At 70.2% G+C, this 56437-nt stretch carries 57 protein-coding genes, 1 tRNA gene and 1 pseudogene (1 of these 59 cut by a window edge); 18 read left to right on the top strand and 41 right to left on the bottom strand.

Features of this window, described 5'->3' with window-relative positions; all coding sequences use genetic code 11:
• Positions 1 to 559 carry the 3' portion of a hypothetical protein gene (locus ACFPCV_RS37240; RefSeq protein WP_378062089.1) on the top strand. 146 nt of this gene lie to the left of the window's left edge, so 559 of the gene's 705 nt are visible here — the last part of the coding sequence; its start codon lies beyond the left edge, outside the window; its stop codon occupies positions 557 to 559.
• A 314-nt stretch (positions 560 to 873) separates the two neighbouring features.
• Here the strand turns inward: ACFPCV_RS37240 and ACFPCV_RS37235 are convergent, their stop codons facing one another.
• The 6 genes from ACFPCV_RS37235 to ACFPCV_RS37210 all read right to left on the bottom strand — a co-directional run bounded on the left by ACFPCV_RS37235 (position 874) and on the right by ACFPCV_RS37210 (position 5982).
• A complete protein-coding gene (locus ACFPCV_RS37235) occupies positions 874 to 1182 on the bottom strand; it encodes a hypothetical protein (RefSeq protein ID WP_378062087.1) in 309 nt (102 codons plus the stop codon).
• Between the two features lie 656 nt (positions 1183 to 1838).
• On the bottom strand, positions 1839 to 2411 hold the full coding sequence (locus ACFPCV_RS37230; RefSeq protein WP_378062085.1) for a hypothetical protein: 573 nt from the start codon (positions 2409 to 2411) through the stop codon (positions 1839 to 1841).
• Positions 2412 to 2608: 197 nt separating this feature from the next.
• Entirely contained in the window at positions 2609 to 3235 is a 627-nt protein-coding gene (locus tag ACFPCV_RS37225; protein WP_378062084.1) for a hypothetical protein, read from the bottom strand.
• Entirely contained in the window at positions 3232 to 4473 is a 1242-nt protein-coding gene (locus ACFPCV_RS37220) for a hypothetical protein (protein WP_378062083.1), read from the bottom strand. Before ACFPCV_RS37220 ends, ACFPCV_RS37225 begins: the two co-directional genes overlap by 4 nt.
• 95 nt (positions 4474 to 4568) lie before the next feature.
• The gene (locus tag ACFPCV_RS37215) at positions 4569 to 5435 is read right to left on the bottom strand and encodes an ABC transporter ATP-binding protein (RefSeq protein WP_378062082.1); all 867 of its coding nucleotides are present in this window, start codon (positions 5433 to 5435) and stop codon (positions 4569 to 4571) included.
• 112 nt (positions 5436 to 5547) lie between these two features.
• A complete protein-coding gene (locus tag ACFPCV_RS37210; protein WP_378062081.1) occupies positions 5548 to 5982 on the bottom strand; it encodes a hypothetical protein in 435 nt (144 codons plus the stop codon).
• A gap of 649 nt (positions 5983 to 6631) precedes the next feature.
• Between ACFPCV_RS37210 and ACFPCV_RS37205 the strand changes: the two genes are divergently transcribed.
• Together ACFPCV_RS37205 and ACFPCV_RS37200 are read left to right on the top strand one after the other, a co-directional pair.
• Entirely contained in the window at positions 6632 to 6808 is a 177-nt protein-coding gene (locus ACFPCV_RS37205) for a helix-turn-helix transcriptional regulator (RefSeq protein ID WP_378062080.1), read from the top strand.
• On the top strand, positions 6808 to 8010 hold the full coding sequence (locus tag ACFPCV_RS37200; protein WP_378062078.1) for a tyrosine-type recombinase/integrase: 1203 nt from the start codon (positions 6808 to 6810) through the stop codon (positions 8008 to 8010). The genes ACFPCV_RS37205 and ACFPCV_RS37200 overlap by 1 nt, the downstream gene beginning before the upstream one ends.
• Here the strand turns inward: ACFPCV_RS37200 and ACFPCV_RS37195 are convergent.
• The 8 genes and pseudogenes from ACFPCV_RS37195 to cmk all read right to left on the bottom strand — a co-directional run bounded on the left by ACFPCV_RS37195 (position 7994) and on the right by cmk (position 12404).
• The gene (locus ACFPCV_RS37195; RefSeq protein WP_378062077.1) at positions 7994 to 8431 is read right to left on the bottom strand and encodes a hypothetical protein; all 438 of its coding nucleotides are present in this window, start codon (positions 8429 to 8431) and stop codon (positions 7994 to 7996) included. The two genes, ACFPCV_RS37200 and ACFPCV_RS37195, sit on opposite strands and share 17 nt — an antisense overlap.
• A gap of 38 nt (positions 8432 to 8469) precedes the next feature.
• Positions 8470 to 8730, bottom strand: a complete 261-nt coding sequence (locus ACFPCV_RS37190) for a DUF6283 family protein (protein WP_378062076.1) — start codon at positions 8728 to 8730, stop codon at positions 8470 to 8472.
• Positions 8633 to 8839: pseudogene (locus ACFPCV_RS37185) on the bottom strand (DUF6283 family protein); the annotation flags it as partial. The pseudogene ACFPCV_RS37185 and the gene ACFPCV_RS37190, both read right to left, overlap by 98 nt.
• 15 nt (positions 8840 to 8854) lie before the next feature.
• Positions 8855 to 9007, bottom strand: coding sequence for a hypothetical protein (locus ACFPCV_RS37180; RefSeq protein WP_378062074.1), 153 nt, complete (start codon positions 9005 to 9007; stop codon positions 8855 to 8857).
• Positions 9008 to 9479: 472 nt separating this feature from the next.
• Positions 9480 to 9556 (bottom strand) — tRNA-Pro (locus tag ACFPCV_RS37175).
• Positions 9557 to 9608: 52 nt separating this feature from the next.
• Positions 9609 to 11021, bottom strand: coding sequence for a ribosome biogenesis GTPase Der (gene der, locus ACFPCV_RS37170; RefSeq protein WP_378062073.1), 1413 nt, complete (start codon positions 11019 to 11021; stop codon positions 9609 to 9611).
• Entirely contained in the window at positions 11014 to 11649 is a 636-nt protein-coding gene (locus ACFPCV_RS37165; protein ID WP_378062072.1) for a lysophospholipid acyltransferase family protein, read from the bottom strand. Before ACFPCV_RS37165 ends, der begins: the two co-directional genes overlap by 8 nt.
• Complete coding sequence (gene cmk / locus ACFPCV_RS37160; protein ID WP_378062071.1) at positions 11646 to 12404, bottom strand: (d)CMP kinase; 759 nt, start codon at positions 12402 to 12404, stop codon at positions 11646 to 11648. Before cmk ends, ACFPCV_RS37165 begins: the two co-directional genes overlap by 4 nt.
• 433 nt (positions 12405 to 12837) lie before the next feature.
• Here cmk and ACFPCV_RS37155 point away from each other — a divergent pair, with 433 nt between their 5' ends.
• The gene (locus ACFPCV_RS37155) at positions 12838 to 13380 is read left to right on the top strand and encodes a snapalysin family zinc-dependent metalloprotease (protein ID WP_378062070.1); all 543 of its coding nucleotides are present in this window, start codon (positions 12838 to 12840) and stop codon (positions 13378 to 13380) included.
• Here the strand turns inward: ACFPCV_RS37155 and ACFPCV_RS37150 are convergent.
• Genes ACFPCV_RS37150 through ACFPCV_RS37140 form a run of 3 tightly spaced genes read right to left on the bottom strand, consistent with a single transcriptional unit; the run spans position 13377 to position 16158 of the window.
• Complete coding sequence (locus ACFPCV_RS37150; RefSeq protein WP_378062069.1) at positions 13377 to 14558, bottom strand: kynureninase/PvdN C-terminal domain-containing protein; 1182 nt, start codon at positions 14556 to 14558, stop codon at positions 13377 to 13379. The two genes, ACFPCV_RS37155 and ACFPCV_RS37150, sit on opposite strands and share 4 nt — an antisense overlap.
• Positions 14555 to 15361: a tryptophan 2,3-dioxygenase gene (locus tag ACFPCV_RS37145; protein WP_378062068.1), complete on the bottom strand. Its 807-nt coding sequence runs from the start codon at positions 15359 to 15361 to the stop codon at positions 14555 to 14557. Before ACFPCV_RS37145 ends, ACFPCV_RS37150 begins: the two co-directional genes overlap by 4 nt.
• The gene (locus ACFPCV_RS37140; RefSeq protein WP_378062066.1) at positions 15358 to 16158 is read right to left on the bottom strand and encodes a PaaX family transcriptional regulator; all 801 of its coding nucleotides are present in this window, start codon (positions 16156 to 16158) and stop codon (positions 15358 to 15360) included. Before ACFPCV_RS37140 ends, ACFPCV_RS37145 begins: the two co-directional genes overlap by 4 nt.
• A gap of 51 nt (positions 16159 to 16209) precedes the next feature.
• Here ACFPCV_RS37140 and ACFPCV_RS37135 point away from each other — a divergent pair, with 51 nt between their 5' ends.
• From ACFPCV_RS37135 to ACFPCV_RS37100, 8 genes are read left to right on the top strand one after another with little or no spacing between them, the layout of a single operon-like run.
• Positions 16210 to 17037 carry an LLM class flavin-dependent oxidoreductase gene (locus ACFPCV_RS37135; RefSeq protein WP_378062065.1) on the top strand — a complete coding sequence of 276 codons (828 nt, stop codon included), beginning with the start codon at positions 16210 to 16212 and terminating at the stop codon, positions 17035 to 17037.
• Positions 17037 to 19097, top strand: coding sequence for an FAD-dependent monooxygenase (locus tag ACFPCV_RS37130; RefSeq protein ID WP_378062063.1), 2061 nt, complete (start codon positions 17037 to 17039; stop codon positions 19095 to 19097). The genes ACFPCV_RS37135 and ACFPCV_RS37130 overlap by 1 nt, the downstream gene beginning before the upstream one ends.
• Positions 19094 to 19828, top strand: a complete 735-nt coding sequence (locus tag ACFPCV_RS37125) for a creatininase family protein (protein WP_378062062.1) — start codon at positions 19094 to 19096, stop codon at positions 19826 to 19828. The genes ACFPCV_RS37130 and ACFPCV_RS37125 overlap by 4 nt, the downstream gene beginning before the upstream one ends.
• Positions 19825 to 21342, top strand: coding sequence for a benzoate-CoA ligase family protein (locus ACFPCV_RS37120; RefSeq protein WP_378062061.1), 1518 nt, complete (start codon positions 19825 to 19827; stop codon positions 21340 to 21342). The genes ACFPCV_RS37125 and ACFPCV_RS37120 overlap by 4 nt, the downstream gene beginning before the upstream one ends.
• Complete coding sequence (locus ACFPCV_RS37115; protein WP_378062060.1) at positions 21339 to 22028, top strand: SDR family NAD(P)-dependent oxidoreductase; 690 nt, start codon at positions 21339 to 21341, stop codon at positions 22026 to 22028. Before ACFPCV_RS37120 ends, ACFPCV_RS37115 begins: the two co-directional genes overlap by 4 nt.
• On the top strand, positions 22025 to 22852 hold the full coding sequence (locus ACFPCV_RS37110; RefSeq protein ID WP_378062059.1) for an enoyl-CoA hydratase family protein: 828 nt from the start codon (positions 22025 to 22027) through the stop codon (positions 22850 to 22852). The genes ACFPCV_RS37115 and ACFPCV_RS37110 overlap by 4 nt, the downstream gene beginning before the upstream one ends.
• On the top strand, positions 22849 to 23250 hold the full coding sequence (locus tag ACFPCV_RS37105; protein ID WP_378062058.1) for a RidA family protein: 402 nt from the start codon (positions 22849 to 22851) through the stop codon (positions 23248 to 23250). Before ACFPCV_RS37110 ends, ACFPCV_RS37105 begins: the two co-directional genes overlap by 4 nt.
• A 32-nt stretch (positions 23251 to 23282) precedes the next feature.
• Positions 23283 to 24341, top strand: coding sequence for an acyl-CoA dehydrogenase family protein (locus tag ACFPCV_RS37100; protein WP_378062288.1), 1059 nt, complete (start codon positions 23283 to 23285; stop codon positions 24339 to 24341).
• A 156-nt stretch (positions 24342 to 24497) separates the two neighbouring features.
• On the opposite strand, the gene ACFPCV_RS37095 is transcribed toward ACFPCV_RS37100, so the two are convergent.
• Positions 24498 to 25856, bottom strand: a complete 1359-nt coding sequence (locus tag ACFPCV_RS37095) for a TrpB-like pyridoxal phosphate-dependent enzyme (RefSeq protein WP_378062057.1) — start codon at positions 25854 to 25856, stop codon at positions 24498 to 24500.
• A gap of 96 nt (positions 25857 to 25952) precedes the next feature.
• Here ACFPCV_RS37095 and ACFPCV_RS37090 point away from each other — a divergent pair, with 96 nt between their 5' ends.
• Positions 25953 to 26426, top strand: a complete 474-nt coding sequence (locus ACFPCV_RS37090) for a cation:proton antiporter regulatory subunit (protein WP_378062056.1) — start codon at positions 25953 to 25955, stop codon at positions 26424 to 26426.
• A 6-nt stretch (positions 26427 to 26432) separates the two neighbouring features.
• Positions 26433 to 27611 (top strand): cation:proton antiporter, encoded by a 1179-nt coding sequence (locus ACFPCV_RS37085; protein WP_378062054.1) that lies wholly within the window; start codon positions 26433 to 26435, stop codon positions 27609 to 27611.
• Between the two features lie 175 nt (positions 27612 to 27786).
• Here the strand turns inward: ACFPCV_RS37085 and ACFPCV_RS37080 are convergent, their stop codons facing one another.
• From ACFPCV_RS37080 to ACFPCV_RS37055, 6 genes are all read right to left on the bottom strand, one after another.
• Entirely contained in the window at positions 27787 to 28923 is a 1137-nt protein-coding gene (locus ACFPCV_RS37080; protein ID WP_378062052.1) for a DUF1015 family protein, read from the bottom strand.
• Positions 28920 to 29657 carry a pseudouridine synthase gene (locus ACFPCV_RS37075; RefSeq protein ID WP_378062050.1) on the bottom strand — a complete coding sequence of 246 codons (738 nt, stop codon included), beginning with the start codon at positions 29655 to 29657 and terminating at the stop codon, positions 28920 to 28922. The genes ACFPCV_RS37080 and ACFPCV_RS37075 overlap by 4 nt, the downstream gene beginning before the upstream one ends.
• Positions 29647 to 30483 carry an SMC-Scp complex subunit ScpB gene (gene scpB, locus ACFPCV_RS37070; protein WP_378062048.1) on the bottom strand — a complete coding sequence of 279 codons (837 nt, stop codon included), beginning with the start codon at positions 30481 to 30483 and terminating at the stop codon, positions 29647 to 29649. Before scpB ends, ACFPCV_RS37075 begins: the two co-directional genes overlap by 11 nt.
• Complete coding sequence (locus tag ACFPCV_RS37065; protein ID WP_378062047.1) at positions 30480 to 31298, bottom strand: segregation and condensation protein A; 819 nt, start codon at positions 31296 to 31298, stop codon at positions 30480 to 30482. The genes scpB and ACFPCV_RS37065 overlap by 4 nt, the downstream gene beginning before the upstream one ends.
• Complete coding sequence (locus ACFPCV_RS37060) at positions 31288 to 31572, bottom strand: hypothetical protein (protein ID WP_378062287.1); 285 nt, start codon at positions 31570 to 31572, stop codon at positions 31288 to 31290. Before ACFPCV_RS37060 ends, ACFPCV_RS37065 begins: the two co-directional genes overlap by 11 nt.
• A 62-nt stretch (positions 31573 to 31634) precedes the next feature.
• Positions 31635 to 32552: a ParA family protein gene (locus tag ACFPCV_RS37055; protein WP_378062045.1), complete on the bottom strand. Its 918-nt coding sequence runs from the start codon at positions 32550 to 32552 to the stop codon at positions 31635 to 31637.
• Positions 32553 to 32705: 153 nt separating this feature from the next.
• On the opposite strand from ACFPCV_RS37055, the gene ACFPCV_RS37050 reads away from it, so the two are divergent.
• Together ACFPCV_RS37050 and ACFPCV_RS37045 are read left to right on the top strand one after the other, a co-directional pair.
• On the top strand, positions 32706 to 33095 hold the full coding sequence (locus ACFPCV_RS37050; RefSeq protein ID WP_378062044.1) for a VOC family protein: 390 nt from the start codon (positions 32706 to 32708) through the stop codon (positions 33093 to 33095).
• 477 nt (positions 33096 to 33572) lie between these two features.
• Positions 33573 to 34160, top strand: a complete 588-nt coding sequence (locus ACFPCV_RS37045; RefSeq protein ID WP_378062043.1) for a GrpB family protein — start codon at positions 33573 to 33575, stop codon at positions 34158 to 34160.
• A gap of 1 nt (position 34161) precedes the next feature.
• Here ACFPCV_RS37045 and xerD read toward each other — a convergent pair whose 3' ends face one another.
• Together xerD and ald are read right to left on the bottom strand one after the other, a co-directional pair.
• On the bottom strand, positions 34162 to 35076 hold the full coding sequence (gene xerD / locus ACFPCV_RS37040; protein ID WP_378062286.1) for a site-specific tyrosine recombinase XerD: 915 nt from the start codon (positions 35074 to 35076) through the stop codon (positions 34162 to 34164).
• Positions 35073 to 36167, bottom strand: coding sequence for an alanine dehydrogenase (ald, locus tag ACFPCV_RS37035; protein WP_378062042.1), 1095 nt, complete (start codon positions 36165 to 36167; stop codon positions 35073 to 35075). The genes xerD and ald overlap by 4 nt, the downstream gene beginning before the upstream one ends.
• Positions 36168 to 36290: 123 nt before the next feature.
• Between ald and ACFPCV_RS37030 the strand changes: the two genes are divergently transcribed.
• Entirely contained in the window at positions 36291 to 36779 is a 489-nt protein-coding gene (locus ACFPCV_RS37030; protein ID WP_378062040.1) for a DUF1707 domain-containing protein, read from the top strand.
• Between the two features lie 19 nt (positions 36780 to 36798).
• On the opposite strand, the gene ACFPCV_RS37025 is transcribed toward ACFPCV_RS37030, so the two are convergent.
• The 5 genes from ACFPCV_RS37025 to ACFPCV_RS37005 are packed head-to-tail and all read right to left on the bottom strand — an operon-like array spanning position 36799 to position 41717.
• On the bottom strand, positions 36799 to 37515 hold the full coding sequence (locus ACFPCV_RS37025; protein ID WP_378062038.1) for a FadR/GntR family transcriptional regulator: 717 nt from the start codon (positions 37513 to 37515) through the stop codon (positions 36799 to 36801).
• Between the two features lie 8 nt (positions 37516 to 37523).
• Positions 37524 to 38288, bottom strand: coding sequence for a 3-oxoacyl-ACP reductase (locus ACFPCV_RS37020; RefSeq protein WP_378062036.1), 765 nt, complete (start codon positions 38286 to 38288; stop codon positions 37524 to 37526).
• Complete coding sequence (locus ACFPCV_RS37015) at positions 38289 to 39656, bottom strand: aldehyde dehydrogenase family protein (protein WP_378062034.1); 1368 nt, start codon at positions 39654 to 39656, stop codon at positions 38289 to 38291.
• Complete coding sequence (locus tag ACFPCV_RS37010; RefSeq protein ID WP_378062032.1) at positions 39653 to 40372, bottom strand: gamma-glutamyl-gamma-aminobutyrate hydrolase family protein; 720 nt, start codon at positions 40370 to 40372, stop codon at positions 39653 to 39655. The genes ACFPCV_RS37015 and ACFPCV_RS37010 overlap by 4 nt, the downstream gene beginning before the upstream one ends.
• On the bottom strand, positions 40353 to 41717 hold the full coding sequence (locus tag ACFPCV_RS37005) for a glutamine synthetase family protein (protein WP_378062030.1): 1365 nt from the start codon (positions 41715 to 41717) through the stop codon (positions 40353 to 40355). Before ACFPCV_RS37005 ends, ACFPCV_RS37010 begins: the two co-directional genes overlap by 20 nt.
• A 162-nt stretch (positions 41718 to 41879) precedes the next feature.
• Here ACFPCV_RS37005 and eat point away from each other — a divergent pair, with 162 nt between their 5' ends.
• Positions 41880 to 43340, top strand: coding sequence for an ethanolamine permease (eat, locus tag ACFPCV_RS37000; RefSeq protein WP_378062028.1), 1461 nt, complete (start codon positions 41880 to 41882; stop codon positions 43338 to 43340).
• A 384-nt stretch (positions 43341 to 43724) separates the two neighbouring features.
• On the opposite strand, the gene ACFPCV_RS36995 is transcribed toward eat, so the two are convergent.
• From ACFPCV_RS36995 to ACFPCV_RS36950, 10 genes are all read right to left on the bottom strand, one after another.
• Positions 43725 to 44351 carry an NUDIX domain-containing protein gene (locus ACFPCV_RS36995; protein ID WP_378062026.1) on the bottom strand — a complete coding sequence of 209 codons (627 nt, stop codon included), beginning with the start codon at positions 44349 to 44351 and terminating at the stop codon, positions 43725 to 43727.
• Positions 44348 to 46051, bottom strand: coding sequence for a CTP synthase (locus ACFPCV_RS36990; protein WP_378062024.1), 1704 nt, complete (start codon positions 46049 to 46051; stop codon positions 44348 to 44350). The genes ACFPCV_RS36995 and ACFPCV_RS36990 overlap by 4 nt, the downstream gene beginning before the upstream one ends.
• A gap of 279 nt (positions 46052 to 46330) precedes the next feature.
• Positions 46331 to 47272, bottom strand: coding sequence for a copper transporter (locus tag ACFPCV_RS36985; protein WP_378062022.1), 942 nt, complete (start codon positions 47270 to 47272; stop codon positions 46331 to 46333).
• Positions 47269 to 48453 (bottom strand): putative cytokinetic ring protein SteA, encoded by a 1185-nt coding sequence (steA, locus tag ACFPCV_RS36980; RefSeq protein ID WP_378062020.1) that lies wholly within the window; start codon positions 48451 to 48453, stop codon positions 47269 to 47271. The genes ACFPCV_RS36985 and steA overlap by 4 nt, the downstream gene beginning before the upstream one ends.
• 191 nt (positions 48454 to 48644) lie before the next feature.
• Positions 48645 to 50444, bottom strand: coding sequence for a DNA repair protein RecN (recN, locus tag ACFPCV_RS36975; protein WP_378062018.1), 1800 nt, complete (start codon positions 50442 to 50444; stop codon positions 48645 to 48647).
• Between the two features lie 111 nt (positions 50445 to 50555).
• Positions 50556 to 51449: an NAD kinase gene (locus ACFPCV_RS36970; protein ID WP_378062016.1), complete on the bottom strand. Its 894-nt coding sequence runs from the start codon at positions 51447 to 51449 to the stop codon at positions 50556 to 50558.
• Positions 51446 to 52252, bottom strand: a complete 807-nt coding sequence (locus ACFPCV_RS36965) for a TlyA family RNA methyltransferase (RefSeq protein WP_378062014.1) — start codon at positions 52250 to 52252, stop codon at positions 51446 to 51448. The genes ACFPCV_RS36970 and ACFPCV_RS36965 overlap by 4 nt, the downstream gene beginning before the upstream one ends.
• Positions 52253 to 52256: 4 nt before the next feature.
• A complete protein-coding gene (locus ACFPCV_RS36960) occupies positions 52257 to 52424 on the bottom strand; it encodes a hypothetical protein (RefSeq protein WP_378062012.1) in 168 nt (55 codons plus the stop codon).
• Positions 52425 to 52428: 4 nt separating this feature from the next.
• On the bottom strand, positions 52429 to 53298 hold the full coding sequence (locus tag ACFPCV_RS36955; RefSeq protein WP_378062011.1) for an HAD-IIA family hydrolase: 870 nt from the start codon (positions 53296 to 53298) through the stop codon (positions 52429 to 52431).
• The gene (locus ACFPCV_RS36950) at positions 53295 to 56396 is read right to left on the bottom strand and encodes a hypothetical protein (protein WP_378062009.1); all 3102 of its coding nucleotides are present in this window, start codon (positions 56394 to 56396) and stop codon (positions 53295 to 53297) included. The genes ACFPCV_RS36955 and ACFPCV_RS36950 overlap by 4 nt, the downstream gene beginning before the upstream one ends.
• Between the last annotated feature and the right edge of the window lie 41 nt (positions 56397 to 56437).

Genomic DNA, 56437 nt, shown 5'->3' with positions numbered 1-56437 from the left:
CTCCGCGAGAGTTCCGATCACCTTTCAGGACCATCCGATTCCGATCAGTGACGTTGCTCTCGAAGGCGACGGAATGCTTCCGTTCTGGGTGGAGAACCAGAACGGGTATCGCTGGGCCGTGGAGGTCAAGGCTCCAGGGCTGCCGGTGTACTCCCAGGAATGGGGATCGAGCGGCTGGGCGTGGGCGGGCGAGGGGATCGAGCGGTTCTTAGTGCACTGCACGGTGCGTGAGGCGATCATCGGGGCCGAGCAGAAGTTCACGGCCATCGTGCCGGACTCGCTGCTCGTGGAGGCCCTGGAGTCGTTCGTTTCGCTGCCGTTCGTCGCGCTGGCGAGCGAGGAACCTGAGACACGCGTCCTCGTCTGTGGTGATGCACTCGCCCGCCTGACGGTTCCTCCGGTGGGATACGACCGTGCGCAGGAGCGCTCGTGGATGCTGACCGTCGCAGCGCCGGACTTGTCAGGGATCGAGAGGCATCGTGCTCGGCTGGGCGGCGATGCGGCGCATGACGAGGGCCCATTCCCCGAGGACGTGATCGACGAGCCGCCGCCGTTCTGATCTGGTTGAAGTCTCCACGCGCCGTGCACGACCGGGCAAGCACGCTCCGTGCTCGCCGCGCAGAGGCGCGTTGAACTACTGGCTCGTCACGCAACCTTGGTCGGGTAGTCGGTCCAGGTTCGGATGGGTGAGTCGGTGGCGAACCCGGTTTTGGGTCGGGCTCGGGCGTTGCGCCAGCGGATGTAGCTGTCGATCGCGACGTTCTGCTCCTCATCCAACAAGACCAATTGCCGGGCCAACGTACTGAGACGAGCCACTAGCACCAACTCCCCCATGGTGGCCCCGACCGCGAGGCAGCCGGGGCGACGCTCGGATCAGATGTTGACGTTCGGAAGACCGGGCCACTCGTTGGCCCAACGGCGTAAAGCGTCCATTACTTGCTCGTCATCCTCCGCATTCGATGACGTCCGAATACCTGGATGGTCACGGTCGAACGCGATGACCGAGTCGCAGGCAGCCTCCACATCCTCGATTGGCTTCAGCAAATCGGCCTCGGTACCGGCATTCGCATCGATGCGATCATATGCCCGTCGCAGGACTCCCATGGCCTTATCCCTGACCTTGGCAAGCTCTCTACGTTCCGAGGCCAGGGCAATGTACTCATCGTCCTCAGGTGCTGTCATGGCGCGAGTTTGACACAACCGAGCCTACTGACGTGGGGGGTGTAATCGGCAGGTCGGCTGGGCGGGCCAGGCAAGTTGCGCAGCGGCGGCACGAATACCGACGCGAGCCAGGGCGTGGGCCCGTTTACGTCCGCGCCCGCTACGGCCGCGGTGTAAGGCGCCGGACACGGTGCGCGAGGCCGCCACCTCCTGCCTGAACCGGGCGAGGAAGCCGGCTTCCTCGGTCAGCTGGGCACGCACCTGCTTGACCGCTACCAGCCTCCCGTCGGGCCCGTATCCCAGGACACGCGCCCCATGCCGCCCTGTCCCAGTTCCGTAGTCACGCGGAGTCTTTGGGGGCTACCGGTATGCGTCGCCAAGACCATGCCGTAGCAGCCAGGGACCCACTGCCGCACATTTGCCGCCTTCGCTGCTTTCGCACCCGCCGCGCTGTCCGCGCCGCCACCAGGCGCCGGCGTGCCAGCCAGAACAAGCCGGTCGCTCACCGTGTTTGCGCGGCCGGACCCGGAGGCCAGCGGGAACGCCAGCTGCTTGGGTAGATCGCGGACGCGGCGCGAACATACCGCGTTTGAAGGGCATCCAGGTGGAGTCTTCGCCACTGCCCTGGGCACACCTGACGCTTAGAGATAATCTCGCCGATTACGCCAGGAAGTCGTCTACATGTCTCGTGCAGAGTCCAGATGGCTGGCGAGACGGACGAGCAGGCTGTTGGTGTGGTTGCAGATCGTCCGCACTGCGCGCTTGGCAACGTGCACGTCCGGTTCGCTCATCCATGTGTAGGCAGGTGCCGGCAACAGCTCTGCCGGTAACGGTATGCGCACGACCAACTGGGTGTAGCCGGAAATGCGATCGAGTCGCTCGGGGGCATAGAATGGACCGAGGCCGCCTTCGCGCTGCCATCCAGCCACGTCGAAGGGCAGCAGATCCACGATGCAGTCGGCTGTCGGCAGGGCGAATCCGAGTGAGACGCCGCACCGGTCGTTGAAGTCCCACACCTGATCGAGATGGACCACGCGCGGATGCGTACCGACGTAGGGCGGCCCCATGATCGGTGTCCGCGCGATCGCGAACGCCGCGGACGCGAACTCGACCGGATCGGTCGTCAACCCTCGGTCATCGTCGAAGTACCGCGCATGCTGCCTCAGATACGCACCAAACCGCGATTCTCCATCGCTGGCGTGCGCACGATCATAGGCCTCACGCACGACAAGAATTTCGTTATCAGACATTTCGATCCCCCGAATCACAAACTCACTTCCCCCACCAGGAAGTACCCACAACCCGAGCCATCGTCGATGCCACTCGTTCAGTCGACGAGCACACAGCGAGCAGCTACGACGAGACCGGCTTCACTCTACTTTCCAGTTCTCCAACAACCGACACACCGTTCTCCCCGAACAGACCGCTTCCGAACGATTTTTTCGGGTTATTGTTCTTTGCCAGCCTGTCGATAGGACCATGTCGTCCTGCCGCATGTACGTGCGTGGACCGTGATCGCAGTGAGCATGAGAAGTACCGCCAACACCCAGTTGCTCTCGGGCTCCTGGTAGCTGTTTAACGGACTCCACACGCCTGGTGCCACGTTCGTGACCACGCCGAGCCCCAACCAGCACACGAGCACGATGCCGCCACCGGCCAGCGGCGTCAGCAGCGGCGCGAGCAGCTGCACTGCGGCGCTCAGGGTCACCGCGTTGGCCAGCACCCATGTCCAGGAGGCGCCTGCCGGAAGCCAGGGCACGACCGCGGGTACGCACAAGGCGGGTAGCACGATGCCCGCCGTAGCGGTGACCGCCGCGACCATGCGGGGTCGCCGACCGCCGCTGGTTCGGTCCCACTCCCAGAACCGCGGTCGTGTCACCAGAGCCAGCAGTGTGGCGCCGAGAATGGCGCACAGCTCGACGACGGGCAGCTTCGTGGGCGGCCATCGAGCGGACAGATCGATCTCGAGCGAGCGGCGGCCGGTCGCCGCTGCGATCACCCACAGCGCGACGGTGACGATCGCAGCGTGGTGGGCCGCCCGACTCACCAGGGCAACACGTATCGCGGTGATCATGGCTGTGGAAGGTCCCTTGCGGTGAGTGTGCAGGTGTGCAGCTGCTGCTGGTGCTGTCGGATCCAGGTCTGAACGTCCGCCACCGGCATCCCCGCGAACACCCCGGACGGTGGTTCGTCCGGCTCGGCGAGAAAGCGGAGTACGTCTCCTGGCACATCGGCCACCCTCCCCGGCTCCGCACCAGTGCCACCACCGTCACCGTCACCGTTGTCGTTGGACGCGTTGGCGTAGGCGCAGCTGTAGATGCCGGCCAGCGCGCCCGGGATATCGGTCTCGATCGCCCCGTTCGGTTTCAGGAACGCGATCTGCAGTGTCCGCGCCACGTCGACGTCGATCGGGCCGAAGGCCAGGGACTGGTCCCAGACCTGGGTGAGGACGTCCGGGGTGGTGCCGTACCGGGCGATCACGGGATCCACGCTGTCGATCAGCGCGGGCAGGCGTGCTTGCTGGTCGGTGTGCACGCAGTACCGGATCTCACGGTGCACCTCACATACCGCGAGCGGTTGCTCGTCGACCGCGAACACCGCCGGTCGCTGGATGACCGAGCCCGTGATCAGCACAGCGGGCACCGCCGCGTACATCGCGATGTCGGCGGCGCGCCGCCACCGCTGCCCCGTCCTGTTCGCCAGCCCGGCCTGTACCCGGTGCAGGCACCGGATCGCCAGCCCAGCCCCAGCGACCGCCACCGCAACAAACACGGCGATGCGGAACACCACCAGCACCGGTGACTCACGCTGCCCCAACTCCGGCTCCAGGAACAGCACCGGAGCCACCACCGCGTAGCTATCGCCCGCCGCATGTCCCACCACCAGCAGCGCGTAAAACCCCGCTGCCGTGATCGGCACCATCACCAGCGCCGGTAGGACTGTGCCCAGCGCGTAGCCGAGCATCACCGCCGCCATCATCGCCAGCACCCCCGACACCATCACCAGCGGATCCGGCGCGCCCACACCACCCGACGCCAGCGTCGCCACCACCAACGGCACCAGCGCCACCACATAAGCACCGACCCACCAGCAGACGAGCACTGTCAGGTGCCGCACCACCACCGGCGCCCCGAGCCGCGGCGCCCGCGGCTGCACCCAGATCCGGTCCACCTGATGGAACTGCACCGCGTACCAGCACGCCGCCGTGCCGGCGATCAACCCCGCCCACGTGAACTGCTGGTGGAACTGGGCACTGGTCTGCACCCACAGCGGATGTGGCCACCCCAGCATCGGCCAGGTCATCACCACCACAACCAAAACGATCGCCACCGCTGGCGTTACCACGACGACCGGCGCCAGCGGCCACCACGAACCCCGGACCAACCCGCGTACACGCGCTCGTGCGTTCATTCCGCGGCCTCGACCGACGCCAGCAATCGCTCGTACCCGCGCTCGATCGGTGAACGCCGCACAGCACCCACCTCACCACCAACGATCCCGTGGATCGCGCCCGGCAAGCCATCACCGTCACCACCGCCGTCGGCGCTGCCATGGCCGGTCGCGTGCCGCTCCAGCTCCGCCACGGTGCCGTCGAACACCAGCCGCCCCGCCGCGAGCACCCCCACCCGATCAGACAGGTGCGCGATCTCGTCGAGGAGATGGCTCGACAGCACCACCGTACGAGTGCGGCCGATCTCAGCGACCATGTCCCGAACCCGCCAGCGCTGCGCCGGATCCAGCCCAACCGTCGGCTCATCCAGCACCAGCACCTCCGGGTCATGCGCCAGACCGGCCGCGATCCCCAGCCGCTGACGTTGCCCACCCGACAGTGTCCGGACGCGATCCTTTGCCTGGTTCGTCAATGCCACCTCCTGCAGCGCGGTGTAGGCCGCGGGCCCACACTCCCTGGGCGGCATGCCGTTGACCCACGCCGTGTACGCCACCACGTCCACCACCCGCATGTGACCCGCCACCGACCACCGCTGCGGCACGAACCCGAACCGCACCCGCGTGCCATCACGAGCGTCCTCGACGTCGTTCTTGTGCTCGCCGTGAACAACGAGCCGCGCGGAGCCGGACGCCCCATCACTGTGGACGGTCACCGACCCGTGTGTCGGCCGCAGCAGACCAATCAGGACAGACAGCAATGTCGTCTTTCCCGATCCGTTCGGGCCCAGCAGGCCCGTCACACCGGGTCGCACCATCCAGTCCACGTCATGCAGCACTCGCCGACGCCCGTATGCCGCACACACGCCTTCCACCTGGATCTCCATACTCACCCCTTCTCCAGAACAGCCGCACGGAGGGCGGTGCTGGTCCCGCGCGGACACCACGCGCACGCAGGACCAGCACCGCTTCCCTTTCCAACGATGATCGACGGGTCTGCTAGCAGATGGTTCGGCGGTACGACTCGCGGTCTTCGCCGCTGACGCCGGTCGCGGTCGACGAGTGGGTGTAGTACTCACCCCGCCCGTTACACGTTCCGGACGCCGTCATACCGCCGTTCTGGAAGTACGTCGTCCCCCGCACCGCACGCTCGGCATCCGGCCACCACGGAATCTGCTTGTACACACGCACCCAGAAATAGGTCACCGTGTTCCCGCACCCCCACCGCGAGCCGTAACCACTCAACCTGCTCCCGTACGACGTCGGCGAGTTCGCATACAACACACACGACGACGCCGACACATCCGACCCGCCCGCGGTGCCGTCCGCACTGCCGCCCGCGGGAGCCGCCCACGCGGGCGACGCCATCGCCACACCCCCCGACGCGATCGCACCCGCCATCAACAGGCCGGCAACGAACCGACGCTTCCCCATACCATCCCCCTTTTCGTATGCCCAACGGCAAATCCAACACAACAAATCAGAGCAGCAGACACCAACTGATCACCACGAAGCAGTCGTTGAACTCCCCCTGATTGGACCACCTTAATCCGGCGGAACGCAGCGAACGCTACACAAAACTCGGCAACGGGCGCAACCATCCGACCAGCAACCCGCGAGCGCAACACCCAATTTTCGCTCGGTGAAATCCCTGGTGATCCCGTGGCGCCCATTAGGCCACACTCCAGCCACACTGCACCCACCCCACAGGTGAACGAAGAATTCCACACCAATCACTCCACACATGGCCGCAGCCACAGCACTCGCAGGCGGACCAGACAGACGCCTCTGACAGGCACCATGGGATTCATGGCCAAGCGACCAGCATCGTCAGCAGCTGATCATCGACCATGACGGACTTGATCTCAGGTCTCCCCCAGCCTCTGTGAACCGAGCCAGGACGACGTCGACACGGAGTAATCGCGCGCGGCGATAGCCGACGGCCTCTTCTGCCCCAGCGCACCAAGTCCCACACCCGCTGACGCATGGAGCAATACACGCGTCAGCGCGAATTGTGACGGCAATACAAGCAAGACGCTCATCAGATCCCCCACAGCATGAGCACCAACAAAAAGAGAGTGCCATGGAGAACAGACTTTGGGGGATCCACGAACTCGCCGCCTATCTCGGCGTTCCCAAACAAACCTTATACCAGTGGCGCACCAAAGGGTACGGACCGCCAGGGCGCCGAATCGGCAAGTACGTCAAATACCTGCCATCCGAAGTCGAACACTGGGTCAAAGAGCAAGGAGCCGCGTAATGGCACGCGTGTGGATCTACGATATGAGCAAGGCACAGCAGTACAAAGAGGCGGTTAAGAACGCGAAAGCAAAGGGCCGGACGCCTCCGGCCCGATGGCGGGTCATGTGGTACGACAACACCGGTACTCAGAAATCCCAGGCGTGCGCTACCAAGACCATGGCTGAGAACCGTCGGGCCGAGATCGAGCGCACTCTCCTGGACGGCACTTACGTTGACCCTGCGGCGGCACGAGCCCAGTTCAGCGAAATGGCCGACAAGTGCCTCGACGCCCGCCACGATCTCCGCCCCACCACCTGGTGGAAGTACCGCGGCCTGCTCGACAACCACGTGCTGTCGCAGTGGGGCGAACTGCCACTCAACAAGATCCTCAAAGAGGACATCGAGGTCTGGGTCGCGAAACTCCTCAAGTCCAAAGACGACGGCGGTTCCGGGCTCGGTCCGTCACAAGCACGACACGCCTACCGCGTCCTGTCCATGGTGCTCGAGTGGTGCGTACCTGCCCGACTCCCCCGCAACCCCGCACGAGGCGTCAAAGTTCCCGTCCTCCCCGAGTACGAGCACATCTACCTCACCTACGAGCAAGTCGAAGCGCTGGCAGAAGCGTCCGGAACCCTGGTCACCAAGTACAAGCAGCCCACCGCGTGCGCGCCCATCAATCCCGTGTTCGTGCGCCTCCTGGCCTACACCGGCATCCGCTGGGGCGAAGCAGCCGCCCTCCGCATCAGCCGAGTAAATCTGGCCAAACGCCGCATCCGCATCGCCAGCACCTTCTACGAGCTCAACGGTGTCCAGCACGAAGGACTCCCCAAGAACGGCAAACCCCGCACCGTCCCTATCCCCGAGTTCCTGTGTCACGACCTGGCCGCGCTCATCGCAGGCCGCGACGAGAGCGAACTACTGTTCCTCACCCGCCGCAACCAATCACTGCGAGCCAACAACTGGCGCACCCGCGAGTTCAACGCAGCCGTCACCGCCGCCGAACTCGACCTCCCCGGCCTCACCCCACACAAACTCCGACACACCGCCGCCTCACTCGCGATCGCCTCCGGCGCCGACGTCAAGGTCATCCAGACCATGCTCGGACACAAGGACGCATCCATGACCCTCGACATCTACGGCCACCTCTTCCCCGACCGACTCGACGAAGTTGCCGTAGCACTTGATCGCAACCGGCACCGGGCTCTCAGGGACGCCGCCTAATCAGGCGCACATCATGACCTTGACGTGGGAGGGCCACCTGTCGCTGCAGGGCGCGGCAACCGAGCTCAAGCTGGCTCCGCCCGCCGTCCTCGGCCAGCCGCGCCAATTGCTCGGCCAATGCGTCGACGTGCTCGACGATCGCCGCCTCGTGGGCGCCATGTGGATTCAGATACTGCACGCCATCGACCTGGAACCACTCCAGCACCTCGTGAACGGCTTCGTTCAACGCCAACGTTAGGAAATGCGTGATCCAGTCCTGCTCGGACACGGTCGGATCGGTCTCATCCGGGCAGTCGATCTTTCCCCAGTCACCGGGAACCCGATCACGTACGCCACGCGCGTCCGGAGCGTCTGGCCCGAACAGCTCGCCTGGCCGGAACTGCCGCGCATCAGTCGCACCGAACGCAAGCCGGTAGGACACACAAGCTGCCCACGGCAGTGGGTCAGGAACGCCGGACATCAGGCTCGTCGCGTTCTACGCCCAAGGTCTCCCACTCTTTTGGCGGTGGCGCCGATTCCGCTGTGTCGGCAGCGTTGGAGGGCGGGGGCGTTGGGGGTCACGCCGTTGGCGATGGCCATGTCCCGGTAGCTGTCATAGCGCGGGCGATCGCTGGACACGTCCTCACCACCGGGCTCGTGCAACCGGACCGACAGGTTGTGCGCGGCGCCGCGCAGCAGGAACCCCCGTACACGTCCGTGGCTCGCCGCACCGGCTGGCATGGCAACCGAAGGTGTGCGTGGCCAGGTCGTACGCGGTACGCGCCGAGTGCCGGAAGACCTCCGGCGGGAACGCGCCAACCGGAGAACCGACCAGCCACGGGCACCGCGTACTCGGCTCCTTCTGCTAGTCACCCGCAGGCGACCTGACCGTGACGACACCCCAGCCGTCCGCGCCCTCGTGAACAGCCACAATCTCGGCCTCCGGCGCGACCGCCGCCCGCGCACCGCGCACATCGGAAGCACCGCTCCCCGCCGACGCCCCGGAGCTGTTGCTCATCGCGTGGACTCCCGCCACTGAACCGGCAGCCAGGCTAGAGCGCTGCCCGGCACCAGCTCAGCCATGGTGCGGTCAATGCCCCTGTCCGGAACCAGTGGAACCGAGCCGCCCCAGCCCTGTGGCCTGCGGCACCGCGGAGCAGTTGGCACGCAGCAGTTGGTCCGTATCTTGGCGTTCACCTGCGGTGACCTGGGTATCTCACTTTCGCGACCAAGCCCCAGCCTCTGCCCCTGTGGTCGCTCAATCCTGGAGATGGGTTCAAGCCGCTCCGCTCACCCCAACCGACAGCACGACAGATCACCCCGCCGCGGCCTGAACGCAAGCAGCACCGCTCGTACGGCAACGGCAGATCAGTGGCCCTACGCGGAACCTCATGTGTACAAAATGTGGATGTGAGCAAGTTTGATCTTGTCCGTCAGCCCGTCCAGAGGGCACGAAAAAAGCCGCCTACCTGCGTAGACGGCCTCTTCCCTGGTCGGGCTGACAGGATTTGAACCTGCGACCCCTTGACCCCCAGTCAAGTGCGCTACCAAACTGCGCCACAGCCCGGCCGCATCTCCTCTTCGAGGAGGTGCGCGATCAGCCTAGCGTATGCCTTCCGTCAGTTCTTACGGGGGCGCTTTTCGCGTACGCGGACCGACAGGCGGATCGGGGTGCCGGTGAAACCGAACTGTTCGCGGAACCGGCGTTCGATGAACCTGCGGTAGCCGGCCTCCAGGAAGCCGGTCGTGAACAGCACGAGTGTCGGGGGTCTGGTCTGTGCCTGGGTGGCGAACAGGACCTTCGGCTGCTTGCCGCTGCGGACGGGGGGCGGGGTGGCGGCGATGAGGTCCGACAGCCAGGAGTTGAGCTGGCCCGTCGATACTCGCTGGTCCCAGGACGTCAGTGCGGTCCGGAGGGCGGGGGCCAGTTTGCGGACGGAACGGCCGGTGAGTGCCGATACGTTGATGCGTTCCGCCCACGGGACTCGGACCAGGCCGCGGTCCAGTTCGCGGACCAGCTGGTGGCGGCGGTCCTCGTCGACCAGGTCCCACTTGTTGAACGCCAGTACGCAGGCGCGGCCCGCGTCCACGACCATGGTCAGTACTCGTAGGTCTTGTTCCGAGATCGGTTCCGAGGCGTCGAGCAGGACGATGGCGACCTCGGCGGACTCGATGGCAGCCCTGGTGCGCAGCGACGCGTAGTACTCCATGCCGCTCGCCGTCTTGACCCGTTTGCGCAGGCCCGCGGTGTCCACGAACTGCCAGACCTCGCCGTCCAGCTCCACCAGCGAGTCGACCGGGTCGACGGTTGTGCCCGCGACCGCGTCGACTACCGCTCGTTCCTCCCCCACCAGGCGGTTCAGGAGGCTCGACTTGCCCACGTTCGGTTTGCCGACCAGCGCCACCCGGCGCGGACCCCGAACGGTGCCGAACGACTCGCGGGGCGTGCTCGGGAGGGCGTGCAGCACGGCGTCCAGCAGGTCGCCCGAGTTGCGGCCGTGCAGGGCGCTCACCGGGAACGGTTCACCGAGGCCCAGGGACCACAGGGACGCCACGTCGGCCAGCAGGCGGTCGTCGTCGACCTTGTTCGCGGCCAGCAGTACCGGCTTGGCGGAGCGGCGGAGTACGCGTGCCGCCGCTTCGTCGGTTGTCGTCGCGCCCACCGACGCGTCCACCACCAGCAGCACCGCGTCCGCTGTGCGCATCGCCAGCTCGGCCTGCGCGGTGACCGATGCCTGCAGGCCGTCCGCCTTCGGGTCCCAGCCGCCGGTGTCGACCACGGTGAAGCGGCGGCCGTTCCACAGGGCGTCGTAGGCCACCCGGTCACGGGTCACGCCTGGTTTGTCCTGTACGACCGCCTCTCGGCGGCCCAGAATGCGGTTGACCAGGGTCGACTTGCCCACGTTCGGCCTGCCGACCACGGCCAGCACGGGCTGTGGGGGCTCACCGTCGGTGTCGTCGGGGTGGCCGAACTCCTCGTCGACCGCGGTCCAGTCGGACTCCTCGGCCCAGGTGCCATCCAGCTCAGTCATTGCGTTGCTCATCCAGTTCACGCACCAGGTCCGCCAGGTGCTTGCGAATATCCTCCGTCGCGGCGACGAGGCCCGTGCGTCCACGCTGGACGGGCAGCCGGAACGGCTCCCCGACCAGAACGTCCAGCTTAGGCCGGAACCTCCGCCGCGCGCCGGGCGGCCGGTACGTGCCGCGCGTGGCGACCGGCAGGACGACCGCGTCGGTCATGCGCACGAGCCAGGCCGCGCCCTGTTCCGCGTGCGCGACGTCACCGGTTCCCCTTGTGCCCTCGGGGAAAACGCCGACCAGGCCGCCGGAACGCAGCACCGCGACCGCCGCCATCAGCGGCTCGCGGTCCGCGATCCCCCGCCGCACCATGATCTGCCCGATCCACCGGAACGCCCGGCCGGCGATCCCCCGCGACAGCTCGGCCTTCACGAGGAACACCGCGCGCCTGCCCACCAGCCCGAACAGCACCTGCGGCTCGACGAACGAGCTGTGGTTGGCCACCAGCACGACCGGTCCGGTCGAGGGCACCCGCGACCGGTGGTGGATGCGGATCCGGAACAGCGGCCGGTGCGACCACGTGGCCAGCCATCGCGCGAGGTCGTGCACCCACGGGACCGCGCCGGTGGGAAGCGTGCTCACCAGCCCGCGGCCACCCCACGCAGATCGCGCTCGGCCACCAGCGCCAGGATCTCGTCCAGCACGCCCTGCAGGTCCAGCTCGGTGGTGTCGAGCCACACCGCGTCGTCGGCGGGCTGCATCGGCGAGGTGGTCCTGCCGGAGTCGAGGCGGTCGCGGCGGTCGACGTCCTTGCGGGTGTCGTCGATCGACACTTCGCGGCCGGAGGCGTTGTCCTGCAACGACCTCCGCAGTGCGCGGGCGTCGGCGGAGGCGGTCAGGAACACCTTCAGCGCGGCGTCCGGCGCCACGGCCGTGCCGATGTCCCGGCCCTCCACGACGATCCCGCCCCGCGTCTCGCACACCTCGGCGATGATCCGCATCTGGCGAGCGACGAGCAGCGCCCGCACCCCGGCGACGGCGGACACGGCGGACACGGCGAGCGTCACGGCCTGGCCGCGGATCTCGGCGCCGACGTTCTCGCCGCCCAGCAGCGTCTCCTGGTGGTTCGGGTCGGTGCTGACCTTGAGGTCGACGTTCTCGGCGATGCTGAGCACCGCCTCGTCGTCATCGGTGGCGACACCCGACCGCAGCACGGCCAGCGTCACGGCGCGGTACATCGCGCCCGTGTCCAAGTACCCCGCCCCCAGCGCGTCGGCGAGCCGACGGGCCACCGTCGACTTCCCGGTCCCCGACGGGCCGTCCAGCGCGATCACACCACGCAGCTCGCCCAGTTGCACCGCGCCTGCCTCCTCGAGGTCACTTCGTTCCGTGTTCATTCTGCCAGGTGGCAACTGTTCACGACCATCAGCCGGTCCGAGCGCCGACCTGCGCGCCCAGCGTCCGGGATCGGCAGACCGAAGGAGGTGGGAACATCTTCCGGCGAACCGTCCTCGGAGTGGCGGCGCCACCGGCGTCGGCCGAGGCCAGGACCGCCAGGCCACGCCGGGCCCGTTCTTCCCAGGTGAGAGCGGTACCGCCTGGTGCGGCAGGCAGGCCGTGACCGACGGGTAGGACCCGGTCCGGATCGCGTCGCATGAGTTCGGCCACATCCCGGGTCTGCCCGCGGGTGGCCGGATCGTCGCGTCACACAAGGGAATCGTGGTCGTTGACCGGTAACTGGTGACCACTGACAGCGGGGCAAACGAGCGTTAACCTTCAGTCACCCTGCAATAACCGGAGGTAACCGTGTTCCGACGAGCACTTATAGGGTTGCTTGCCACCGTTTCCACGACCGCGGCGCTGGTCGCCGGCACCGCCCCGCAGGCGGCAGCCAGTGGCAATGACGACGTCAACGCCGCGGTCGTCACCATCACCTACAGCGACGCCCGCGCCGGCGAGTTCGTGAACGCCGTCGCACAGGGAGTCGCGATCTGGAACGCCAGTGTCACGAACGTGCGCATCGTGAAGGCCGCGGCCGGACAGCGCGCTGACGTGCAGGTCATCGCCGACAACGGCTGGCCGCGCGCCACACTGGGCCCGGTGCGCCCAGGCGGCAGCGGTACCGTGTGGATGGGCCGCCAGGCCGTGAACCAGGGCTACAGCGTGGTCCGCATCGCCTCCCACGAGTTCGGCCACATCCTCGGGCTGCCGGACCGCAAGCCGGGCCCGTGCTCCAGCCTCATGTCGGGTAGCTCCGCGGGTGTCTCGTGCACGAACCCGAACCCGAACTCGACGGAACGCAGTCGTGTGCAGAGCCTGTACGCGGGCCGCGTCGCACCGCACGCCGACGCCGGCAAGGTGATGGTCGGCTAACGCAGCACCTCGCCGAGCGTGGCCATCGCGGCTTCGAGCTGCGAGTCCGACAGGTAGGGCGCCGGTCCGAACCGGAGCTTGTCGCCCCTGCTGTCGGTCAGCACACCACGCTCGGCGAGCTTGCGCTGCAGCTCTCCCGCGTTCGGTGCGGTGAGCGCGAGGAACCCGCCGAACGCCTCGCGTGGCGCCGACCGGTCGCGGGTGATCACGTCAGGGGAAGCGTCCAGGTCGTCGAACAGCGTGGCGAGCAACCCGTTCTGGTGCAGGGAAACCGCACGGAGGAACGCCGGTGTGAGCCCCTGTGCCGCGAAGAAGTCGAGCACCGCGGCGGCCCGGTAGTGGCTCGTCGGATCGTAGGTGGACCCGGCGAAGCGGTCGCCGCCGGACGCGTAACCCACCAGCCCGGCCGCCTTCGACGCGAGGTCCTCGAACTCGGCGAACCAGCCCGTGACGACCGGCCGCAGCCGGGCGGCGTGCGCGGGCAGGCGCAGGAAGCAGTTGCCCTCACCGAGTTGCAGGTACTTGTAGCCGCCGCCGGCGATCCACGCGTCTGCCAGCCCACGCACCGAAAAGGGCACGACGCCGAGCGCGTGGTAGGCGTCGACGAGCAGCTCGGCGCCCTGGTACCGGCAGGCCGCGACGACATCGCCGAGGTGGGGCACGATCCGGGCGGTCTCGAACAACACGGCCGACACGAGCACGGCAGCGGTGCGGTCGTCCACCTCGGCCGCGAGCCGCTCCGCAAGCGTTTCCGCCGGGGCGGCGGCGACCTTCACGACCTCGACGCCCTCCTCGGCGAGGCGGGCGAGCTGGCGGCGCAGTGTGTGGAACTCGCCGTCGGTCGTGACGAGCCGGGGCCGGGCCCGCAGGTCCAGGCTGGACAGGAAGCGGATCACCAGCTCGTGTGTGTTGGCGCCGAGCGCGATGTCGCCGCCGGGGTCGGCGAGCAGGTCCCGGTAGGCCTGCCGCAGCCGCTCGGCCTTCGCGAACGCGAGGTCCCACTTGGCGTCGACGGCGGTGGACGCGTCGGTGAACGCCTCGATCTGGCCGTGCAGCGCGACATCCGGCCACGCCTGGTGCGAGTGCCCGGTCAGCAGCAGGCGGCCGGCGACGTCGAACCGTCCGTAGTGGACCGACAGCGCGTTCGGCGTGGCCCGCAGGGCGTCCAGTGTGGTCACAGCTGGCTCCGCACGGCCCAGAGGTCGGGGAACACGGCGTTGAACAGCGTGGTGCGCAGGTAGGCCGCACCCGCCGACCCGCCGGTGCCGGACTTGCCGCCGATGGTCCGTTCGACCATCTTCACGTGCCGGTACCGCCATTCCTGCATGCCCTCGTCGAGGTCGACGAGCAGGTCGGCCACTGTGGACGGACCGGCGTCGTCGGCGTACACCCGCACGAGCACCCTCTGCACGTCCTCCGACTCGGTCCACTGTGTCCCGACGTCGCGGCTGAGGTCGGTGGCGGGGATGTCGTAGCCCGCGTCCGCGAGGTAGCGCAGGAACGAGTCGAACACCGCGGGCCTGGTCATCGCGGCGGTGATGCGGGCGTAGGCGTCGGAGTCCTTGCCGTACGGCGCGAGCATCCGCTTGTCGCGCCGCCCGAGCACCGCCTCCAGCTCGCGGAACTGCCCGGACTGGAAGCCGCTGGACTCGTCGAGCCGCTCGCGGAAGCTGGTGAACTGGCGCGGGGTCATGGTTTCCAGCACGTCGATCTGCGCGACGACGACCTTGAGGATCGTGAGCGCGCGGCGCAGTGTGCGCGTCGAGTGCGGTGTGTCGCCCTTCTCCAGGCAGCGCTGCAGTTGCGCCAGCTCGTGCAGGAGCTGTTTGAACCACAGCTCGTAGACCTGGTGGATGACGATGAACAGCATCTCGTCGTGCTCGTCGGACCGGGGCCGCTGTGCGCCGAGGATCTCGTCGAGCGCCAGGTACGACGTGTAGGTCAGTGCGGCGGACTGTCCACCAGGGACGGAATCGGTCATGGCGCGGTCACCTCGTCGAAGTGGCGCTGGGCCGCGGGGGCCAGCGCCGGGTACAGGTCGTGGAACAGGCGCAGGGCTGCTGTCCGGCAGTCTGGCGCGGGGACCAGGTCCTCCGGCAGCTCCGGGTCGAGGAAGGGGAACTCGCGGAACGTGTGCACCAGCCTGGTGCGCAACAACAGGGCCGCGCGGTCGTCGGCGACCTCGTGGCTCCGGAAGTGCTCGACGAAGTCACGATACCGCGCGGAAAGCTCGTCGAGGTCCCACACGCGCGTCACGAACGTGCCGAAGTCGATGGCGGTCGCCGGCCTGCCGAGCATGACCCCGGCGTACTCGGCGACGTCCAGTTCCGCGAGCAGTGCGGCCAGTTCCTTCTCGCGGTCGTGCGGGGCGAGCCACGTGCCGTCCTGCACCGACCCGAAGCCGAGGAACCGCAGCCTGCTCACGAGCCGGGTGCGGGCGAGCCTGCGGTCCTCGGGGATCGAGTGCCACAGGACGGTCCAGGTCGTCTCGGTGCGCGGGCGCTCGCCGAGGGTGAAGATCCGCTGGTCACCCTCCGCGAGGACGGTCACCGCCCTCGGGGTCAGCGCGTAGTGCACGTGCCTGCCGTTCTTGATGGGCGCCAGCAGGTCGCGGGCGACGAGCCTGCTCAGCGCGACCCGCGCGGCACCCTCGGTGAACCCGAACTCGCCGAGCAGCCGCACCAGGCCGCCGGACCAGACGGTGCCGTGCTCACGCGGTACGTGGTGCGCGCCGAGCAGCGTCAGCACCAGGTCCTGCGGAGCAGGCGAGAACGTCATGCCAGCGAGCATAGTTGACGCCTCACCGGGGTCAACCGTAATGTGTCGTGGGTGAAGGTCGGCGTCGGGCTTCCGAACACCATTCCGGGCATCTCGGGCGAGCTGCTCGTCGAGTGGGCGCGCCGGGCCGACTCGGGCCCGTTCAGCACCCTCGGCGTGCTCGACCGCCTCGTCTACGACAGCATCGAGCCGTTCGCCGCGCTGTCCGCGGCCGCGGCGGTCACGTCCCGCGTCGGGCTGGCCACCAACATCGCGATCGGCCCGCTGCGCTCCCCCGCCCTGCTCGCCAAGCACGCGCTGTCCGTGGACGCGCTGTCCGACGGGCGGTTCACGCTCGGCCTCGGTGTCGGCGCGCGGCGCGACGACTACGCCGCGGCTGGCGTCGACCACAGGACCCGCGGCGCCACGCTGTCCGAGCAGCTCGCGTTCCTGCGCGGGCGGCTCGACGAGTCGGGCATCGGCCCGCGCAGGCGGCCGGTCGACCTGCTGGTCGGCGGGTCGAGCGGCGCCGCGCTGGCGCGGATGGCCCGGTACGCCGACGGCTACGCGCACGGCGGCGGCCCGCCCCGTGCGTTCGGGTCGGCGGCCAACCGGGCACGTGCGGCGTGGCGGGACCTCGAACGGCCTGGTGAGCCGCGGTTGTGGGGTCAGGGGTACTTCGCGTTCGGCGACCCGGACGGGGGAAGCGCCTACCTCCGCGACTACTACGCGTTCACCGGGCCGTTCGCGGACAAGATCGCGGCCGGGAACCTGACCTCGGCACGGGCCGTGCGGGACTTCGTGCGCGGCTACGAGGCCGAGGGCTGCGACGAGCTGATCCTGTACCCGACCGTCGCGTCGCTCGACGACCTCGACCGGCTGGCCGAGGCGGTGTCCTGATGCGGGTCTCGATCGTCGGAGCCGGGCCCTCAGGGCTGTACCTGGCGATCCTGCTGCGCAAGGCGGGGCACGAGGTGTCCGTCGTGGAACGCAACGCACCGGACGCGACGTTCGGCTGGGGCGTGGTGTTCTCCGAGGAGACACTCGGCGCGCTGCGGGACGCGGACTACGCCACCTACCTGGAGATCACCGACTCGTTCGCGCGGTGGACGTCGATCGACATCCGGTACCGGGGCGCGGTGCTGCGGTCCTCGGGGCACACGTTCTCGGCGATCAGGCGAACACACCTGCTGGCGATCCTGCAGGAACGGTGCCGGGAACTGGGCGTGTCGCTGTCGTTCGGCACCGAGGTGGCCGCCGCGGAAGCGGCGGACCTGGTCGTCGCCGCCGACGGGGCGAACAGCACGCTGCGGCGGAGCGCCGACTTCGGCACGTCGTCGACGCCGCAGGGCTGCAAGTACGTGTGGTTCGGCACCGACCTCGTGCTGGACGCGTTCACGTTCGTCTTCTCCGACACCGAGCACGGGCTGTTCCAGGTGCACGCCTACCCGTTCGACGAGCACACGAGCACGTGGGTCGTCGAGACCACCGAGGCGACGTGGCGGCGCGCCGGGCTGGACCGCATGTCCGAGGAAGACAGCTTGGCGTTCTGCCAGGAGCTGTTCGCCGAGGAGCTCGGTACACACCGACTGATGTCCAACAGGTCGGTGTGGCTGGACTTCCCGCTGGTGCGCAACCAGACCTGGCACCGGGGCAACCTCGTGCTGATCGGCGACGCGGCGCACACCGCGCACTTCTCGATCGGCTCGGGCACGAAGCTCGCGATGGAGGACGCGATCGCGCTGGCAAACGCTTTCGTGCGCCATCCATCCGATGTGGAACAGGCACTCGTCGACTACGAGCTGGAACGGCAGCCGGTGGTCGAGCGGTTCCAGCAGGCGGCCGGGGACAGCGCCGCGTACTTCGGCCGGGTCCGCAGCCACCTCGGGCTGGCGCCGATCCAGTTCGCGGCGAACCTGCTGACCCGCAGCGGGCGGATCAGCCACGCCAACCTGACGCAGCGGGATTCCCGGTTCACCATGGTGCTCGACGCGTGGTTCGCCGCAAACGCTTCCGGTGTCCCGCTCGTGCCCGGCGCGGTGGCGCCACCACCGATGTTCGCGCCGCTGCGCGTGGGCGGTGTGACGCTCGGGAACCGGGTGGTGCGGTCCACTCCGGACCTCCCTGCGGCGGCACGGGCCGGTGCGGGGCTCGCGCTTACCGGGTTCGTCGCGGTCTCCCAGGAAGGGCGGACGACCCCGGCGTGCCCCGTGCTGGACGACTCGTGGGCGCCGGTGGTCGAGGAGGTCCACGACGCCGGCGCGCTCGCCGGGGTGCGGCTGGGACACGCGGGCCGCCGCGGCGCGACACGTGCCTCGGGCGGTGTGGACGTGCCGCTGCGGGACGGGTGGCCGTTGGTGTCGGCCTCGCCGCTGCCGTACACGCCGTTCAGCGCGGTGCCCGCCGAGCTCGACGAGAACGGCATGGCCCGGGTGCTGGCCGACTTCGTGGCCGCGGCGGAGCGGGCCCGCGACAGCGGGTTCGACGTGCTGGAACTCGACCTTGCCGACGGTTACCTCCTGGCGAGCTTCCTCTCGCCGCTGACGAACCGGCGGTCCGACGGGTACGGATCGGAGCCGTTGCGGTTCCCGCTGTCGGTCGTGGCCGCGGTGCGTGCCGTGTGGCCCGGCCTGCTGGTGGCACGGCTGACGATCACCGACTGGGCACCGCGCGGGACGACCGTCGACCAGGGCGTCGAGCACGCGCGGGCGGTCGCGGCCCACGGCGTGGACCTGGTGCACGTGCGTGCCGGGCACACGACCGCGACCTCCCGGCCGGAGTACCGGCGCGGCTACCTCACCACGCTGTCCGACCGGGTCCGCAACGAGGCCGGGGTGCCGACGCTGGTCGGCGGGTACCTGACCACGCCGGACGAGGTGAACACCGTCGTCGCCGCCGGGCGCGCGGACCTGTGCCTGTTCGAGCCGCGGCCGACGACTATCGAGGAGGTCGCGTCGTGACCGCGTTCGCCGACCTCACGTCCACGCAGGTCGCGGAGCTCCTCGCCGGTGCGAGGAAGCCGGTGTTGCTGCTGCCCGTCGGCGCGGTCGAACCACACGGTCCGCACGCGCCGCTCGGCACCGACGAGATCATCTCCTCAGGCATGTGCGCGCGGGCCGCCGCCCGGCTGGCGGACGACCCGGACGTGCACGTGCTGGTACTGCCGACGCTGAACTACGGCGTGACCCGCTTCGGCGCGGCGTTCCCCGGCGCGGTCTCCGTCCGCGAGGACACCCTGCACGCGCTGCTCGTCGACGTGTGCGGATCGCTGGTCTCACAGGGGTTCGCGAGGATCGTGGTGGTGAACAACCACTTCGAGCCCGCGCACGTCGCGACGCTGCGGAAGGCCACCGCCGAGGCCGGGGTCGCCTACCTCGACCTCGTGCGCAGGCACAACGCCGCCCGGCTGACCGACGAGTTCCGGTCCGGCGCCTGCCACGCGGGCCGGTACGAGACCTCGCTCGTGCTCGCCGACCGGCCCGGCCTGGTCGACACGGCGACGGCGGCGACCCTGCCCGCCCTGCCGGTGAACATGGCGACCGCCATGGCACAGGGGAAGGCGGACTTCGTCGCGATGGGCATGGACCGGGCCTACTGCGGCGATCCCACGCAGGCGTCCGTAGCGGAAGGACAGTCCACCTTCGACACACTGACCGACCTGCTGGTCGAGACCATCCGGGAGGTGGCATGACCCTGTTCAACGTCGCCGACCACTTCGTCGACCGCAACCTGTCGCTGGGCCGGGGCGACCGGGTCGCGCTGTACACACCGGAGGGCGCCACCACGTACGCCGGGCTCGCGGCACTGGTGAACCGGGTCGGCAACGTGCTCGCCGAACTGGGCGCGCGGCGCGGCGAGCGGGTGCTGCTCGCGCTGTCGGACGGGGTCGAGTTCGTCGCCACCTGGTACGCCGCGCAGAAGATCGGCGCGGTCACGGCCGAGGTGTACACGTTCCTCCAGCCCAAGGACTACCGCTACTACCTCGACTACACCGGCGCGTCGGTGGTGGTCGCGGACCCGGTCACCCTCGGCCTGCTGCGCGAGGCGGGCGTCGGTGACCGGCAGGTGCTGGTGGTCGGGGGCGAGGACCTCCGACCGGGCGAGCACGACTTCGCGACCCTCGTCGCGCAGGCACCCGACACGCTCGCGACCGCGCCGACCACCCGCGACGACATCGCGATCTGGAAGTTCACCACCGGCAGCACCGGCGCGCCGAAGGCCTGTGTGCACACGGCCGCCAGCCCGATCGTCAGCCACGAGAGCTACGCGCTCGGTGTGCTGGACATCGCCGAGGACGACATCGTGCTGCCGGTGCCGAAGCTGTTCTTCGGCTACGCGAGGGACCTGACCGCGCTGTACCCGTTCGGTGTCGGCGGCGCCGGGATCGCGTTCCCCGAACGCACGACGGCCGAGCGGATCTTCGAGTTGATTGCCCGGTTCCGGCCGACGATCCTCGTGAACGTGCCGACGATGATGAGCGCGATGGTCGCCCACCCCGCCGCGGCCGACCAGGACCTGACGTCGGTCAGGTTGTGCACGTCGGCAGGTGAGGCGCTGCCCGCGGAGCTGCACCGCAAGTGGGACGAGGCGTTCGGCGTCGAGGTGGTCGACGGGATCGGGTCGTCGGAGGCGTACCACATCTACATCTCCAACCGACCGGGCGCGGCGCGGCAGGGCACGTGCGGGCAGGTGGTGCCCGGCTACTCGGCGCAGGTGGTCGACGACGCGGGTGCTCCGGTGCCGGACGGCGAGGTCGGCGTGCTCGAGGTGACCGGCGGCACCGTCGCGCTGGAGTACTTCGGAGACCCGGAGAAGTCGGCGGCCACCTACCGCGGCGACACCGTCCACACGGGAGACCTGTTCAGCCGCGACGCGGACGGGTTCTTCGCCTACCACGGCCGCGCCGACGACCTGCTGAAGTCCGGCGGCATCTGGGTGGCGCCGAGCGAGATCGAGCACTGCCTCATCGGGCACCCGGACGTGCTCGAGTGCGGGGTCGTCGGGTTCGAAGTGGACGGGCTGACCAAGCCAAGGGCGTACGTCGTGCCGCGGCCGGGTGCCGAGGTGACCGGTGACGCGCTGCGGGCGTACGTGCGGGAGCGGCTCGCCGGGCACAAGTGCCCGCAGGAGGTCGTGTTCGTGGAGTCGTTGCCCCGCACCACGAACGGCAAGCTGGACCGGCGCGCGTTGCGGGGCCTCTCGTGAGGCTCGTCGTGGTCACCGGTGGCACGCGGGGCATCGGCGCGGCGGTGGCCAAACGTTTCACCGACCTCGGCGACCGGGTCGTGGTACTGGGTCGTGCCGACTGCGACGTCACCGACGAGGCCGCGGTGGCCGAGCTGTTCGGGTCGCTCGGCGAGGTGGACGTGCTGGTCAACAACGCCGGGGTGTCGGCGAGCGCGCCGCTCACGAAGACCACAATGGACTCATGGCGGTCCCAGCTGGACGTGAACGCCACCGGCGCGTTCCTGTGCACGCGGGCGGCGCTGCCGGGCATGCGGGCGCGGAACTCCGGCCGGATCGTGACGGTCGCGTCGACGGCCGGGCTCGCCGGGCAGAAGTACACGGCGGCGTACTCCGCGTCGAAGCACGCGGCGGTCGGCCTGATGCGCGCGGTGGCCGCGGAGGTCACCGGCACCGGCGTGACGTCGAACGCGGTGTGCCCGACGTTCGTGCGCACGGACATGACGGCGACGACCGTGCAGCGGATCGCGGCGACCACTGGCCGGTCCGAAGAGGACAGTGCGAGGATCGTGGCGGACATGTCGCCGCTGGGCAGGTTGCTGGAGCCGGAGGAGGTCGCCTTCGCGGTGACGTTCCTCGCCGCGCCGGAGGCAGCCGCGGTCAACGGTCAGACGATCGTCCTTGATGGAGGAGGTCTCCAGACATGAGTCCTTTCCGGGCCTCACCCGGGTTCACGCAGGAGTGGCAGCACTTCGACCTGTCGGTGGCCGACGGCGTCGCGACCGTCACGCTGAACCGGCCGGACAAGCTGAACGCGCTGACGTTCGACGTGTACGCGGACCTGCGTGACCTGCTCGCCGAGTTGCCGCACCGCGGTGACGCGCGGGTGGTCGTGCTCACCGGTCAGGGCCGCGGCTTCTGCTCCGGCGGCGACGTCGAGGAGATCATCGGCGAGCTGCAGAAGATGGAAGCCGCGCAACTGCTGGAGTTCACGCGCATGACCGGCGCGGTCGTGAAGGCGCTGCGCGAGTGCCCGCTGCCGGTGATCGCGGCCGTCAACGGGATCGCGGCGGGCGCCGGGTCGGTGATCGCGCTGGCGAGCGACTTCCGGCTGCTGGCGGAGTCCGCGTCGTTCGCGTTCCTGTTCACCAAGGTGGGCCTGGCCGGCGCGGACATGGGTTCCGCGTACCTGCTCCCCCGCCTGGTCGGTCTCGGCCGCGCGACGGAACTGCTGATCCTGGGCGACAAGGTCGACGCGGCGCACGCGGACCGCATCGGCCTCGCGACGAAGGTGGTGCCGGACACCGCACTCACCGAGGAGGCGAGCACGCTGGCGCGGCGGCTGGCGGACGGGCCTGCGCTGGCGTACTCGACGACCAAGGTGCTGCTCACGCGCGAGCTGGACATGGACCTCGGCAGCAGCATCGAGCTGGAGGCCATGACGCAGGCGCTGCTGATGAAAAGCGACGACCACGCTGAGTTCTACGCGGCGTGGTCGGCCGGTCGGCGTCCACAGTGGACCGGCCGATGAGCGCGCACGAGATCGTCACCGCGCCTGGGCTCGCCGAGCCGGTCGGGTTCGCGCACGCCGTGATCGCCGCCCCCGGACGCACCGTGTACCTGGGCGGCCAGACCGCGCAGGGCGCCGACGGCGCGATCGTTGGCTCGACGATGGCCGCGCAGTTCGACCAGGCCGCGGGGAACGTGGTCGCGGCGCTGTCTGCGGCGGGCGGCGCTCCCGGCCACCTGGTGTCGCTGGTCATCTACACGACGGCGGTGGCCGAGTACCGCGCGGCGCTCAAGGAGCTGGGCCCGTTGTGGCGCAAACACTTCGGCCGCCACTACCCCGCCGTTGCCCTGCTCGGCGTCGCGGAACTGTTCGACGAGGCCGCCAAGATCGAACTGGTCGGCACCGCGGTGATCCCGTGACCTACACCCACCTCTCGCAGGCGCACCGGGAACTGCGCGACCACACGTCGAAGGTGGCGGCCGGGTTGCCCGGCGGCGAACCGGGCCGGATCAACCGGCCGCTGCTGGCGGCACTGGCGGAACACGGCCTGCTGGGCAGGCTGTTCCCGCGCACGTCGGCGATGGACCTGTGCGTCATCCGGGAGGCGCTGGCCCGCCACGACACGGAGGCGGAGACCGCGTTCGCCCTGCAGGGCCTCGGCGCCTACCCGATCCTGCTGGCCGGCCGGGAGTCCGTCGTGGACACGTGGCTGCCGCGGATCACGGCCGGGACGGCGGCGGTGGGTTTCGCGCTGACCGAACCGGAAGCGGGCTCTGACGCGGCGTCGCTGACGCTGTCCGCCACCCGCGACGGCGACGGCTACCGGCTGACCGGCGAGAAGGTGTTCATCTCGAACGCGCCGGACGCGGACGTGTACTCGGTCTTCGCGCGGACGAGCGACAACGGCGCCAGGGGTATCACCGCGTTCGTCGTCCCCGGCGACGCACCGGGGCTGACCGGCACCCGGCAACGCCTGGTGTCACCGCACCCGATCGGCCGCCTGACCTTCGCGGACGTGCGGGTGCCCGCCGAGTCGGTGCTGGGCGAGGTGGACGGTGGCTGGCGCGTGGCGATGCGCACCCTGGACATGTTCCGCCCGAGCGTCGGCGCGTTCGCGCTCGGCATGGGCCAGGCCGCGCTCGACGCGGCGGTGGCGCACACGTCGCAACGCCGGGCGTTCGGCAAACCACTGCGTGACTTCCAGGCGGTGTCCCACCAACTCGCCGACGTGGCGACGAGGTTGCAGGCCGCGCGGCTGCTCGTCCACGACGCCGCTGCCGCCTACGACTCCGGTGCCGAACGCACCGGCCACCTCTCGGCGATGGCGAAGCTGTTCGCGACGGAGTCCGCCCAGCAGGCGGTGGACGTGGCGATCCAGGTGCACGGCGCCCGCGCGCTGGAGGAAGGGCACCTGCTGGAGCACCTGTACCGGGACGTCCGTGCACCGCGCATCTACGAAGGCGCGAGCGAGATCCAGCGGGAGATCATCGCCCGCCAGCTGTATCGGTGACGAAACCGGCGGGTCCCGGTCTTCGTCTCGTCGAACGGTTCGTACCGGTGCCGGAACCACTGTCCCGTCACCGGCCGGGAAGGCTCGTGGTCCCGGTGCGGTGACGTCGTGACCGGCCCGGGCTGAGCCGCCAACGGCTCGGCCCGGGCCGGGCGACTACCGGACCGGGATCGTCTCGAGGGCGACCGCCAGCTCCCCGTCGGTCAGTTCACGGTCCACCATCTCGCCCGCGAGGTAGCTCGCGTACGCGGGCAGGTCGAGGTGCGCATGCCCGCACAGCGCGGTCAGGATCACCTTCTCCTCACCCGTTTCCTTGCACCGCAACGCTTCCCGCACGCACTCGGCCAGCGCGTGCGTCGGCTCGGGCGCCGGGATGATGCCCTCCGACCGCGCGAACCGCACACCGGCTGCGAAGCACTCGTTCTGGCCGATCGCGACCGCGTCGACCAGGCCCAGCTCCACGATGTGCGACAGCAGCGGCGACATGCCGTGGTACCGCAGCCCGCCGGCGTGGATCGGGTCCGGGATGAAGTCGTGGCCGAGCGTGTGCATCTTCAGCAGCGGCGTCAGCCCCGCGGTGTCACCGAAGTCGTAGGTGTACTTGCCGCGTGTGAGGGACGGGCACGCCTCGGGTTCGACGGCCCTGATCTCCGGCGAGATCCTGCCCGCCAGCTTCTCCCGCAGGAACGGGAACACCAGCCCACCGAAGTTCGAGCCGCCGCCGGTGCAGCCGACGATCACGTCCGGCGTGTCACCGGCCATCTCGAACTGCCTGATCGCCTCCTCGCCGATGACCGTCTGGTGCAGCAGCACGTGGTTGAGCACGCTGCCCAGCGCGTACCTGGCGTCCGGGTTGCCCGCCGCCTTCTCCACGGCCTCGCTGATCGCGATGCCGAGGCTGCCCGTCGAGTCGGGGTGGGCGGCGAGGATCGCCTTGCCCGCCTCGGTGAGGTCCGACGGGCTCGGGTGCACGGTCGCGCCGAACGTCTCCATCATCAGCTTGCGGTAGGGCTTCTGGTCATACGACGCGCGGACCTGCCACACCTCGCACTCGAGCCCGAACTGCGCGCAGGCGAACGAGATCGCGCTGCCCCACTGCCCGGCGCCGGTCTCGGTGGTCAGCAGCCTGACCCCCTCCTGCGCGTTGTAGTACGCCTGCGGCACCGCCGTGTTGGGCTTGTGCGAGCCGACCGGGCTGACACCCTCGTACTTGTAGTAGATGCGGGCCGGGGTGCCGAGCGCCTTCTCCAGCCGGTGCGCCCGGAACAGCGGCGACGGGCGCCACAACCGGTACACCTCCTGCACCCCGTCAGGAATCGGGATGTAACGCTCCGTGCTCACTTCCTGTTCGATGAGCGCCATCGGGAACAGTGGCGCGAGGTCCTCGGGACCGATCGGCTCACCGGTGCCGGGGTGCAGCGGCGGCGGTGGCGGTGCCGGCAGGTCGGGCACGATGTTGTACCAGGCCGTCGGCATGTCGGACTCGTCGAGGATGAACTTGGTGCGACCGGCCATGCGGTGCCTCCCGGACGTTGGTGATCGAGACCGACACCAACCTAGGTCCAAGAGGCGGGGGAAGAAAGCAGCAACGAATCACGTTAACCTGTCGTGGTGAACGTCGAGGTGACTCCGCTGCCAGGGATCGGTACCCGCCAGGACTTCGTGTCGCGTGGCGGGCGGAGGATCGGTGTCATCACCTACCGGGACGGCCGGTCCGAGCTGATCGTGTCCGCTGTGGACGATCCGGACAGCTGCACGGCGTCGATACCGCTCACCTCCGAGGAGGCCGGCGCACTCGCGAGCCTGCTCGGCTCACCGCAGCTGGTCGCCCAACTGCAGGACGAACTGGACGGCGTGCACACCAAACAGCTCCCCCTCGTGCCCGGATCTCCTTACGATGGCCGCACACTCGGTGACACAGCGTTGCGCACGCGCACCGCTGTGTCGGTCGTCGCCGTGGTCCGGGCCGGCCAGGTGCACCCGTCGCCGCGCCCCGACTTCATGCTCGGCGGCGGCGACGCGCTGATCACCGTCGGCACCAAGGAGGGACTCGCCAAGGCGGCGAGCGTCCTCGGCCGCGGGTAGCGGCCCGTGCATTCCACCGCAATCTCGCTGATCGAACTCGGCGCGATCTTCTTCGGCCTGGGCATGCTCGGCAGGCTCGCATGGAAGATCGGCATCTCCCCCATCCCGTTCTACCTGCTCGGCGGCCTGGCGTTCGGCAGCGGCGGGCTGATCCCGCTGGAGGGCATCGACGAGTTCACGACGATCGCGAGCGAGATCGGCGTGATCCTCCTGCTGCTCCTGCTGGGGCTGGAGTACTCGGCGGCGGAGCTGGTCACCGGCCTGAAACGGTCGTGGCTGGCCGGCCTCATCGACATCGTGCTGAACGCGGCGCCGGGGGTGGCGGTGGCGCTGCTGCTGGGCTGGGGCCCGGTCGGCGCGCTCGCGATGGCGGGCGTCACGTACATCTCGTCGTCGGGCATCGTCGCGAAGGTCCTCGGTGACCTGGGCAGGCTCGGCAACCGCGAGACACCGGTGATCCTGTCGATCCTCGTGTTCGAGGACCTGGCGATGGCGGTCTACCTGCCGATCCTGACCGCGGTCCTGGCCGGTGCGACACTGCTCGGTGGGCTGACGGCCATCGGGATCTCACTGCTCGTGGTGACGGTGGTGCTCGTGCTGGCGCTGCGGTTCGGCCGGTACGTGTCCGCGCTCGTGGACAGTCCCGACCCCGAGGTGTTCCTGCTGCGGGTGCTGGGCGCGGCGCTGCTGGTGGCAGGCCTGGCGTCGCAGCTGCAGGTGTCGGCCGCGGTGGGCGCGTTCCTGCTGGGCATCGCGATCTCGGGGTCGACCGCGGAGAACGCGACCCGCATGCTCGAACCGCTGCGCGACCTGTTCGCGGCGATGTTCTTCGTGGTGTTCGGCCTGAACACGGTGCCCTCGACGATCCCGCCGGTGCTCGGCGTGGCGCTGGGCCTTGCCGCGGTCACGACGCTGACGAAGCTGCTGACCGGTTGGTGGGCGGCGAAACTGCAGGGAATCGCACGGATGGGCCGTGCTCGCGCGGGTGCGGCGCTGGTGGCACGGGGTGAGTTCTCGATCGTGATCGCGGGCCTCGCGGTGACGGCGGGCGCCGTGAACGAGCAACTGGCCGCCCTGGCGACCGCGTACGTCCTGATCATGGCGGTCCTCGGCCCTCTCGCGGCCCGCTTCGTCGAACCGGTCGCCCGCCTGGCGATCACCCGGCAACGCCCGGCCACTGCCTGAGTTTGTCCGGACCCGCTTCGCGGGGCAGGCACGTAGCCGCCCCGGTGTGCGCCGTGAAGGCGCCCGCATGCCCTGAAAGACGCTTTCGGGACGTTGAGCGTCCCGAAAGCGTCTTTCAGGGCATCAGCACCGAGTTTGCCGGAGTCCTGGGGTTGCCGGCACGTCGCCGAGGCGGTCAGCTTTTCTGGGCGGTCAGGTCCGCCAGCAGCAGGCCGCTTCTCGGCTTCGGGGTGAAGTACGTGCTCTTGCGCGGCATCCGGCGCCCCGCCGCGTGTTCGGCCAGCACCGTGGTCAGCGGGACCGGCGCCAGCTCCACGATCGCGTCCGCGTTCGGCGGTGGTGTGCGACCCGCGGGCAGCGGGTGCACGTGCTCACTCTCCGGGTTCAGGTGCAGCGCCTTCGCCAGGAGCGTGTCCTCCACGACCGCGTGGTCCAGTCCGGGCGGCAGGTCCACCACCAGCGTCGCGTCGCGGCAGCGGACCACCACGGTGCCCGGGTCCGCCGGGGACCTGGCCTGTGGGACGTCGTGGACGTTCAGGCCCGCTCGGCGCCACGCCGCCGCCAGGTCGGCCGCCGTCAGGCCGGTGTTCGTCAGCGCGCGGTGGAACGCGCCGATCCGCAGTGCCGGGCCCGCCGTGACCAGTGCCAGCAGCCCGCCGGTGCGGGCCGCGGCGACACGGTGGTTACCGTCGGCGACCATGAGTGGGTGCGCTTCCACGACGTCCAGCAGTGACGTGTCCCCGGTCAGCCACAGTCGGTGCCGCCGCCCCTGCGAGTCCACGGTGGACACCGCGGGTGGCTGGTTCGCCGTGTGGGCGCGCACCTCCGCGGTCAGCTGGTCCCGGTCGCTGACCGGCACCAGCATCGCGGCGCTGGTCGCGTACCCCAGGCCCGTGAGCACCCGCGCGCGTTCCTCGACGATCTCCGGGTAGACCTCTTCGCTGTGGCGGACCTTGCCCGCGTCGACCGCCGTCGGGTCGACCATGCACAGGACGCCGCACGCGGTGCCGTCGGGGCCGTCGACCTCGTACGGCGCGACCACGTCGGACACTTCGCGGTACGCGGTGCGCAGCAGCAACGCCAACGTGTTCCTGGCCGCGGGCAACGATTCCAGCAGACCGCGTCCCGCCGCGACCGCCGTCGGTGTCCGGTGTGGATGCTGGACGGCGAGCAGTGCCCTGGCCGCGGCACCGGGCCCGGCGAGGGCGGCGGCAACCCGTTCCGGTTCCGCGAACTCGTCGACGTCCGGGCCGGGCACCTCGTCGCGGACCACCCAGCCGCGCGTGACCGGCCGCACCCACCTCGACGTCACAGGTCGACGACGGCGAAGAGTGAGCCGACCTCCTGGCGGGTCAGTGCGCGAAGGGAACCCGACCGCTGGTTGCCAAGGTGGACGTCACCGATCTGGGTGCGGACCAGCTTGCGCACCGGCAGGTCGACCGCCGCCAGCAGCCTGCGGACGATGTGGTTGCGCCCCTCGTGCAGCACGACCTCGACCATGGCGCGGCCACCGCTGGTGTCGACGACCCGGAACGCGTCGACCTGGACTGGGCCGTCCTCCAGCTCGATGCCGTCGCGGAGCTGGCGGCCGATGGTGCGCGGCACCGGCCCCGGCACCTCGGCGAGGTAGGTCTTGTCGACGGTGAACGACGGGTGCATCAGCCGGTGCGCGAGGTCGCCGTCGTTGGTGATCAGCAGCAGCCCCTCGGTCTCGGCGTCGAGGCGGCCGACGTGGAAGAGCCGCTCGTCGCGGCCGCGGAGGAAGTCACCGACGCAGGGCCTGCCGCGGTCGTCGGACATGGTGGTGTGCACGCCGCGCGGCTTGTTGAAGGCCAGGTAGACGAGCCCTTCGCGGACCACGACCCGCACGTCGTCGACGTGGATGACGGCGTTGTCGGGGTCGACGCGGCGCCCGAACTCGGTGACCACGTCACCGTCGACCTTGACCCGGCCCTGCGCGATGAGATCCTCGGCGGCGCGGCGGGAAGCGACCCCGGCACGGGAGAGCACTTTCTGCAGGCGCACGCCGTCCTGGTCAGAGTTCATCGATGGAGTCGACCTCCGGAAGCAGCGGCGCGATCGGCGGCAGGTCCTCCAGAGAGGACAGGCCGAGGCGCTCGAGGAACAGTTCGGTGGTGCGGTAGAGGAAACCGCCGGTCTCCTGATCGGTCCCGGTCTCCTCGACCAGCCCGCGAGCGAGCAAGGTGCGGATGACACCGTCGCAGTTGACGCCACGAACGGCGGCAACCCGCGCACGGGTCACCGGCTGACGGTAGGCGATGACGGCCAGCGTCTCCAGCGCGGCCCTGGTCAGCTTGGCGCGCTGACCGTCGAGGAGCAGCTTCTCGACGTAGGGGGCATAACGGTCACGCGTGTAGAACCGCCAGCCACCACCCGCCCGGCGCAGGTCGATCCCACGGTCCTGGTCGGCGTACCCGTTCGAGAGGAGACGAAGGTGCTCGGCCACCCGAAGAGGTGTGGTGTCGAGCGCGGTGGCGAGCGCCTCCTCGTCGACTGGCGAGTCCACGACGAGCAGGAGCGCCTCGAGTGCCGAGTCGAGTTCGTCGTCGCCGAGCGGGGCGGGACCCTCCTCGATCTCGTCCGCCTCGGGTGCATCAGCGGTCGGCCCGGCCACTGCACCACTGAGTGGCTCCGTGGCTGGTCCAGGCACATCCGACGACTGGTCCAGTGGCTCGGCCACTTCGGCGGCGGCGCCCTCGCCGACGGGGTCAGCCGCTTGTTCCGCGGCGTCCGGAAGTGGTTCGGCCGCCGGCGGCGAGGGAGTCCCGTCCTCGGGGGCCGGTGGTGGCTCGGGGAGCGGTTCCGCGTCCTGTGGGGGCGGGGTCGTGTGCTGTGGGTGCTGGTCGCTCACCCGTACTCCTCCTCATCGCCTGCTGGCGACGTCGTCGCCGCGACCTCGGCTTCCTGCGCCGTGCCGCCGGTCCACTCGACGGTCAGCTCCGCCAGCGCCTCCTCCTGGTGGAACAGGATCACGTTCTCCTTGTACAGGTCGAGCAGCCCGAGGAACCGCGCCACCACTTCGATGCTGTGCTCGCAGTCGGCCACCAGGTCACCGAAGGTGGCCCGGCCCGCCGTCGCCAGTTTCAACCTCAGCGCCGCCACGTGCTCGCGGACCGACACCTTGCCCATGTGCAGGTGGTCGATGGACACCGTCGGCGGCGGTTTCGGGCGGAAGACGGCCGCGGCCAGTTCGGTGAAGCGGGCCGGGGTCACGCCGAGCAGCACCTCGGGCAGCAGCGACTGGAAGCGGTCCTCCAGCGCCACCGACCTCGGGTAACGCCGCAGCGCACCGGCCTCCAGCTCGGCGAACAGGGCCGCCACCTGCTTGTACGCGCGGTACTGCAGCAACCTCGCGAACAGCAGGTCCCGCGCCTCCAGCAGCGCGAGGTCGTCCTCGTCGTCGACGTCACCGGACGGGAGCAGCCGCGCCGCCTTCAGGTCGAGCAACGTCGCCGCGACCACCAGGAACTCGGTGGTCTCGTCGAGGTTCCAGTCGTCGCCGGCCAGGCGGAGGTGTGCGATGAAGTCGTCGGTCACCCGGTGCAGCGCCACCTCGGTGACGTCCAGTTCGTGCTGCGAGATCAGCTGCAGCAGCAGGTCGAAGGGACCCTCGAAGTTCGAAAGGCGGACCGTGAACCGCGACGAGGGGGCAGGGTCAGTCGTCATTGCGCAGGCGGCGCACGAGCACCGACTCCTCGCCACGGTCCTCGAAGTCGGCGAGCAGCACCGCGATCGCCTCGCGGACGACCCGGCCGCGGTCCACCGCCAGTCCGTGCGCGGCGCGCAGCGCGAGTCGCACGTGCTCGAGTGCGAGCAGTTCCTCGTCCGACACGTAGACGGTGATCTTCGACGTGTGCTTCTGGCGCGGCGAACCCCGCCTGGCCGCCGGGGGCACGGAGTGCAGTGGCACCCGGGTCGGCTCGAACGTCAGCGGGAGCACGCCCTCGGCGTGTCCTGTCGGTCTGAACAGCTCATCCGCGCCGGGCAACGAAGGCCGGCGAGTCACCTGGCGATCACCTCTCGCGCCAGCTGGCGGTACGCCTTCGCACCCGCCGACCTCGGCGCCCACACCGTGATCGGCGCGCCCGCGACCGTCGTCTCCGGGAACCGCACGGTCCGGTTGATGACCGCGTCGAACACGACGTCGCCGAAGCGCTCGACGACGCGGCTCATGACCTCACGGGAGTGCAGCGTGCGCGGGTCGTACATGGTCGCGAGGATGCCGGTGATCTCCAGCTTCGGGTTGAGCCGCTCGCGGACCTTCTCGATCGTGTCGGTGAGCAGCGCGACGCCACGCATCGAGAAGTACTCGCACTCCAGCGGGATCAGCACCCCGTCGGCGGCCGCGAGCGCGTTCACGGTCAGCAGGCCGAGCGAGGGCTGGCAGTCGATCAGGATGTAGTCGTAGACGTCGATGACCGACCGCAGCGCGCGGACCAGCGTGTGCTCACGGCCCACCTCGGCCACGAGCTGCACCTCGGCCGCGGACAGGTCGATGTTGCTCGGCAGCAGGTCCATGTTGTCGACACCGGTGCGGATGATCGCGTCGTCGGTGCTGATGGACCGCTCGATGATGACGTTGTAGATCGTCTTCTCGAGCAGGTGCGCGGGCATGCCGAGGCCGACGGACAGCGCGCCCTGCGGGTCGAAGTCGACGATGAGCACCCGACGGCCGAACTCGGTCAGCGCGGCACCGAGGTTTATCGTCGAGGTGGTCTTGCCGACGCCGCCCTTCTGGTTGCACAGCGCGATGACCTTGGCGGGGCCGTGGCTGCTGAGCAGCGGCGGTTCGGGGATGTGCCGCTTGGTGCGGCCGCCGGGACCAGCGCCGTTGGGGCTCTCCTCGATCGCCTCCTCCTCGTCGGAGGCCGCCCTCGGCGCGAGGCTGAGCTCCTGATCCGAGGGGTGCATTGTCGACATGTGGACCTAGCTCCTTGTCGTCCGCTGTGCGGGGAAGCTTAGAGATTGCCGACCGGCCACGGCAAAGAGGCTCGCCGTACCAGGACCGATTACCTGGAATTCTCGGACTGACCAGCGTGTTCGTCATGACTGAAAGATCCTGGAGGAGGTCCCATGGCAGTGCGTCAGCTCCGTCTCGTCGTGACGGCGGAGGACTACGACGAGGCGGTGCGTTTCTACCGCGACGTACTCGGCATGCCGGAACGCGACGCCGTACCGCCCGGGAACGGCGGCCGGGTGATGATCCTGGACGCCGGCGCGGCGACGCTCGAGCTGGCCGAACCGGCCACCGCCGAGTACATCGACTCGGTCGAGGTCGGCCGCCGGGTCGCGGGCCACATCCGGGTCGCGTTCGAGGTCGACGACGTGCACGGCGGCACCGAGGCGCTGCGGTCCGCGGGTGGCGAGGTGCTCGCCGAGCCGACCCCGACACCGTTCAGGTCGACGAACGCACGCGTCGAGGGGCCTGCCGGGCTGCAGCTTACGCTCTTCCAGATGGACTGAGGCGCCCCGGCCCCCGACGGTGGCGCCAGTCCACCATCATTCCCGGGACCTGCCCGTCGGCGAGGACAAACCGCATTACAAGGCCAGCCCCGGCCTCGCCTGAGACGTGACCACCACGCCCAACACCAACTCCGCGGAATCGTCGTCTAGATGATTGATTCCGTGAGGGTCATGTGAAGCGCCCGGCGCGCAGCGGCCCGGCAGGACGACCCTGCGCCGTGAAAAGGCGCGTTGACGGCACAACCGGTGCCATGACTGGGCCGTTCAGGGCGCCCAGCGCCCTGAACGCGCCTTTCAGGGCATTGCCACGCCGTCAACGCGCCTTTCGCAGCACCAAGGGGCTCCTTGCCATCCCGTCGACCTCCGAGACCTGCCCGTCCGGCGAGGACAACCCACAACGCGAACCGGAACCAGCACACGACGACCGCCCGCCCACTCACACCGACTTCACGGAATCAATCGTCTAGATTCGGCCGGGTGCCCGCATTCGAGGAGATCACCCGGCACCCTGACGTCGACCCGGACGAGAACCCGTGGGTCCTCGGGCCACCGCCGCCCGAGACGGTCCGGATCGTGCCCTACGACCCCGGCTGGCCACGCCGCTTCGCGGAGCTGTCCTCGGCGATCCGCGCGGCGCTCGGCGACACCGCACTGGACGTCGAGCACGTCGGCTCGACGTCGGTCGAGGGCCTGGCCGCCAAGGACGTCATCGACATCGACCTCACCGTCGCCGATCCGCGCGACGAGGACCGGTACGTCCCCACTCTCGAACGGCTCGGGTACGTCCTCGTCATCCGTGAGCCGTCGTGGCACCAGCACCGGTGCCTGCGGCTCACCGAACCGCGCGTGAACCTGCACGTCTTCGGCCCGGACTGCCCGGAGACCATCCGGCACCGCATGTTCCGCGACTGGCTGCGCACGCATCCCGGCGACCGCGGCCGCTACGAGGACGCGAAACGGGCGGCGGTCCCCGGCGGCGGGCACGTCATGGACTACAACGCCCGCAAGCAGGACGTGATCCGCGAGATCTACGACCGGCTCTTCCGCGCGGCGGGCATGCGGTAGCTCAGCCCCGCGCCCTGGGATGCGCGGTCGCGTAGACCTCACGCAGCGTGTTGACCGTGACGAGGGTGTAGATCTGGGTGGTGGTCACCGACGCGTGGCCGAGCAGCTCCTGCACCACGCGCACGTCCGCGCCGCCTTCGAGCAGGTGCGTCGCGAACGAGTGCCGGAGGGTGTGGGGGGACACCGTGGCCGTCAGGCCCGCGCGTTCCGCCGCGACCTTCAGTGCCTGCCACGCGCTCTGCCGGGACAGCCTGCCGCCGCGCACGTTGAGGAACACCGCCGGGGTGCCCCGGCCCGCCGCCGCCAGCGTCGGGCGGGTGCGCACGAGGTAGGCGTCGAGCGCGTCCAGTGCCGGGCGGCCGATCGGGACCAGGCGCTGTTTGCCGCCCTTGCCGTCGAGCAGCACGGTCCGCTCCGCGGTGTCGATGTCGTCGAGGTCGAGGCCGACGGCCTCGGAGATGCGGGCGCCGGTCGAGTACAGGACCTCCAGCAGCGCGCGGTCCCGCAGCGCCTCCGCCGCGGGCGCTTCCAGCAGCCGCAGCACGTCGTCGACCGGCAGGGCCTTGGGCAGGCGGCGTGGGGTGGACGGCGGTTTCACCTCGCGTGCCGGGTCCAGGTCGACGATCCCCTCGCGCACCGCGAACTTGTGCAGGCCACGCACGGCGACCAGCGCCCGCGCCGCCGACGACGCGGCGAGTGGCGGGTGGTCGTCGGAGCCCTCCCGCAACACCGCGAGGAACGCCGACACGTGCGCCTCGGTCACGGCCGCGAGCGCGGGCACACCGAGCGCGGACAGGTGCCGTTCGTACCGCCGCAGGTCCCTGGTGTAACCGTCGAGCGTGTTGCGCGAGGTGCCGCGTTCGACGGCCAGGTGGTCGAGGTACGCGGTGATCGCGTCGGTGACCGCCGCGTTCAGCCCGCACCTCCAAGCGGCATCCCGTGCGCCCGCGCGACCTCGGCGAGCATCACCTTGCCGTCTGCGACGTTCAGGCCCGCGGCGAGCACCGGGTCGGCGAGGGCCTCGGTTCCCTTGTCCGCCAACGAGACCGCGTAGGGCAGCGTCACGTTCGTGAGCGCCCACGTCGACGTGTTGGGCACCGCGCCCGGCATGTTCGCGACGCAGTAGAACACCGACTCGTGCACGGTGTACGTCGGGTCCGCGTGTGTGGTCGGGCAGGAGTCCTCGAAGCAGCCACCCTGGTCGATGGCGATGTCGACGAGCGAGGAACCCGGCCGCATCCGCGCGACGAGGTCGTTGCTCACCAGCTTGGGTGCCTTCGCGCCGGGCACGAGCACCGCGCCGATCACGAGGTCGGCCCACCGGCACGCCTTGTCGATCTCGTAGGTGTTGCTGGCGACGGTCTGCAGGTGCCCGCGATAGGTGAAGTCGATCTGCCGCAACCGGTCCGCGTTCGTGTCGAGGACGACGACCTCGGCCTGCATGCCGACCGCGATCGTGGCGGCGCTCATCCCGGCCACTCCGCCGCCGATCACCACGACCTTCCCCGCTGGCACGCCGGACACACCGCCCAGCAGCACACCGCGGCCGCCCTGCGCGCGTTCGAGGCAGTGCGCGCCGACCTGCGGCGCCATCCGGCCTGCGACCTCGCTCATCGGTGCGAGCAGCGGCAACGACCCGTCCCGCGCGCGGACCGTCTCGTAGGCGATGGCGGTGGTGCCCGCGTCGACCAGCGCCCTCGTGCACTCCGCACTGGCGGCGAGGTGCAGGTAGGTGAACAGGATCTGGCCGCGGCGCAGGCGGGGGTACTCCTCGGCCACCGGCTCCTTGACCTTCAGTACGAGGTCCGCGGCCCACACCTCGTCGGGCGACGCCACGATCCGCGCGCCTGCCGCCGCGTAGTCGGCGTCCGGCAGTGAGGACCCGGTCCCCGCGCCCGCCTCGACCAGCACCTCGTGACCGCGGTGCACCAGCTCCAACACCCCGGCAGGCGTGATCGCCACCCGGTACTCGTGGTTCTTCACCTCACGAGGCACTCCGACCAGCACTCGCGACACCTCCACGCCGGACCCGCCGGACGTCCTTGTCCGACTCTGTCGAGGCGGAGCCTAGTGCCCCGGCCGGTTTCCCGGTTTCGGCCGGCGTGGCGCGCCTGACGTAATGTGGGTTCCATGACCGACGACGAACTCCGCATCGGCACCGCGGAGCGCGAGGCCGCGGTCAAGCTCCTCGGCGACCACATGGCGGAAGGTCGGCTGGCGCTCGAGGAGTACGAGGAGCGGACCACCGCGGCGCTGGCGGCCCGCACGCGTGCCGACCTCCGGCCACTGTTCGCGGACCTGCCAGCACCCCACCCGGCGTTCATGACCACGCCCGCGCCGTACATGCCCGCGCCGTACACGTCCGCGCCGCCGCCGGTCGGTTACGCCCCCGCGCCGCCGCCGTCGACCGAGTCCGACCGGCTCCGCGTGGTCGCCGGTGTGCTGCAGATCGTGCTCCCGTTCGGCATCGGGCGGTTCTACACCGGACACAACAACATCGGGCTTGCGCAGCTGCTGACCAGCTTCATCGGCATCGGCGTGATCTGGAGCATCATCGACGGGATCATCATCCTGGCCGGTGGCGGCACCGACGCGAACGGCAGGCGGCTGCAGGCGTAGCCAGGGCCCGGCAGCGGCGCTACCCGCACAGGAAGCCCCGCAGCAACGCGGCCGTGCCGTCGAGGTGCTCGTCCATGGCCTGGCGCGCCGCGGCCGGGTCACCGGCCAGTATCGCGTCCACGACGGACCGGTGCTGGGCGTCGGAGTGCTCGATGTTGACCGCCAGCAACGGGATGGCGTCCAGCAGCTCGTTGACCCGCGACCGGACGTCGGCGACGGCGGTGGTCAGCGACGCGGACGCGGTGGCCTCCGCGATCGCCAGGTGCAGGCGGGAGTCGCGGCGGCGGTACTCCCCATCGCCGGTGGCCGTGCCGGACGCGTCGAGCAGGGCGGCGGTCAGGTGCTGCCGTTCCGCCCGGGTGAGCGCCCGCGCGGCCGCCGCTTCCGCCGCGCCGCTCTCCAGTATCCGCCGCAGGGTCAGCACGTCCTCCAGGTCACCGCCCGGCGCGGGGCGCGGCGGCGGGGACGGGAGCGTGACGGCGACGAAGGTGCCGCCGTAGCGGCCGCGGCGGGACTCGACGTAGCCGGCGTCGGCGATCGCACGGATCGCGTCCCGCAGGGTCACCCGGCTCACGCCGAGCCGCGCGGCCAGCTCCCGTTCCGCCGGCAGCTTCTCCCCCGGCGCCGCCACACCCAGCCGGATCGCCTGCAGCAGCCGTTCCACGGTCTCCTCGAAGGCGTTGCGGGTCCGCACCGGACGGAACAGCGCGGCGGCAACTCCCTTGTGGACGGCCACGGTGGCACCTAGAGGGGCGTGACGTACGCGCCCGAGATGCCGCCGTCCACGAGGAAGGTCGACGCGGTCATGTAGGACGAGTCGTCACTGGCGAGGAACGCCGCCGCGGCGGCGATCTCCGACGCCTCCGCGAACCGGCCCATCGGCACGTGCACCAGCCGCCGCCGCGCCCGCTCGGCGTCGGCGGCGAACAGCTCCCGCAACAGCGGCGTGTTCACCGGCCCCGGGCACAGCGCGTTGACGCGGATGCCCTCCCGCGCGAACTGCACCCCCAGCTCCCTCGTCATCGACAGCACGCCGCCCTTGGACGCCGAGTAGGAGATCTGCGAGGTCGCCGCGCCCATCACCGCGACGAACGACGCCGTGTTGATGATCGAGCCCCTGCCCTGCGCACGCATGTGCGGCAGGACGTACTTGCAGCACAGGTACACCGACGTGAGGTTGACCTTCTGCACCCGCTCCCACGCCTCGATGCCGGTGTCCAGGATCGAGTCGTCCTCCGGCGGCGAGATGCCCGCGTTGTTGAACGCGACGTCCACCCGGCCGTGGTCGGCGACGACCTGCGCGTACATCGCCTCGACGGTCTGCTCGTCGGTGACGTCGCAGGTGATCGCGGCGCCGCCGGTCTCCTTCGCGAGCGCCTCGATGGCGTCGGTGTTCAGGTCGACGCCGACGACGACGGCGCCCTCCTGCGCGAACCGCCTGGCCGAGGCGAGCCCGATGCCGCTGGCCGCCCCGGTGATCACGGCGACCCGGTCCTGCAGGCGCTTCACTCAGACTCCCTCTGTCGCGATGTACACGTTCTTGGTCTCGGTGAAGGCGTCGAGGGCGTCGGGCCCCAGCTCCCGCCCGAGTCCCGACTGCTTGACGCCGCCGAAGGGCGTCCAGTACCGCACCGACGAGTGCGAGTTGACCGACAGGTTCCCGGCCTCCACCCCGCGCGCGACCCGCATGGCGCGGCCGAGGTTCTCGGTCCAGATCGACCCGGACAGGCCGTAGTCGGTGTCGTTGGCCATCCGGATCGCGTCGGCCTCGTCGTCGAACGTCTGCACGGTGACGACCGGCCCGAACACCTCCTCGACCACGGCCCGGTCGGTGTCCGTGCGTGGTGTGACCACGGTCGGCGGGAACCAGAAACCCGGCCCGTCCGGCGCGCTCCCGCGGAACGCGATCTCGGTCGTCTCGTCCACGTAGGACTGGACGGTGGCGCGGTGCGCGGCCGAGATCAGGGGGCCCATCTCGGTCCTCTCGTCGCCGGGGTCGCCGACCGCGACCCCGTGGACCGCGGGCTCCAGCAGCGCCATGAACCGCTCGAACACGCTGCGCTGCACGAGGATCCGCGACCGGGCGCAGCAGTCCTGGCCCGCGTTGTCGAACACCCCGTACGGCGCGGCAGCGGCCGCGGACTCCAGGTCGGCGTCGGCGAACACGATGTTGGCGTTCTTGCCGCCGAGTTCGAGCGTCACCCGCTTCACCTGGGCGGCGCACCCGGCCATGACCTGCTTGCCGACCTCGGTGGACCCGGTGAAGACCACCTTGCGCACCAAGGGGTTGTCGACGAACCGCTGCCCCACGACCGAGCCCTTGCCGGGCAGCACCTGGAACACGTCCTCGGGGATCCCGGCCGCACGGGCCAGCTCACCCAGCCGCAGCGCGGTGAGCGGGGTCAGCTCCGCCGGTTTGAGCACGACCGTGTTGCCCGCGGCGAGCGCCGGGGCGAAACCCCAGCCCGCGATGGGCATCGGGAAGTTCCACGGCACGATCACCCCGACCACGCCGAGCGGCTCCGCGAACGTGATGTTCACCCCGCCCGGCACCGGGATCTGCCTGCCGAACAGGCGTTCCGGCGCGGCCGAGTAGTACTGCAGCACGTCGCGGACGTTGCCCGCCTCCCAGCGGGCGTTGCCGATGGTGTGGCCGGAGTTCTCGACCTCCAGCCGCGCGAGGTGCTCGCGGTCGCCGTCGACCGCCTCGGCGAACCGGCGCAGCAGCCGCGCCCGGTCGGCGGGCGCGACGGCCCGCCACGCGGGCAGCGCGTGGTGCGCCCGCCCGATCGCGGCGTCGGCCTCGCCCGCCGACGTCAGCTCGACGCGGGTGACCACCGCCTCGGTGGCAGGGTTGATCACTTCGGTGACGCTCATCCGTTCTCCTTGGCGGCGCTCACGAGCGCCTGGAACAACCTGCTGTCGGTCCCGTTCTCCTCCGGGTGCCACTGCACGCCGAGCACGAACTCCGGCTCGGCCAGCTCGACCGCCTCGACGATCCCGTCGCCAGCCCACGCCACGGGGACCAGCCCGGCGCCGAGGGTGTCCACCGACTGGTGGTGGTGGCAGTGGGCGTCCACATCGGACCCCATGATCCCCGACAACCTGCTGTCCGGCAGCACTTTCACCGCCACCCGGCCGAACACACCGGGGGTCGGCAGATGCTCGGTGTTGCCGACGAGGTCGGGCACGTGCTGGCAGAGCGTGCCGCCGAGCACCACGTTCAGCAGCTGCATTCCCCGGCAGACGGCCAGGAGCGGCACCCCGTTCGCGAGCGCCGCCTCGATCAGCACGTGCTCGCCGTGGTCGCGGTCCGGCCGGGCGGGCCCGGTCTCGGGCGCCCGGTCCGCGCCGTAGTGCACCGGGTCGATGTCGGCGCCACCGGCGATGATCAGACCGTCCACACGCGACAGGAGGTCGGCGGTGACCTCGCCCACGGGTGGCAGCAGCACCGGCACGCCGCCACCGTTCACGACGCCGTCGAGGTAGCCGCGCGCCAGCACCGCCGCCGGTGTGTCCCACCACCCGAACCTCGTCTGCTCCAGGTAGGTCGTGATGCCGATGACCGGCGGGCTAGAGGCGTTCGAACCCACGGACCCGCTCCCAGTCGGTCACCGCCGCGTTGTACGCGTCCTGCTCGACACGCGCGTTGTTGAGGTAGTGCTCGACCACCTCGTCGCCGAACGCGGTGCGTGCGAGCTCGCTCTTCGCGAGCAGCTCGGCCGCGTCCCGCATGGTGGCGGGCACCTGCGGCAGGTCGGCGCCGTAGGCGTTGCCGGTCAGCCCCGGCTCCAGCGGCAGCTCGTTCTCGATGCCGTGCAGCCCGGCGGCGATCAGCGCGGCCACCGCGAGATAGGGGTTCACGTCCCCGCCGGGCACCCGGTTCTCGACCCGTAAGGACTCGCCGTGGCCGACCACGCGCAGTGCGCACGTCCGGTTGTCGATCCCCCACGCGACGGTCGTCGGCGCGAAGCTGCCCGGCGCGAACCGCTTGTAGGAGTTGATGTTCGGCGCGAAGAAGTACGTCAGCTCACGCAGCGCGGCCTGCTGCCCGGCGAGGAAGTGCGTCATCAGCGCCGAGAAGCCGTGCTCGCCCTCGCCCGCGAGCACGGTGGCGCCGTCGGTGCCGCGCAGGCTGATGTGGATGTGGCAGGAGCTGCCCTCGCGCTCGTTGTACTTGGCCATGAACGTGAGACTCTTGCCGTGCCGGGCCGCGATCTCCTTGGCGCCGGTCTTGTAGATGCTGTGGTTGTCGCACGTGGTCAGCGCGGTGTCGTACCGGAACGCGATCTCGTGCTGGCCGGGGTTGCACTCGCCCTTCGCCGACTCGACGTACATGCCGGCCCCGGTCATGCCGTTGCGGATGTCGCGCAGCAGCGGCTCGAGCCTGCCGGTGCCGAGCATCGAGTAGTCCACGTTGTACTGGTTGCCCGGCACCAGGTCGCGATAGCCCTTGTTCCAGGCCTGCTCGTAGCTGTCCTCGAAGACGATGAACTCCAGCTCGGTGCCGACGTACGCGGCGAGGCCGCGCTCGGCGAGCCGGTCGAGCTGGCGGCGCAGCACCTGCCGGGGCGAGGCGGCGACCGGCCCGCCTTCGACCCACTCGACGTCGGCGAGCACCAGCGCGGTGCCCTCGTGCCACGGCACGAGCCGCAGCGTCCCGAGGTCGGGGCGCATGACGAAGTCGCCGTAGCCGCGCTCCCAGGAGGACATGTGGTAGCCCTCGACGGTGTTCATCTCGACGTCGACGGCCAGCAGGTAGTTGCACGCCTCGGTCGCGTGCGGGACGACCTCGTTGAGGAAGTACTCGGCGGCACAGCGTTTGCCCTGGAGACGGCCCTGCATGTCGGTGATCGCGACGAGCACCGTGTCGATCGCGCCCTCCGCGACCAGCTCGCGGAGCCGGTCGAGCGTGAGCATGCCGTCGCGATGTCCCATGCCTGCCTCCCAAAGGATCAGACCTGACCCATTGCGGCCATTCCACACGCACCCACCTGAGGTGTCAACGCGAGGCAGCCCTTGACAGCACAGGTGAACAGGATCACTCTCATGCGAAACTCAAAGGACTGATGCTGGCCCATTGGACCCGAGGGAGCATCCGTGTCGAAGTCGTCGAAGTCGTCGAAGTCGCAGCGCGCCGTCGAGTACCAGACCGTCTCCGCCGACTACCTCGAACAGCGTCAACTCCGCAAAGGTGCGGCGGGCTGGGTGCTGCTCGCCGGGCTGGGCGTCGCGTACGTCATCTCCGGCGACTTCGCCGGCTGGAACTTCGGCCTCGCCGAGGGCGGCTGGGGCGGGTTGCTGATCGCGACCGTGCTCATGGCCGTGATGTACACCTGCATGGTGTTCGGCCTGGCCGAGATGGCGTCGGCGATGCCCGTCGCGGGCGCCGGCTATGGCTTCGCCCGCCGCGCGCTGGGCCCGACCGGCGGGTTCGCCACCGGCACCGCGATCCTCATCGAGTACGCGATCGCGCCGGCGGCCATCGCGGTGTTCATCGGCGGTTACGTCGAGGCGCTCGGCCTGTTCGGCCTGACCAGCGGCTGGCCGGTGTTCCTCGTCTGCTACCTGATCTTCATCGGCGTGCACATCTGGGGCGTCGGCGAGGCGCTGCGCGTGATGTTCGTGATCACCGCCATCGCCGTGATCGCGTTGATCGTGTTCGTGGTCGGCATGGTCGGCAGGTTCGACGCCGACAAGCTGTTCGACATCCCGATGACCGACGCGGCCGGCGCGAGCACGTTCCTGCCGTTCGGGTTCGCCGGGGTGCTGGCGGCGTTCGTGTACGGCATCTGGTTCTTCCTCGCGGTCGAGGGCGTGCCGCTGGCCGCGGAGGAGGCGAGCAACCCCAAGCGCGACCTGCCCCGCGGCATCATCGCGGCGATGGCGGCCCTGCTGGTCTTCGCGGCCCTGATGCTGCTGGTGGCGCCGGGCGCCGCGGGCTCGAACACGATCGCCGGCTCGGACAACCCGCTGCCGGACGCGATCCGCGCAGCGTACGGCGGCGACAACTTCCTGGCCCAGTTCGTGAACTACGTCGGCCTGGCCGGGCTGGTGGCGAGCTTCTTCTCGATCATCTACGCGTACTCGCGGCAGCTGTTCGCGCTGTCGCGGGCGGGCTACCTGCCGCGCTGGCTGTCGAAGACCGGCCGCCGCAAGACCCCGGTGCTCGCGCTGGTCGTCCCGGGCACGATCGGCTTCCTCCTGGCGTCGTTCACCATGGACGGCGCGAAGCTGATCAACATCGCCGTCTTCGGCGCGACGGTGTCCTACGTGCTGCTCAACGTGTCACACATCGTGCTCCGCGTCCGCGAACCCGACATGGAACGCCCGTACCGCACCCCCGGCGGCGTCGTGACCACGGGCATCGCGGCCGTACTCGCGGTCGCCGCGGTGGTGGCGACGTTCTTCGTCGACGAACTCGCTGCCGCCATCACGGCGGGCATCCTGCTGGTGGCGCTAGCGTACTTCTTCATCCATAGCCGCCACCACCTGGTCGCGAACGCCCCGGAGGAGGAGTTCGCGGCGATCAGGGCAGCGGAATCCGAACTCGCGGACTAGCCAGTCCGCCTCCCCGCACTTCATGTGTGGGTCGCGTTCCATCGCAGGCGCAGCTGCCGAGGTGGAGCGTGGCTGGGCGCCGTGAATGGCCCGTTGACAGCACAACCGATGCCGGGAATGGGCCGTTGAGGGCGCCCAACGCCCCAAACGCGCCATTCACGGCATCCTCCACGCCGTCAACGCGCCTTTCGCGGCACCAAACCGGGCGCTACGCGCCCGAGCCCGCGAAGCGGGCCTCAACAACACGCAACCCCGATGGTGGCGTAAGCCCACCACAAAGGGGCTCCCTGCCCAAACCGCCGCCAAACAACCCCTCCGCCACCCCAGAGACCTGCAAGTCCGGCGAGGACACCCCACCGACCGAGGACCGGATCGACATGACCACTAGCTCTCTCGGGACGGGAAGCGGGTCGGCAGGTCCTCCCACGGTGCGTCCGCCGGGCGAGGTGTCGCTTCCGTGGCGCGGACCGCCTGCGCGGCGAGGATCCCGCCGACCGTGGCACCGTTGACGATCTCACCCGCCAGCGTCATCCGGACGGCCTCGGTGAGCGGGAACTTGCGTGCCACCAGGTCCGCCTCCTCGTCGCCGAGGAGTTCACGGTCCACAGCGGAAAGCCCGGTGGCCAGGAAGACCCGCACGACCTCGTCGGTGAAACCCGGCGAGACGGCCACGTCGACCAGCACCGACCAGTTCCGCGCGGCGAGGCCGACCTCCTCGACCAGCTCACGCTTGGCCGACTCGAGCGGGTCCTCGCCGAGATGGTCGATCAGCCCGGCGGGCAACTCCCAGATCCGCCTGCCCAGCGGGTGGCGGTACTGGTGGATCAGCGTCACCTGGTCGTCCTCGTCCAGCGCCAGGATCGCGACCGCGCCGTGGTGTTCGACGACCTCGCGCCTGGCCTGTGAGCCGCCCGGCATCGCGACCTCGTCGACGCGCAGCGCGATGATGCGCCCGGTGTATACGTCCTCGGTGGACAGTACGGTGAACTCGTGACGACCGGGTTCGGTCACGAACGCGCTCCGGCGCCGGAGACCTCGGGCAGCTCCACCGGCAGCCGCTCGGACGCCTTGCGTGCCAGCGCGGCACGCACGAAACCGGCGAACAGCGGGTGCGGGCGCGTCGGCCGGCTCTTGAGCTCCGGGTGCGCCTGGGTGCCGACGAAGAACGGGTGCACCTCGGCGGGCAGTTCGACGTACTCCACGAGGTGCCCGTCCGGCGAGAGACCGGAGAACACCAGCCCCGCCTTCGACAGCTTGTCGCGGTAGGCGTTGTTGACCTCGTAGCGGTGGCGGTGCCGCTCGGAGACCTCCTTCGCCCCGTAGGCCTTCGCGACCACCGAGCCAGCCGCCAGCTTCGCCGGGTACGCGCCGAGCCGCATGGTGCCGCCCATGTCCCGCTCCCCCGCGACGACGTCCTCCTGGTCGGCCATCGTGGAGATCACGGCGTGCTCGGTGCCCTCGTCGAACTCCGAGGAGTTCGCGCCCGTGATGTTCGCGAGGTGCCGCGCGGTCTCGATCACCATGCACTGCAGGCCGAGGCACAGCCCGAGCACCGGGATCTTGCCGACCCGCGCGTACTCGATCGCGCCGATCTTGCCCTCGATGCCGCGCACGCCGAACCCACCGGGGATCAGCACACCGTCCAAACCGGACAGTGCGGCCGCGGCGCCTGCCGGGGTCTCGCACTCGTCCGAGCCGACCCACACGATGTCGACCTTGGCCCGGTGCGCGAACCCGCCCGCACGCAGGGCTTCCGTGACCGAGAGGTACGCGTCGGGCAGGTCGACGTACTTGCCGACGATCGCGATCCGCACCGTCTCCTTGGGGTCGTGCACGCGGGTGAGCAGGTCGCCCCACACGGTCCAGTCCACGTCCCGGAACGGCAGTCCCAGCCTGCGGACCACGTACGCGTCGAGGCCCTCGGTGTGCAGCACCTTCGGGATGTCGTAGATCGACGGCGCGTCCGGCGCGGCGACGACCGCGTCGATGTCCACGTCGCACATCAGCGCGATCTTGCGCTTGAGCCCGCTGGGGATCTCGCGGTCCGCGCGGCAGACGACCGCGTCGGGCTGGATGCCGATGTTGCGCAGCGCGGCAACGGAGTGCTGCGTCGGCTTGGTCTTCAACTCACCGGAGGGCGCCAGGTAGGGCACGAGCGACACGTGCAGGAAGAAGCAGTTGTCGCGGCCGACGTCGTGGCGGACCTGCCGCGCGGCCTCCAGGAACGGCAGCGACTCGATGTCGCCGACCGTGCCGCCGATCTCGACGATCACCACGTCGGGCGCGTTGCCGTCCTCGCCCGGCTGCGCCATGTCGCGGATACGCCGCTTGATCTCGTCGGTGATGTGCGGGATGACCTGCACGGTGTCGCCGAGGTACTCGCCGCGCCGCTCCTTGGCGATGACCGTCGAGTACACCTGCCCGGTGGTCACGTTCGCCGCGCCGACCAGGTCGCGGTCGAGGAACCGCTCGTAGTGCCCGACGTCGAGGTCGGTCTCCGCGCCGTCCTCGGTGACGAACACCTCGCCGTGCTGGAACGGGTTCATCGTTCCCGGGTCCACGTTGAGGTACGGATCGAGCTTCTGCATCGTGACCCACAGCCCGCGGGACGTGAGCAACTGGCCGAGGCTCGAGGCCGTCAGGCCCTTGCCGAGCGACGAGGCGACCCCACCGGTGACGAACACATACTTGGTAGTGCGTGAGTGTTGCACCAGGGATGCCCCCCGTGGCGTTGCCTTCGGTCCATATCCGTTACTGGCGATACCGTTCGCAGCGGGGCTCCCCGCCTGACTCTCCACGGGTTTTCACCGTATCACCTGCCCCGACGATCCGAATCCGACACACCCGTCCGACACCCATCCGGTCAGTTCACCGGGTGCCGGACCTCGCGTGGCACGAGCCGGACCACGGGCACAACGCTGCCACTGAATCGGTACAGATCGCAGGTCGGTAGCCACGGGTGCCATGACCTGGAGTTGACCTTGCCCGGGCTACTCCGCCGGTGAGCCCGGTGCGGCGCGTTCCGCGTTGCCCGCGTCGCCGTAGCGGCCCGCCTTGCCCTCCAGTTGTTCGCGCAGCGCCAGCACGGTGACCACCCGCCCCGCGGACGTCTGCACGTTGTCCACAGTGGACAGGATGCTCGTGGCGGCGGTGTCCGCGCGCACCACGCCGATCGCCCCCGTGCCGGACGCAGAACCCGCGCCGCCCGCGAGCACGGTGCCCGCGCCGGAGCGGTCGAGCTGTGTCGCGAACCGCGCGACGGTCGCCGCCTGGTCCCCCGCGCCGTCACCGGAAGCGGCGCCGCCGGTGAGCACGATGGCGAGCTGCGCGGGCCGAAGTCCCTGGCCGGCCTTGACGAACCCGCCCTCGGCGAGTCCCGTCAGCGCGGCGGCGGTCTCGTCGGCGGACGCCTGCGGTTTGTTGTCGTCCTTCCCGATCAGCAGAAGCGGGCCGAGCAGACCGCCCGCGAGCGTGCCCGGATCGGAAGCGGTCGGCAGTTGCACACCGGCGGGCAGGAGCCGCACGACGATGTCCTTGAGCTGGTCGGTGTGGCGCGGGTCGCTGAACGACTCGGTGAGCTGCACCTCACCGGTGACGGTGCCGCCCGCGTTGGCGACGAGGGTCTTGAGCGCGTCGCGGTCGGCTGGCCTGGCGTCGACGGTGGTGACCAGCACGACGGTCCGTTGCGCGAGCTGCCCCCGCACCGCCATGGGACCGACGGACGCGGCGAACGAGTCGGCGTCTGCGAGGCGCGCGTTCTGGGCGTTCCTCTCGTTCTGCAGGTCGTTGACCTGTGCCGCCAGGTCCTCGTTCTCGTTGTTCAGCCCCGAAAGCAGCGACCGCGACAACGTGGTGGACCCGAGCACCACGCCGACGGCGAGCGCGAGGAAGACCGCGGCGATCGAAACGATGTGGTACCGCAAGGAGATCACGAGAAGATTCCCCCAACCCAGTTCGTGAAGGTGTGCCAGGTGCTGACCGACCAGTCGAGATAGGCGCTGCCGACCCCCGACACGGCTAGCGCGACGGCGACCGCGACGAGCGCAGCGACCACGAGCAGGACGACCGCGCCGACGGACACGCGGCTGCGGTGCAGGGTGGCGACCGCCTTGCCGTCGACGACCTTGCTGCCCAGCTTCAGCCTGGTCAGGAAGGTGGACGGGTTGGAACCGGAGCGGCCGCGGTCGAGGAACTCGTGCAGGGTCGCCTGGAACCCGACGGTGACGACGAGGTTCGCGCCATGGGTGTCGGCCAGCAGCAGCGCAAGATCCTCTGCGTTGCCGGAAGCGGGGAACGTGACCGCGCCGATGCCCAGGTCCTGGACGCGTTCGAGGCCGGGTGCGTGCCCGTCCATGTGCGCGGGGACCACAACCTCAGCGCCACTGCGCAGCGTGTTGGTGGACAACCCGTCCGGGTCACCCACAATCACGTTCGGGCGATATCCGAGGTGGTGCAAGGCGTCGGCGCCACCGTCGACACCGATGAGTACGGGCCGGTGCTCGGCGATGTACCGCTTGAGCCGCCGGAGATCCTCCTCGTGGTCGCGCCCGGACGCCACGATGAGCACCTGCTGGTCGCGGAGGTTCGCGTTGAGCTCCGGTACCCCGACACCGTCGAGGATGAGGCTCCGCTCCCGCCGCAGGAACTCGATCGTGTTGGCGGAGAACGCCTCCAGCTGAGCGGACATGCCGGCCTTGGCGTTGATCATCAGGTCGGCGATGGTCTCGACGGACTGCTCGTTTCCGCGCCCGACCTCCTTGTCGCCGACGTACACGACGCCTTCGTGCAGCCGGACCTTGCTGCCTTCCCTGATGGCGCGCAGGATCCCCGGCCCGACACCGTCGATGAGCACGATCCCGGCGCCGACGACGATCTCGGGCCCCAGGTTCGGGAAACGCCCGGAGATCGACGGCGAAGCGTTGACGACACCGGTGACCTGGGCGTCGACCAGGGCGTCCGCGGTAGCGCGGTCGACGTCGACCTGGTCGAGGACCACGATGTCGCCGGGTCCGATCCGGCGCAGCAGATCACCCGTTCGCCGGTCGACCCGCGCGATTCCGGTGACCCCAGGTCGAGCCTGATTCGATCGCGTGAGGAGCCCGGTGAGCTTCATGGGACCGATGGTGACAAACGCACTGGTGGTATTCCGTCAGCCACGCCGGGAACATCACCCACCCGTGGCAACGGGTACCAGCCGCGATAACGATCACTTAGGACTGTGCACGTTGGACTCACGCCACCCGACGGCCATCGCGCGCGACGCCCAAGCGGTTGACGCCCACCGGGGCTGGGGCTTCAAGCGGGCTAGCGCTTCTTTCGGCCCTTCCCCCGGGTCGACTTCTTGTCCGCGTCGGCGACCGCGAGCAGTTCCTCCGCGTGCGCACGCCCGGTCTCCGTCGAGTCCATGCCTGCCAGCATGCGCGCCAGCTCCCGCACCCGGTCCTGCTCGTCCACCCGGCGCACGTCGCTGCGCGTCACGCCACCCGCGGCCTGCTTGTCGACCACCAGGTGACGGTCGGCGAACGCGGCGACCTGCGGCAGGTGCGTCACCACGACCACCTGGTGGCTCGCGGCCAGCCGGGCAAGCCGCCTGCCGATCTCCACCGCGGCGCGGCCGCCGACACCCGCGTCGACCTCGTCGAAGACCAGGGTCGGGACCGGGTCGGAGTGCGCGAGCACCACCTCGATCGCCAGCATCACACGGGACAGCTCACCACCGGACGCGGCCTTGTGCACCGGCAGCGGCACCGCGCCGTCATGGGCGCGCAACCGGATCTCGACCTCGTCGATACCTTCCGGGCCCGCGTGGGCAAGCGCCTCACGTTCCTTGCCGCCCGCCACGCGCAGTGCGTGCGGGTCGTTCGCCTCGGCCCAGCGGGTGCTGACGATGACCTCGATCGCCGCCTGCCCCATCGCCAGACCGCCCAGTTCGACGGTCACCGCCTGCGCCAGCTTGTCAGCGGCCTCGACGCGGAGCACCGTCACCCGCTGCGCGCAGTCGGCCAGCGTCGTCGCGAACTCGTCACGTCGCCTGGCCAGCTCGGACAGCGTCTCCTCCGACGTGTCCAGACCCGCCAACTGCTCCGCCGCCGTCTCGGCCCACGCCAGCACGCCGTTGACGTCCGCCGCGTACTTGCGCGTCAGCTGCTTGAGTTCCGCCTGCCGCGCCAGCACCTGCTCCAGCGCCTGCGGGTCGGCGTCCAGCGCGTCGAGGTAGCTGCTCAGCTCGGTGCCGACGTCGACCAGCAGCGCCTCCGCCTCCGCGAGCCGCGGCTCCAGCTCACGCAGCCTCGGGTCGTCGGAGCCGGACAGGCGGTGCCGCGCGTCGGCGATCAGGCCCAGCGCGCCCGGCACGTCCGGGTCACCCTCCGGCGCACCCGACACCGCGTACGTGGCACCGGTCGCCGCCTCACGCAGCTGGTCGGCGTCCGCGAGCCGCTTGGCCCGCTCCACCAGCTCGTCGTCCTCGCCAGGCTGCGGGCTGACCGCCTCGATCTCCGCGAGCCCGTGCTTGAGCATCTCGGCCTCGCGTGCCATCTCCCGCGAGCGGGCGCTGCGGTCGGTCAGCTCGGTACTGACCCGCACCCACTCCTCGCGCACCCTGCGGTACTCGGACAGCGCGCCCGCCAGCTCCTCGCCCGCGAACCGGTCGAGCACCGACCGCTGCTCGGCCGGCCGCATCAGCTTCAGCTGGTCGTTCTGCCCGTGCACGGCGATGAGCTGCTCGGACAGCTCGGAGAGCACACCGACCGGCACGGACCGCCCGCCGAGATGCGCTCTGGAGCGCCCGTCCGGATTGACGGTGCGTAACGCGATCAGCGTCCCGTCGTCGTCGGGTTCCGCACCCGCGTCGCTCGCGACCTTCGCCGCGGCACTGCCCGGCGGAGCGGTGAAACGGCCCTCCACCACCGCCTTCGCCGCGCCGCTGCGGATTCTGGACACCTCGGCACGGCCACCGGACAGCAGATGCAACCCGGTGACGACCATGGTCTTGCCCGCACCCGTCTCACCGGTCACCACGGTGAGTCCCGGGTCGAGCTCGAGGGTGGCCTCGTCGATCACGCCGAGGCCCTCGATGCGCATCTCGGCCAACACAGCGCGCACTTTATCGGCTCGCGCCGACAAAAGCTCGCACCGCCCGCAAGGGTGTTCGATTCACCGCGATGTTCGCTCCGCAAGCTCCGCCCGCAACAACGTTCGCTCCGCAAGCTCCGCTCATACCCGTGGGCTGCGCCAACCCTGGACCGGCAGTTCGAACTTCTCCACGAGCCGGTCGGTGAACGGGCCCTGCCGCAGCTTGACCAGCCGCGCCGGGATCTCCCCGCCGGCCACCTCGACCCGCGCACCAGGAGGCAGTACGAACGTACGGCGACCGTCGCAGCACAACACCGCGGGATGCCCTGACGGGTCCACCTCGACGGCGATCCGCGAGTCCGGCGACACCACCAGCGGCCGCGCGAACATGGCGTGCGCGTTGCTCGGCACCACCAGCAGCGCCTGCACGTCCGGCCACACCACCGGCCCGCCAGCGGAGAACGCGTACGCGGTGGAACCGGTCGGCGTCGCGCACAGCACACCGTCGCAGCCGAACGACGAGACAGGCCGGTTGTCGACCTCTATACGCACGTCCAGAATCCGCTCACGGCTGCTCTTCTCGACGCTGGCCTCGTTGAGCGCCCACGTCTTCGCGAGCCGCCGGTCCCCCAGCGACGCGGTCACGTCGACGGTCATGCGGTCGACGACCTCGTACCGCTGCGCGATGACCTGCGACACCGCCTCCTCCAGCACGTCCGAGTCGGCCTCGGCGAGAAACCCGACCCGGCCCATGTTCACCGCGAGCACCGGCACCCCGGCCGGCCGGGCCAGCTCGGCGGCACGCAGCAGCGTGCCGTCGCCGCCGAGGACGAACACGAGTTCCGTGCCTTCCGCTGCCTTCGCGCCCACCGGCACGACCCGCTGGTAGCAGGACGCGTCCAGATCCGGCGCCTCACGTTCCAACACCCGCAACCTGATACCGGCGTCGGCGAACCAGCCCGCGAGCTTCTCCGCGGCGCGGCGAGTGTCCTGCCTGCCGGTATGGACGACGAGGAGCACTTCACGTGCGGTCATTGCGGCCCCTCTCGGACAGCGGTCTCCACGAGCGCGGCCGCCGCCTGGTCGTCCAGGGGCGCGCCACGACGCAGCCATGCGAAGTATTCGACATTCCCCGACGGTCCAGGAAGGGGGCTGGCGACCACACCGTGCGGGCGCAACCCCAGTTCCCCGGCCGCGTGCAGCACAGCCAGCACCGCCTCGGCACGCAACGCGGGGTCGCGGACGACGCCGCCGGAGCCGAGTCGTTCCTTGCCCACCTCGAACTGCGGTTTCACCATCGGCAGCAGGTCGGCGTCCTCGTTCGTGCACGCGAGCAGCGCGGGCAGCACGAGCCGCAGCGAGATGAACGACAGGTCGGCGACGACCAGGTCGACCGGTCCCCCGGTCTGCTCCGCGGTGAGCGCGCGGACGTTGGTCCTGTCGCGCACGACCACGCGGTCATCGGTCTGCAGCCGCCACACCAGCAGGCCGCGCCCGACGTCGGCGGCGACGACCTCCCGCGCGCCGCGACGCAGCAGGACGTCGGTGAAGCCACCGGTGGACGCACCGGCGTCCAGGCAGCGGCGGCCGTCGACCGCGACGGGGAACCTCTCCAGCGCGCCAAGGAGCTTGTGGGCACCGCGGGAGGCCCAGTCGGGGTCGTTGTCGCGGTCGCGGACCACGACGGGCGCGTCCGTCTCGACGGCCGTGGCCGGTTTGCCCGCGACCGTGCCGCGGACGGTCACACGACCGTCGGCGATCAGCTGTGACGCGTGTTCGCGGGAGCGGGCGAGGCCGCGACGCACCAGCTCGGCGTCGAGCCGGGTCCTCCTCGGCACCGGGTCAGTCCGTGTCGATGCTGGTCAGGGCCTCGTTGAGGGCCGCGTGCACAGCGTCGAACCGCCCGACGTGCTCGGTCAACGGGACGGCGTCGAGGTTCTCGGTGCCGGCGATCGCGTCGTCGATGTAGGCCGTGTCGACCTCGGCGGCCTGGTCGGTGTCGAACTCCACCCTGTCACGCTACTTCATGCTCGAGACCGAGGCGGGCGAGCGCGGCACGCACGGCGGTGGGCCAGTCGTCGCCCTCGATGCGGACGCCGTCCTCGGCGACGGCCGTGACGTCGTGGGCGACGAAGGTCGGCCGCATGTCCTCCGGCGCGGCCAGCAGTTCCCGCGCGGTGGCGACGCCGGTCAGTACCAGCAGTGAGTCCATGCCCGCGCCGACCGCGCCGGCGATGTCGGTGTCGAGCCGGTCCCCGATGACCAGCGGGTTTCGCGCGTCGGCGGACTTCTGTGCCTCGTCCATCAGCGGGGCGGCCGGCTTGCCTGCGATCACCGGCTCGCTGCCGGTCGCGGTCCGCAGCGCGGCGACGAAGGATCCGTTGCCGGGCAGCGGACCGCGCTCGGTGGGCAGGGTGGGGTCGACGTTGCAGGCGACCCACAGCGCACCGGTACGGATGGCGACACACGCCTCGGCGAGGTCGTGCCAGCTGGTGTCCTTGCTCAGCCCCTGGACGACGGCCTGGACGGCGTCGCTGTTGGTGCGGGTGGCGGTGAGGCCCCTGATCTCGACCTCGTGCACGAGCGCCGCCGAACCGACAACCAGTACGGTTGTATCGGGCAGCAGCTTCTCGGCAAGCACCGCAGCGGCCGCCTGCGCGCTGGTGCTGACCTCCGCCGGCACCGCCCGCACACCGATCCGAGTCAGATGACTTGCCACCTCGTCCGGCCCGCGGGACGCGTTGTTGGTGACGAAGCGGACCTTCGTGCCCGCGGCGTGCGCGGCCTCGACAGCACGGTCGGCACCGGGCACGACCTCCTCGCCCCGGTAGACGGTGCCGTCGAGGTCGAACAGGAGAGCGTCGTAGTCGTCGAGCAGGCTCATGACACGCTCAGCGAGGTGGCACGTTCGGCGGCGTCGGTCTCGTCGTCGAGATCGGCTTCCGCCGCGTTCAGGAACCAGCGGATGGCGTCGTCGGTGCGGCCGGCGGCCTCGAGGTTGTCGGCGTAGGCGTAGAACAGGCGAGCACTCCACGGGTCACGGCGCTTCGGGTCGAGGTCGGGCCCCTGGAGCGCGACGACCGCGGCGTCGACCTGCCCGAGGTCCCGCCTGGCCCCTGCCGCGACGATCTTCAGCTCGACCGCGACGTCCGGCGGAAGGTCCTTGGCGTCGGCGGCCAGCTCCAGCGCACGCTCCGGCCGGCCGAGGGCACGTTCACAGTCGACCATCACCGGCAGATGGGCCTGCGACCCGGTCATGCGGCGGACCGCGCGGAACTCGCCGAGCGCCTCGGCCCACTCCCCCGCGTGGTAGGCGGCGATACCGGCAGCCTCCCGAACAACCGCGACCCGCGACGCACGGGTGCGTGCGAAACGAGCGTGGGCAAGGGCCAGCTCGGGGTCCTCTTCGAGGAGGAGACCGGCCGCGACCAGGTGCTTGCCGACCAACTCGGCGACGGTCTTGGACAGGCTCTTCAGCTCACGCCGCGCGTCCGCGTCGAGATCCTTGAACTCGATGTCGGCGGGGAGTTCGGGTTCACCGTCACGCCGACGAGGCTCCTGCGTGTGCTCGCTGACGGGACTGGGCGCCTCGGCCAACTGGGTTGCCTCGCCGACAGAGGAGCTGTTGAGAGCCGGGTCGGCCACCTCATCGGCCGGGACGCCGCTGGGGCGAGCCTCGTTCGTCGTACCGGCCTCGTCGACAGAAGGGCCGTCGAGAGCCGGAAGCGCCGAGCCGGTGCCGCTGCCGAGCGGGGCGCCACTGGCGGGCACCTTGTCCGCTACGACGTGCTCACGGACGGAGGTGCCGTTGGAAGCCGGAGCCGCCGAGTCGGCAGCCTCGTCGGTGGGAGCGCCGTTTGTCGCGGCGGCCTCGTCGGCGGAGGTGCCGCTGAGAGCCGGAGCCGTCGGATCGGGTGCCTCGTCGATCGGGGTGCCGCTGACAGACGTCTCGTGCGCCGTGGGCTCGTCGGCGGAGGTACCGGTGGGAGCCGGGGCCGTTGAGACGGTGACCTCGTCGGTGGGAGCGCCGCCGACGGCTGTCACGTTCGTCGCGCTTGTGGCCTCCTGGGTATCGGGCGCCCTGTCCGTTGTGGCGGCGGCCTCGTCCGCAGGCGTGCCGCTGGCGGGAACCTCGGCCGTCTCGGCGACCTCGTTGACGGAGGTGCCGCTGGTGGGCGGCTCGTCCGCCGGGGTGGTGTGCTCGTCGGCAGAGGTGGGAGCCACGTCTGCCGCTTCGGCCGGGAGGTTGTCGGCAGCGGTCGGCGAGAGGTCGTCGGTGAGGTCGTCGGCTCGGGCGGCGGTGTTCTGCCCTTGGCCGACTGTTGCCGGGACGTCGTTCTCGGTCAGTGCGCCCGAGTCGTAGTCGCCGGTGGCCGTGACGTCCTCGTAGGCCGAGTCGTCGCGAGTGCGGTAGCCGCTGTTGTGGCTGTCACCACCCGTTGTGGACGTGTAGTGGTTGCGGCGCGCGAAGCCGCTGGTTGGTTCCTTCGGCGTTTCGGCCGCCGGGGCGGTCCGGGAGTCCCGGTCATCACGGGACGGGCGATCGTCGCGGGTGCGACGGTCATCGCGGGTCCCGCTTCGGCTGCCGCGGTCGTCGCGGGCCGGCCGGTTGCCGCGGTCGTCACGGGTGCCGGCGCGGTAGGGGCGGCTGCCTCGATCGTCGCGGTCGCCACCGCGGGAGCCACGGTCATCGCGGTTCTGGCGGTAGCCGCCGTCGCGGTCGTCACGGGACGGGCGGCTGCCCCGGTCGTCGCGGTTTCCGCCCGCGTAGCCGCGGTTGCCGCTTCCTTCCCGGAACGGGCGGCCATTCCGGTTGTCGCGGTCCCCCCCTCGGGCGCCACGGTCGTCGCGGGGCGGACGGGTGTCGCGATCGCCACCGCGGGAGCCGCGGTCATCGCGGAACGGGCGGCTGCCTCGGTCGTCGCGGCTTCCGGTGCGGTCGTCGCGGTTCGGGCGGTAGCCGCCGTCGCGGCCTCCGCTTCGGGAGGGCCGGTCGTCGCGGAACGGGCGGTTGCCCCGGTCATCGCGGTCCCCGCCTCGGTAGCCCCGGTCATCGCGTGCCGGGCGGGTGTCGCGATCCCCACCTCGGTAACCGCGGTCATCGCGGGACGGACGGGTGTCCCGGTCCCCGCCGCGGTAACCGCGGTCGTCCCGCGACGAGCGGGTGTCGCGATCGCCACCTCGGTAGCCCCGGTCATCGCGCGATGGGCGGGTGTCCCGGTCCCCACCGCGGTAACCGCGGTCATCGCGGGACGAACGGTTGTCGCGATCCCCGCCTCGGTAGCCGCTGCGGTCATCCCGCGACGAGCGGGTGTCGCGGTTTGTGCTTCCGTAGCCACGGTTGTCGCGGTTCGGGCGGTAGCCGCTGTCGCGGTCTCCGCCTCGGTTCCCCCGGTCGTCGCGAGTTGTGTTTCCGTAGGCGCGGTTGCCCCGGTCGTTGCCCTGGGTGTTGCGGTCGTCGCGGCCGCTGCTTCCGTACTTGCGGGAGTCGCGGTCGTTGGGGCGGTAGCCGCGGTTGTCGCGGGTGCCCTGGTTGTCGCGATTGCCACCACGGTAGCCGCGGTCGTCCTGGGAGTTGCGTGGCCTGTCGGGGCGCTGGTTGCGATCGTCGCCGAACTGGCGGTTGCCTCGGTGGCCGCGGTCGTCGTCACGGCCCGGGCGGTTGGTTCGGGAGTCGTCGCGGGTGGAACGGTAGGTGCCCTTGGAGCTGTCGTTGCGGTCGCGAGTCGGGCGGTAGCCGCCTCTGTCGCGGTCCTGATTGTTCCGATAAGGGCGACTGCCCTGATCACTGCGGCTGGAGTCGCGGTCCCGGTTGCGCGCGCCACCGCTCTCTGACTCGTCGCGGTTGCGGTCCGACACTGTTCCTCCTGGCACTACTGCTGACATGGGGCCGTCCGTACACCTATTGAACATGCAAGAGGCCCCCCGGGGTGCGGGGGGCCTCTTGTGAAGGGTGTTCGGCGGTGTCCTACTCTCCCACACCCTGTCGAGTGCAGTACCATCGGCGCTGGTGGGCTTAGCTT

It is taken from the genome of Actinophytocola glycyrrhizae (assembly GCF_042653545.1).
Taxonomy (GTDB): Bacteria; Actinomycetota; Actinomycetes; order Mycobacteriales; family Pseudonocardiaceae; genus Actinophytocola; species Actinophytocola glycyrrhizae.
Note: the sequence above shows the minus strand (reverse complement) of the source record. Positions and strands in the feature narration are given on the sequence as shown.

Coding starts and splice junctions, on each gene's coding strand:
- ACFPCV_RS37130 (WP_378062063.1), top strand. CDS start 17,037: ATGCGGGTCTCGATCGTCGGAGCCGGGCCCTCAGGGCTGTACCTGGCG.
- ACFPCV_RS37050 (WP_378062044.1), top strand. CDS start 32,706: ATGGCAGTGCGTCAGCTCCGTCTCGTCGTGACGGCGGAGGACTACGAC.
- cmk (WP_378062071.1), bottom strand. CDS start 12,404: ATGAACACGGAACGAAGTGACCTCGAGGAGGCAGGCGCGGTGCAACTG.
- ACFPCV_RS36970 (WP_378062016.1), bottom strand. CDS start 51,449: ATGACCGCACGTGAAGTGCTCCTCGTCGTCCATACCGGCAGGCAGGAC.
- ACFPCV_RS37145 (WP_378062068.1), bottom strand. CDS start 15,361: ATGACCGATTCCGTCCCTGGTGGACAGTCCGCCGCACTGACCTACACG.
- der (WP_378062073.1), bottom strand. CDS start 11,021: ATGACTGAGCTGGATGGCACCTGGGCCGAGGAGTCCGACTGGACCGCG.
- ACFPCV_RS37095 (WP_378062057.1), bottom strand. CDS start 25,856: ATGGCCGGTCGCACCAAGTTCATCCTCGACGAGTCCGACATGCCGACG.
- ACFPCV_RS37075 (WP_378062050.1), bottom strand. CDS start 29,657: ATGAACTCTGACCAGGACGGCGTGCGCCTGCAGAAAGTGCTCTCCCGT.
- ACFPCV_RS37180 (WP_378062074.1), bottom strand. CDS start 9,007: ATGAGCAACAGCTCCGGGGCGTCGGCGGGGAGCGGTGCTTCCGATGTG.
- ACFPCV_RS37065 (WP_378062047.1), bottom strand. CDS start 31,298: ATGACGACTGACCCTGCCCCCTCGTCGCGGTTCACGGTCCGCCTTTCG.
- ACFPCV_RS37215 (WP_378062082.1), bottom strand. CDS start 5,435: ATGGAGATCCAGGTGGAAGGCGTGTGTGCGGCATACGGGCGTCGGCGA.
- ACFPCV_RS37200 (WP_378062078.1), top strand. CDS start 6,808: ATGGCACGCGTGTGGATCTACGATATGAGCAAGGCACAGCAGTACAAA.
- ACFPCV_RS37015 (WP_378062034.1), bottom strand. CDS start 39,656: ATGAGCGTCACCGAAGTGATCAACCCTGCCACCGAGGCGGTGGTCACC.
- ACFPCV_RS37005 (WP_378062030.1), bottom strand. CDS start 41,717: ATGGGACATCGCGACGGCATGCTCACGCTCGACCGGCTCCGCGAGCTG.
- ACFPCV_RS37225 (WP_378062084.1), bottom strand. CDS start 3,235: ATGATCACCGCGATACGTGTTGCCCTGGTGAGTCGGGCGGCCCACCAC.
- ACFPCV_RS37190 (WP_378062076.1), bottom strand. CDS start 8,730: ATGCCAGCCGGTGCGGCGAGCCACGGACGTGTACGGGGGTTCCTGCTG.
- ACFPCV_RS36955 (WP_378062011.1), bottom strand. CDS start 53,298: ATGAGCCTGCTCGACGACTACGACGCTCTCCTGTTCGACCTCGACGGC.
- ACFPCV_RS37030 (WP_378062040.1), top strand. CDS start 36,291: ATGACCGACGACGAACTCCGCATCGGCACCGCGGAGCGCGAGGCCGCG.
- ACFPCV_RS37105 (WP_378062058.1), top strand. CDS start 22,849: ATGAGCGCGCACGAGATCGTCACCGCGCCTGGGCTCGCCGAGCCGGTC.
- ACFPCV_RS37140 (WP_378062066.1), bottom strand. CDS start 16,158: ATGACGTTCTCGCCTGCTCCGCAGGACCTGGTGCTGACGCTGCTCGGC.
- steA (WP_378062020.1), bottom strand. CDS start 48,453: ATGAAGCTCACCGGGCTCCTCACGCGATCGAATCAGGCTCGACCTGGG.
- ACFPCV_RS37210 (WP_378062081.1), bottom strand. CDS start 5,982: ATGGGGAAGCGTCGGTTCGTTGCCGGCCTGTTGATGGCGGGTGCGATC.
- ACFPCV_RS37110 (WP_378062059.1), top strand. CDS start 22,025: ATGAGTCCTTTCCGGGCCTCACCCGGGTTCACGCAGGAGTGGCAGCAC.
- ACFPCV_RS37120 (WP_378062061.1), top strand. CDS start 19,825: ATGACCCTGTTCAACGTCGCCGACCACTTCGTCGACCGCAACCTGTCG.
- ACFPCV_RS37235 (WP_378062087.1), bottom strand. CDS start 1,182: ATGACAGCACCTGAGGACGATGAGTACATTGCCCTGGCCTCGGAACGT.
- ACFPCV_RS37055 (WP_378062045.1), bottom strand. CDS start 32,552: ATGTCGACAATGCACCCCTCGGATCAGGAGCTCAGCCTCGCGCCGAGG.
- ACFPCV_RS37205 (WP_378062080.1), top strand. CDS start 6,632: ATGGAGAACAGACTTTGGGGGATCCACGAACTCGCCGCCTATCTCGGC.
- ACFPCV_RS37230 (WP_378062085.1), bottom strand. CDS start 2,411: ATGTCTGATAACGAAATTCTTGTCGTGCGTGAGGCCTATGATCGTGCG.